The organism is Bacillus sp. DC4300-2b2 (assembly GCF_049895685.1).
Classification (GTDB): domain Bacteria; phylum Bacillota; class Bacilli; order Bacillales; family Bacillaceae; genus Bacillus; species Bacillus safensis.
The window spans coordinates 692,060-749,459 of the sequence record NZ_JAFCSW010000002.1 but is presented as its reverse complement, the minus strand read 5'-3'; the positions used below and the strand labels follow the sequence as shown (position 1 = coordinate 749,459).

At 40.7% G+C, this 57,400-nt stretch carries 61 protein-coding genes, 1 riboswitch and 1 other annotated feature (2 of these 63 cut by a window edge); of the genes, 46 read left to right on the top strand and 15 right to left on the bottom strand.

Annotated features, from left to right (window positions below; all coding sequences use genetic code 11):
* Both ACP69X_RS08825 and ACP69X_RS08820 read right to left on the bottom strand, forming a co-directional pair.
* On the bottom strand, window positions 1-276 hold the 5' end (the start) of the coding sequence (locus tag ACP69X_RS08825; protein ID WP_426052603.1) for a bifunctional homocysteine S-methyltransferase/methylenetetrahydrofolate reductase. Its footprint begins 1,566 nt before the window's first position; only the first 276 of its 1,842 coding nucleotides appear in the window; the start codon lies at window positions 274-276; its stop codon lies beyond the left edge, outside the window.
* A gap of 78 nt (window positions 277-354) precedes the next feature.
* A riboswitch (SAM riboswitch) is annotated at window positions 355-473 on the bottom strand.
* An 81-nt stretch (window positions 474-554) separates the two neighbouring features.
* The gene (locus tag ACP69X_RS08820; RefSeq protein ID WP_012009527.1) at window positions 555-1,046 is read right to left on the bottom strand and encodes a YajQ family cyclic di-GMP-binding protein; all 492 of its coding nucleotides are present in this window, start codon (window positions 1,044-1,046) and stop codon (window positions 555-557) included.
* 225 nt (window positions 1,047-1,271) lie between these two features.
* Between ACP69X_RS08820 and ACP69X_RS08815 the strand changes: the two genes are divergently transcribed.
* The 3 genes from ACP69X_RS08815 to ACP69X_RS08805 all read left to right on the top strand — a co-directional run bounded on the left by ACP69X_RS08815 (window position 1,272) and on the right by ACP69X_RS08805 (window position 5,086).
* Window positions 1,272-2,120, top strand: a complete 849-nt coding sequence (locus ACP69X_RS08815) for a CvfB family protein (protein ID WP_041089776.1) — start codon at window positions 1,272-1,274, stop codon at window positions 2,118-2,120.
* Between the two features lie 342 nt (window positions 2,121-2,462).
* A complete protein-coding gene (locus ACP69X_RS08810) occupies window positions 2,463-3,440 on the top strand; it encodes a BMP family lipoprotein (RefSeq protein WP_426052602.1) in 978 nt (325 codons plus the stop codon).
* On the top strand, window positions 3,437-5,086 hold the full coding sequence (locus ACP69X_RS08805) for a methyl-accepting chemotaxis protein (protein WP_426052601.1): 1,650 nt from the start codon (window positions 3,437-3,439) through the stop codon (window positions 5,084-5,086). Before ACP69X_RS08810 ends, ACP69X_RS08805 begins: the two co-directional genes overlap by 4 nt.
* Before the next feature lie 41 nt (window positions 5,087-5,127).
* Here the strand turns inward: ACP69X_RS08805 and ACP69X_RS08800 are convergent, their stop codons facing one another.
* On the bottom strand, window positions 5,128-5,985 hold the full coding sequence (locus tag ACP69X_RS08800) for a DegV family protein (protein WP_426052600.1): 858 nt from the start codon (window positions 5,983-5,985) through the stop codon (window positions 5,128-5,130).
* 139 nt (window positions 5,986-6,124) lie between these two features.
* Between ACP69X_RS08800 and ACP69X_RS08795 the strand changes: the two genes are divergently transcribed.
* Window positions 6,125-6,967, top strand: a complete 843-nt coding sequence (locus ACP69X_RS08795) for a YitT family protein (protein ID WP_426052599.1) — start codon at window positions 6,125-6,127, stop codon at window positions 6,965-6,967.
* Window positions 6,968-6,981: 14 nt separating this feature from the next.
* The gene (locus tag ACP69X_RS08790; RefSeq protein ID WP_039177744.1) at window positions 6,982-7,437 is read left to right on the top strand and encodes a BsuPI-related putative proteinase inhibitor; all 456 of its coding nucleotides are present in this window, start codon (window positions 6,982-6,984) and stop codon (window positions 7,435-7,437) included.
* Between the two features lie 50 nt (window positions 7,438-7,487).
* On the opposite strand, the gene ACP69X_RS08785 is transcribed toward ACP69X_RS08790, so the two are convergent.
* The 3 genes from ACP69X_RS08785 to ACP69X_RS08775 form a co-directional block, all read right to left on the bottom strand.
* On the bottom strand, window positions 7,488-7,679 hold the full coding sequence (locus ACP69X_RS08785; RefSeq protein WP_024425070.1) for a DUF3813 domain-containing protein: 192 nt from the start codon (window positions 7,677-7,679) through the stop codon (window positions 7,488-7,490).
* Window positions 7,676-7,825 carry a hypothetical protein gene (locus tag ACP69X_RS08780; RefSeq protein WP_024425069.1) on the bottom strand — a complete coding sequence of 50 codons (150 nt, stop codon included), beginning with the start codon at window positions 7,823-7,825 and terminating at the stop codon, window positions 7,676-7,678. Before ACP69X_RS08780 ends, ACP69X_RS08785 begins: the two co-directional genes overlap by 4 nt.
* 88 nt (window positions 7,826-7,913) lie before the next feature.
* On the bottom strand, window positions 7,914-8,726 hold the full coding sequence (locus ACP69X_RS08775) for a Cof-type HAD-IIB family hydrolase (protein WP_024425068.1): 813 nt from the start codon (window positions 8,724-8,726) through the stop codon (window positions 7,914-7,916).
* 137 nt (window positions 8,727-8,863) lie between these two features.
* Between ACP69X_RS08775 and ACP69X_RS08770 the strand changes: the two genes are divergently transcribed.
* The 13 genes from ACP69X_RS08770 (at window position 8,864) to ACP69X_RS08710 (ending at window position 23,335) form a co-directional block, all read left to right on the top strand.
* Entirely contained in the window at window positions 8,864-9,649 is a 786-nt protein-coding gene (locus ACP69X_RS08770) for an alpha/beta fold hydrolase (protein ID WP_426052598.1), read from the top strand.
* Window positions 9,650-9,695: 46 nt separating this feature from the next.
* The gene (locus ACP69X_RS08765; RefSeq protein ID WP_024425066.1) at window positions 9,696-10,004 is read left to right on the top strand and encodes a metal-sulfur cluster assembly factor; all 309 of its coding nucleotides are present in this window, start codon (window positions 9,696-9,698) and stop codon (window positions 10,002-10,004) included.
* 123 nt (window positions 10,005-10,127) lie between these two features.
* Complete coding sequence (locus tag ACP69X_RS08760) at window positions 10,128-11,573, top strand: FAD-binding oxidoreductase (RefSeq protein ID WP_426052597.1); 1,446 nt, start codon at window positions 10,128-10,130, stop codon at window positions 11,571-11,573.
* Complete coding sequence (locus ACP69X_RS08755) at window positions 11,570-12,118, top strand: MFS transporter (RefSeq protein WP_039177758.1); 549 nt, start codon at window positions 11,570-11,572, stop codon at window positions 12,116-12,118. Before ACP69X_RS08760 ends, ACP69X_RS08755 begins: the two co-directional genes overlap by 4 nt.
* Window positions 12,119-12,255: 137 nt before the next feature.
* The gene (gene argC / locus ACP69X_RS08750; RefSeq protein WP_426052596.1) at window positions 12,256-13,293 is read left to right on the top strand and encodes an N-acetyl-gamma-glutamyl-phosphate reductase; all 1,038 of its coding nucleotides are present in this window, start codon (window positions 12,256-12,258) and stop codon (window positions 13,291-13,293) included.
* 22 nt (window positions 13,294-13,315) lie between these two features.
* Window positions 13,316-14,536 carry a bifunctional ornithine acetyltransferase/N-acetylglutamate synthase gene (gene argJ, locus ACP69X_RS08745; RefSeq protein WP_426052595.1) on the top strand — a complete coding sequence of 407 codons (1,221 nt, stop codon included), beginning with the start codon at window positions 13,316-13,318 and terminating at the stop codon, window positions 14,534-14,536.
* Between the two features lie 14 nt (window positions 14,537-14,550).
* On the top strand, window positions 14,551-15,327 hold the full coding sequence (gene argB, locus ACP69X_RS08740; RefSeq protein WP_041089795.1) for an acetylglutamate kinase: 777 nt from the start codon (window positions 14,551-14,553) through the stop codon (window positions 15,325-15,327).
* Window positions 15,324-16,475 carry an acetylornithine transaminase gene (locus ACP69X_RS08735; protein ID WP_269103955.1) on the top strand — a complete coding sequence of 384 codons (1,152 nt, stop codon included), beginning with the start codon at window positions 15,324-15,326 and terminating at the stop codon, window positions 16,473-16,475. The genes argB and ACP69X_RS08735 overlap by 4 nt, the downstream gene beginning before the upstream one ends.
* 70 nt (window positions 16,476-16,545) lie before the next feature.
* A complete protein-coding gene (locus ACP69X_RS08730) occupies window positions 16,546-17,607 on the top strand; it encodes a carbamoyl phosphate synthase small subunit (protein ID WP_039177774.1) in 1,062 nt (353 codons plus the stop codon).
* Entirely contained in the window at window positions 17,600-20,680 is a 3,081-nt protein-coding gene (locus ACP69X_RS08725) for a carbamoyl phosphate synthase large subunit (RefSeq protein ID WP_426052594.1), read from the top strand. Before ACP69X_RS08730 ends, ACP69X_RS08725 begins: the two co-directional genes overlap by 8 nt.
* Window positions 20,677-21,627, top strand: coding sequence for an ornithine carbamoyltransferase (argF, locus tag ACP69X_RS08720; protein ID WP_075611237.1), 951 nt, complete (start codon window positions 20,677-20,679; stop codon window positions 21,625-21,627). Before ACP69X_RS08725 ends, argF begins: the two co-directional genes overlap by 4 nt.
* A gap of 102 nt (window positions 21,628-21,729) precedes the next feature.
* Entirely contained in the window at window positions 21,730-21,909 is a 180-nt protein-coding gene (locus ACP69X_RS08715) for a YjzC family protein (protein WP_008348517.1), read from the top strand.
* Window positions 21,910-22,069: 160 nt separating this feature from the next.
* On the top strand, window positions 22,070-23,335 hold the full coding sequence (locus tag ACP69X_RS08710) for an MFS transporter (protein WP_024426491.1): 1,266 nt from the start codon (window positions 22,070-22,072) through the stop codon (window positions 23,333-23,335).
* A 124-nt stretch (window positions 23,336-23,459) separates the two neighbouring features.
* Here ACP69X_RS08710 and ACP69X_RS08705 read toward each other — a convergent pair whose 3' ends face one another.
* Window positions 23,460-23,654, bottom strand: a complete 195-nt coding sequence (locus ACP69X_RS08705) for a YjzD family protein (protein WP_003211779.1) — start codon at window positions 23,652-23,654, stop codon at window positions 23,460-23,462.
* Window positions 23,655-23,866: 212 nt separating this feature from the next.
* Here ACP69X_RS08705 and ACP69X_RS08700 point away from each other — a divergent pair, with 212 nt between their 5' ends.
* The 4 genes from ACP69X_RS08700 (at window position 23,867) to ACP69X_RS08685 (ending at window position 26,521) form a co-directional block, all read left to right on the top strand.
* Window positions 23,867-24,607 carry a hypothetical protein gene (locus tag ACP69X_RS08700; RefSeq protein ID WP_041089806.1) on the top strand — a complete coding sequence of 247 codons (741 nt, stop codon included), beginning with the start codon at window positions 23,867-23,869 and terminating at the stop codon, window positions 24,605-24,607.
* A gap of 73 nt (window positions 24,608-24,680) precedes the next feature.
* On the top strand, window positions 24,681-25,256 hold the full coding sequence (locus ACP69X_RS08695; RefSeq protein WP_073979848.1) for a nad binding enzyme: 576 nt from the start codon (window positions 24,681-24,683) through the stop codon (window positions 25,254-25,256).
* Between the two features lie 91 nt (window positions 25,257-25,347).
* Complete coding sequence (locus tag ACP69X_RS08690; protein ID WP_041089810.1) at window positions 25,348-26,310, top strand: BMP family ABC transporter substrate-binding protein; 963 nt, start codon at window positions 25,348-25,350, stop codon at window positions 26,308-26,310.
* Window positions 26,311-26,323: 13 nt separating this feature from the next.
* Window positions 26,324-26,521, top strand: coding sequence for a ComZ family protein (locus tag ACP69X_RS08685; RefSeq protein ID WP_041089812.1), 198 nt, complete (start codon window positions 26,324-26,326; stop codon window positions 26,519-26,521).
* A gap of 10 nt (window positions 26,522-26,531) precedes the next feature.
* Here the strand turns inward: ACP69X_RS08685 and ACP69X_RS08680 are convergent, their stop codons facing one another.
* Window positions 26,532-26,765: a hypothetical protein gene (locus ACP69X_RS08680; protein WP_024425053.1), complete on the bottom strand. Its 234-nt coding sequence runs from the start codon at window positions 26,763-26,765 to the stop codon at window positions 26,532-26,534.
* Window positions 26,766-26,936: 171 nt separating this feature from the next.
* Between ACP69X_RS08680 and ACP69X_RS08675 the strand changes: the two genes are divergently transcribed.
* The 9 genes from ACP69X_RS08675 to ACP69X_RS08635 all read left to right on the top strand — a co-directional run bounded on the left by ACP69X_RS08675 (window position 26,937) and on the right by ACP69X_RS08635 (window position 36,898).
* Window positions 26,937-27,875, top strand: a complete 939-nt coding sequence (locus ACP69X_RS08675; RefSeq protein WP_024425052.1) for a beta-ketoacyl-ACP synthase III — start codon at window positions 26,937-26,939, stop codon at window positions 27,873-27,875.
* A gap of 21 nt (window positions 27,876-27,896) precedes the next feature.
* The gene (fabF, locus tag ACP69X_RS08670; protein WP_041089814.1) at window positions 27,897-29,138 is read left to right on the top strand and encodes a beta-ketoacyl-ACP synthase II; all 1,242 of its coding nucleotides are present in this window, start codon (window positions 27,897-27,899) and stop codon (window positions 29,136-29,138) included.
* Between the two features lie 77 nt (window positions 29,139-29,215).
* Window positions 29,216-30,019, top strand: coding sequence for a DUF2268 domain-containing protein (locus tag ACP69X_RS08665; RefSeq protein WP_426052644.1), 804 nt, complete (start codon window positions 29,216-29,218; stop codon window positions 30,017-30,019).
* Between the two features lie 149 nt (window positions 30,020-30,168).
* Window positions 30,169-31,149 carry an ABC transporter ATP-binding protein gene (locus ACP69X_RS08660; RefSeq protein WP_269103948.1) on the top strand — a complete coding sequence of 327 codons (981 nt, stop codon included), beginning with the start codon at window positions 30,169-30,171 and terminating at the stop codon, window positions 31,147-31,149.
* A complete protein-coding gene (locus tag ACP69X_RS08655; protein ID WP_041089820.1) occupies window positions 31,146-32,168 on the top strand; it encodes an ABC transporter ATP-binding protein in 1,023 nt (340 codons plus the stop codon). The genes ACP69X_RS08660 and ACP69X_RS08655 overlap by 4 nt, the downstream gene beginning before the upstream one ends.
* Before the next feature lie 85 nt (window positions 32,169-32,253).
* On the top strand, window positions 32,254-33,888 hold the full coding sequence (locus ACP69X_RS08650) for a peptide-binding protein (RefSeq protein WP_075611239.1): 1,635 nt from the start codon (window positions 32,254-32,256) through the stop codon (window positions 33,886-33,888).
* 216 nt (window positions 33,889-34,104) lie between these two features.
* Complete coding sequence (locus tag ACP69X_RS08645; protein WP_034621771.1) at window positions 34,105-35,055, top strand: ABC transporter permease; 951 nt, start codon at window positions 34,105-34,107, stop codon at window positions 35,053-35,055.
* Between the two features lie 33 nt (window positions 35,056-35,088).
* Entirely contained in the window at window positions 35,089-35,988 is a 900-nt protein-coding gene (gene opp4C, locus ACP69X_RS08640; protein WP_080772319.1) for an oligopeptide ABC transporter permease, read from the top strand.
* A gap of 157 nt (window positions 35,989-36,145) precedes the next feature.
* Window positions 36,146-36,898: a YjbA family protein gene (locus ACP69X_RS08635; RefSeq protein WP_073979845.1), complete on the top strand. Its 753-nt coding sequence runs from the start codon at window positions 36,146-36,148 to the stop codon at window positions 36,896-36,898.
* 34 nt (window positions 36,899-36,932) lie between these two features.
* Here ACP69X_RS08635 and trpS read toward each other — a convergent pair whose 3' ends face one another.
* Window positions 36,933-37,928, bottom strand: coding sequence for a tryptophan--tRNA ligase (trpS, locus tag ACP69X_RS08630; RefSeq protein WP_305960965.1), 996 nt, complete (start codon window positions 37,926-37,928; stop codon window positions 36,933-36,935).
* Between the two features lie 53 nt (window positions 37,929-37,981).
* Window positions 37,982-38,202: a binding site (T-box leader), on the bottom strand.
* Window positions 38,203-38,684: 482 nt separating this feature from the next.
* Between trpS and ACP69X_RS08625 the strand changes: the two genes are divergently transcribed.
* The 9 genes from ACP69X_RS08625 to spxA all read left to right on the top strand — a co-directional run bounded on the left by ACP69X_RS08625 (window position 38,685) and on the right by spxA (window position 46,619).
* Window positions 38,685-40,322, top strand: coding sequence for a peptide ABC transporter substrate-binding protein (locus ACP69X_RS08625; protein ID WP_411264426.1), 1,638 nt, complete (start codon window positions 38,685-38,687; stop codon window positions 40,320-40,322).
* A 116-nt stretch (window positions 40,323-40,438) separates the two neighbouring features.
* A complete protein-coding gene (locus ACP69X_RS08620) occupies window positions 40,439-41,383 on the top strand; it encodes an ABC transporter permease (protein WP_269103946.1) in 945 nt (314 codons plus the stop codon).
* Window positions 41,384-41,386: 3 nt separating this feature from the next.
* Entirely contained in the window at window positions 41,387-42,304 is a 918-nt protein-coding gene (locus ACP69X_RS08615) for an ABC transporter permease (protein WP_268473858.1), read from the top strand.
* Between the two features lie 12 nt (window positions 42,305-42,316).
* Window positions 42,317-43,396, top strand: coding sequence for an ABC transporter ATP-binding protein (locus ACP69X_RS08610; RefSeq protein ID WP_025093404.1), 1,080 nt, complete (start codon window positions 42,317-42,319; stop codon window positions 43,394-43,396).
* A gap of 1 nt (window position 43,397) precedes the next feature.
* Entirely contained in the window at window positions 43,398-44,318 is a 921-nt protein-coding gene (locus tag ACP69X_RS08605) for an ABC transporter ATP-binding protein (protein ID WP_024425041.1), read from the top strand.
* Between the two features lie 204 nt (window positions 44,319-44,522).
* Window positions 44,523-45,008: an HIT family protein gene (locus ACP69X_RS08600; protein ID WP_426052593.1), complete on the top strand. Its 486-nt coding sequence runs from the start codon at window positions 44,523-44,525 to the stop codon at window positions 45,006-45,008.
* A gap of 18 nt (window positions 45,009-45,026) precedes the next feature.
* Window positions 45,027-45,314 (top strand): hypothetical protein, encoded by a 288-nt coding sequence (locus ACP69X_RS08595; RefSeq protein ID WP_426052592.1) that lies wholly within the window; start codon window positions 45,027-45,029, stop codon window positions 45,312-45,314.
* Between the two features lie 137 nt (window positions 45,315-45,451).
* The gene (locus ACP69X_RS08590) at window positions 45,452-46,030 is read left to right on the top strand and encodes a GNAT family N-acetyltransferase (protein WP_024425040.1); all 579 of its coding nucleotides are present in this window, start codon (window positions 45,452-45,454) and stop codon (window positions 46,028-46,030) included.
* Window positions 46,031-46,223: 193 nt separating this feature from the next.
* Entirely contained in the window at window positions 46,224-46,619 is a 396-nt protein-coding gene (gene spxA, locus ACP69X_RS08585; protein WP_003211421.1) for a transcriptional regulator SpxA, read from the top strand.
* 39 nt (window positions 46,620-46,658) lie between these two features.
* On the opposite strand, the gene ACP69X_RS08580 is transcribed toward spxA, so the two are convergent.
* Window positions 46,659-47,324: a TerC family protein gene (locus ACP69X_RS08580; protein ID WP_075611246.1), complete on the bottom strand. Its 666-nt coding sequence runs from the start codon at window positions 47,322-47,324 to the stop codon at window positions 46,659-46,661.
* Between the two features lie 263 nt (window positions 47,325-47,587).
* Between ACP69X_RS08580 and mecA the strand changes: the two genes are divergently transcribed.
* The 4 genes from mecA to pepF all read left to right on the top strand — a co-directional run bounded on the left by mecA (window position 47,588) and on the right by pepF (window position 53,225).
* A complete protein-coding gene (gene mecA / locus ACP69X_RS08575) occupies window positions 47,588-48,253 on the top strand; it encodes an adaptor protein MecA (RefSeq protein WP_024425038.1) in 666 nt (221 codons plus the stop codon).
* An 87-nt stretch (window positions 48,254-48,340) separates the two neighbouring features.
* Window positions 48,341-49,861 (top strand): cardiolipin synthase, encoded by a 1,521-nt coding sequence (gene cls, locus ACP69X_RS08570; protein ID WP_041089842.1) that lies wholly within the window; start codon window positions 48,341-48,343, stop codon window positions 49,859-49,861.
* A gap of 162 nt (window positions 49,862-50,023) precedes the next feature.
* Window positions 50,024-51,184, top strand: coding sequence for a competence protein CoiA family protein (locus ACP69X_RS08565; protein ID WP_426052591.1), 1,161 nt, complete (start codon window positions 50,024-50,026; stop codon window positions 51,182-51,184).
* A 214-nt stretch (window positions 51,185-51,398) separates the two neighbouring features.
* Window positions 51,399-53,225: an oligoendopeptidase F gene (gene pepF, locus ACP69X_RS08560; RefSeq protein WP_281733681.1), complete on the top strand. Its 1,827-nt coding sequence runs from the start codon at window positions 51,399-51,401 to the stop codon at window positions 53,223-53,225.
* A gap of 106 nt (window positions 53,226-53,331) precedes the next feature.
* Here the strand turns inward: pepF and ACP69X_RS08555 are convergent, their stop codons facing one another.
* The 5 genes from ACP69X_RS08555 to ACP69X_RS08535 form a co-directional block, all read right to left on the bottom strand.
* Window positions 53,332-53,505, bottom strand: a complete 174-nt coding sequence (locus ACP69X_RS08555; protein WP_039177829.1) for a hypothetical protein — start codon at window positions 53,503-53,505, stop codon at window positions 53,332-53,334.
* A 295-nt stretch (window positions 53,506-53,800) separates the two neighbouring features.
* The gene (locus tag ACP69X_RS08550; protein ID WP_041089848.1) at window positions 53,801-54,712 is read right to left on the bottom strand and encodes a ClpXP adapter SpxH family protein; all 912 of its coding nucleotides are present in this window, start codon (window positions 54,710-54,712) and stop codon (window positions 53,801-53,803) included.
* Entirely contained in the window at window positions 54,709-55,107 is a 399-nt protein-coding gene (locus tag ACP69X_RS08545) for a thiol management oxidoreductase (RefSeq protein WP_269103941.1), read from the bottom strand. Before ACP69X_RS08545 ends, ACP69X_RS08550 begins: the two co-directional genes overlap by 4 nt.
* 275 nt (window positions 55,108-55,382) lie before the next feature.
* On the bottom strand, window positions 55,383-56,150 hold the full coding sequence (locus tag ACP69X_RS08540) for a lytic transglycosylase domain-containing protein (RefSeq protein WP_073979841.1): 768 nt from the start codon (window positions 56,148-56,150) through the stop codon (window positions 55,383-55,385).
* 21 nt (window positions 56,151-56,171) lie between these two features.
* Window positions 56,172-56,750: a CYTH domain-containing protein gene (locus ACP69X_RS08535; RefSeq protein WP_041089852.1), complete on the bottom strand. Its 579-nt coding sequence runs from the start codon at window positions 56,748-56,750 to the stop codon at window positions 56,172-56,174.
* Between the two features lie 236 nt (window positions 56,751-56,986).
* Here ACP69X_RS08535 and ACP69X_RS08530 point away from each other — a divergent pair, with 236 nt between their 5' ends.
* A complete protein-coding gene (locus ACP69X_RS08530; RefSeq protein ID WP_024425029.1) occupies window positions 56,987-57,352 on the top strand; it encodes a hypothetical protein in 366 nt (121 codons plus the stop codon).
* 33 nt (window positions 57,353-57,385) lie between these two features.
* On the top strand, window positions 57,386-57,400 hold the 5' end (the start) of the coding sequence (locus tag ACP69X_RS08525; RefSeq protein ID WP_039177834.1) for a GTP pyrophosphokinase. The gene runs 615 nt beyond the window's last position; the window shows 15 of its 630 coding nt (coding positions 1-15); its start codon is at window positions 57,386-57,388; the stop codon falls past the right edge of the window.

Here is a 57,400-nt window from a genome sequence, read left to right as displayed (position 1 = left end):
GGCTGCTTTTGCAATTTGTACCGCTTTTGTATTGATGCGTTTCGTTTCTTCCTCTAAGCCGTAGCGGGATAGTTTAATATAATTCGCACCGTATGTGTTCGTTTGGATGATGTCAGCGCCTGCCTGCACATATGCCTCGTGCACGCGTTTCACTTCATCCGCTTTCGATAAATTTAATTCTTCAAAACAGCGGTCAATGCCGTAAGAGTATAAAAGTGTTCCCATCGCTCCATCAGCTATCAGTACGCGATTTTGTAAGTCTTGTAATAGGCCCATTGTATTCCTCCTTATTTCTATATAACAAAAAAAGCCTTCTGATAAGAAGAAGACTTTTTGGCTGTATCGTAATTCTTCTCCTTATCTTCCAAGCAGTTGCTTGCTGGATTTAGCACCTTGGTCATAGAAAATAGATTTCTACTACACCGGTTGCTGAGGCTTCACAGGGCCAGTCCCTCTGCCTCTCTTGATAAGAAAGCAATATGAACATGTCAATGAATTGAACTTCCATCAACTGTAACGAAAAATACAGAAATAATCAATGGAAAATTTGAAATTTATCGAAAATTTATAAATTGGACATCAATCGGCAAATCAGCCTTACGCATAAGAGAAATAACCTCTTGTAAATCATCTTTATTTTTCCCTGTCACACGCACTTGGTCATCCTGGAATTGTGATTTCACTTTGATGCCGGACTGCTTGATGAGTGCGTTGATCTTTTTGGCGTTGTCTTGATCAATCCCGCTGATCAGCTTCGCACGCTGGCGTACTGTACCCCCTAGGGCATGCTCGGTTTTTCCGTAATCGATGTTTTTAGTTGGAACATTTCGTTTGATCAGCTTTGTCACAAGCACATCTTTTAGCTGCTCAAGTTTGAAGTCATCATCAGAAATGAGAACGAGCTCCTCTTTTTCGAGAGAAATGTCACTTTTACTTCCTTTAAAATCATAACGGTTTTTAATTTCTTTTAGCGCCGCTTGCACAGCGTTTTGCACCTCAGGCAGTTCAACCTTCGATACAATGTCAAATGAGCTTTCTTTTGCCATCACACATGACCTCCAAATTTAGATATTGCGTCTATTTTATCATGCAAATAGGAGAAGAAGAAAACTTTATCAAAGAGTACAGCCACCTGCCGTATAAATCGTGTCTAGTTTGTCCACTTTAGCTAACAGAACTAGAGATGTTCATGCGGGGAGAAGTATAGTAGAATAAAGTGAATCAAAAGATGAACGAACGCTCTTTTATGGGCAGATAGGAAGGAAGAGAACATGAGACCAGGTGAGCAACTGACCTTGCAAATAGAGAACGAAATGGAATACGGCTACTTTTTGACAGATGGTGAAGATTCGGTCCTCTTACATCGCAGTGAAATGACAGAGGATCTTGATGACCGAGATGAAGTAGAGGTCTATTTATATGTAGATCATGAAGAAAGACTCGCTGCCACAATGAAAATCCCTACAATTAACGCACATACATATGGTTGGGTAGAAGTTGTAGACGTGGTAGAAGACATGGGCGCATTTGTCGATGTTGGACTGTCAAAGGATGCGCTTGTGGCAACAGAACACCTCCCGCCATTTGAGGAAGCATGGCCGAAAAAAGGAGACAAACTCTACTGTATGCTGAAAGTCACAAGTTACGGCAGAATGTTCGCAAAACCAGCCACAGAAGACGTGATCAGTGAATTGTTTACTGAGGCACCAGAAACCTTAATGAACAAAGAAATTACTGGAACAATCTATCGTTTAATTGCCACAGGTTCTTTTATGCTGACAGATACAGGCGTGCGTGGGTTTATCCATCGCACGGAACGAAAGGAAGAGCCACGATTAGGATCGACCGTTACAGGACGCGTCATTGCAGTGAAAGAGGATGGAACCGTGAACGTTTCTCTGCTTCCTAGAAAACAGGATGCATTATCTGTCGATGCAGAAGAAATTTTAACGTATATGAGAACAAGAAATGGCGCTATGCCTTATGGAGACAAAAGTGACCCAGAGGATATCCGCGAAAGATTTCAAATGAGCAAAGCAGCCTTTAAACGAGCGCTAGGTCATCTCATGAAAAATGATCTCGTTTATCAAAAAGAAGGCTGGACATACGAGAAAAAGTGAGCATTTGCTCACTTCAGCGTGCAGACAAACCCTCGCATTCGGTGTCAGTCCTGCGTGCCGGTGCTCACGAATGTCAAATTCGCTCCGCTCCGGTACTCGTCCCTCCTAGACTGCAAAGGTTTTCAGGTCACGCTGAAAAGAAGACAAAGTTCTAAAATAAAGTTCATTTTAGCCCTTTGTCAATGATCTAAAAGTGAGCATTTGCTCACTTTTTTATTTTTGTCTTAAATAATGGATTTTTTCTATGAAAAAAGTCATGAAAACCTTCACTATATCATTGAAACAACGCCCCTCAAATCCGATAAAAAAGGAGTAAGGAAGATAAAAGGAGTGTGTTTTTGGATGAAAGTGAAGATTTCATTACTTCTGATGGCAGCCATGCTTATGGTGCTCGCCGCATGCGGTAATCAACAGGAGGGAGCGCCAAAATCAACTGCGAAGCATATTGGCGTTATGCTCACAGATGATGGTCTTGGTGATCAATCATTTAACGATTCATCATTTAAAGGATTAGAAAAAGCACGTGATGAGCTTGGCATTGAATTTGATTATAGAGAAATTGCAGAAACTGATACATATGAAAAAGGGCTGACAGAGCTCGTAAAAGATGGTAATGATCTCATCATCGGTGTAGGTTTCAGTATGCAGGAAGACCTAGAAAAAGTCGCAAAGAAATATCCGAAGAAGCAGTTCCTTCTGATCGATGCCGTATCTGAGCTCAAAAATGTGACCTCTGTGACGTTTAAAGAAGAGCAAGGCAGCTATTTAGCAGGTGCACTTGCTGCAATGACAACGAAAAGCGATGTCATTGGATTTGTTGGCGGTGTTGATGCAGACGTTATTCATCGTTTTGAAAAAGGATTTCAAAAAGGCGCCAAATCAGTCAATCCAAAAATAAAAATCTTATCCACCTATGCCGGTACATTTAGTGATGCGGGCAAGGGTGGTAAAATAGCCAAAGATATGATCAAAAAGAAAGCAGACGTTTTATATGCTGCAGCCGGTTATTCAGGTGTTGGTGTATTAAAAGAAGCGCAATCGCAGGGCAAATATGCCATTGGTGTTGACAGCGATCAGTACTATACTGCTGAAAAAGCGGTCATTTCGTCTATGGTGAAAAAAGTCGATGAAGTTGTCTATCAATTCAGCGAACACGTCGTCAAGAACAATCAAATTAAAAGTGGGCATGTTGTCTATGACTTAAGCAATGATGGAATCGATATGGTAAAAATCCGAATTCTGACTAATGCAGAAACACTGACCAAAAAATTAAATGGTCTGAAGCAGACGCTTCTAAAAGAAGAGGGGGGCGCATCATGAGCTTACGCGTCAAAATTTTACTCAACTCACTTATCTCACTTCTTTTAGCAGTTGGCGTCATCGCCTTTATCATTGTCAGCATGACAAAGATCCAATCATCAAATGAGACAGATGTCCAAACCTTATTAAACGTACAAAAAACGAAGGCAAGCTTTGAAAGTGTCGAGCAAGCGATGACCAATTATTCGATGACACTTTCAGATGAACAGCTGGAGATCGTTCAAAACGATATTTCTACAGCAAAAAAACAGCTGCAAACGTTAAACAAACATGCAGGAAATATGAACAAAGAAGCATTAACAAGGTTAAATTCAAAATATGACACGTGGACCAAAGAAGCAAACAATGCCATTGGTGAAAAAAACGCCTCTGATGCAAGACGTGTGGCAGCAAGAATTGATGGTGTTTTAAACGATGTGCATACGATGAATAAAAGAGCAGAAGAAGCGTATAAACAAAATTTAGAGGTTGCAGCAGACAATGTACAATGGATTATCACAAGTGCACTCGTCTCAGCCCTCACACTAATTGTCATTGCCGTCTTTATGAATATTGGACTAACACGATCCATCGTGACACCCATCAAATCACTTTCCTATAGAGCAAAACAGATTGCAGAAGGCAATCTTGCTGTGGAGCGGATGGATATTCAGCGTAAGGATGAAATCGGCGGCTTGAATGAATCCTTTAATCAAATGACAGATCAGCTGATTAGTCTGATTAAAGAAATCAGCAATGTCTCAAGCCGAGTAGAGACATTCTCGATACACCTGAATGATGAAAATAAAAAGATGATGGAATCTGCCAATCAAGTATCTGTCTCAACAGACGAAATGGCCAATGGGTCACAAGCGATTTCAGAAGATCTCCAGCATGGCGTCAGCTTGATTGAGAAAATGGACCAGCATGGACGTAAAAATTCCGAACGCTCACAAACGGTCATCCGCAGTACAGAGGATGCGATCGAAGCCGTAGAAAGCGGAAAGCACACGTTAACAGAAACAAAATCAGCGATTGAAAAAAATACACATGCCACGAGACAAATCGAAGAATCAGCAGGAGAATTCACGCAATATGCCAGCGGAATCTCGGCCATGGCCAAAACAGTTTCTGACATTGCGGACCAAACAAACTTGCTTTCCTTAAACGCAGCCATTGAAGCGGCAAGAGCAGGCGAAGCTGGAAAAGGTTTTGCCGTTGTAGCAGATGAAATTCGTAAGCTTGCCGATGAATCGTCTAATGCAACAAGACAAATTTTTGACATGGTCAGTCATATTGAAAGAGGCATTCAATCCATTAGTCAAACGGTTCAAGAAGGGGTCAAGCTTTCACTTCAGCAGCAGGATGCGATGGACAAAACTTCACACTCCTTTGAAGATATAGAAACAAAAGCGCAGCATATTAAACAAGAAATGGCGATCTTAAATGACCAAATTATCCAATCAACAGAACTTGGCGGACAAGTGCTGCACTCGATTGAAAATATTAGTGCAGTAGTAGAAGAAACAGCAGCTGGCAGCGAAGAAATTTCTGCCTCAGCCAATGAACAGCTGCAATCGTTCCATCAAATGAACAAACAAGTTGAAGAATTGATGAGTATGACGGCAAGGTTAAATGAAACCGTCCAGCGATTTAAACTTTCATAAGAAAAGCACCCTTCCCGTGTTGTGTCAGGGAAGGGTGCTTTTTATGATCGTTTGCCTGTAAAAAAGATCGCAAGCGTGCTAGGTCCTGAATGGGACCCAACAGCGGCGCCGATGATATGAATATCAATTTCTTTAGGGTGGAATTCGTCTTCAATCAGTTGTTTCATGTCTTCTGCAAGTGCAGGATCATCACCATGACTAATGCCAACCGTTTGATTAGGCCAATCCGTTCCGCGTTCTTTCATTAGTTCGATAATGCGTTTCAGCAGCTTTTTACGTCCGCGGATTTTTTCTAGTGGGATGAGTTTTCCATCTTCGACATGTAAAATGGGTTTAATGCTTAACAAACCGCCAACAAATGCGGACGCTTTACTGATCCTTCCGCCTCTTGCTAAATACGTTAAATCGTCTACAGTAAAAATATGTTGTAAAGATTCACAAAAATGCTTTACAGACGTTTCAATTTCTTGTATTGTATTTCCGTCAATGGCAAGTGATTGAGCGTGTTTGACAGCAAGCCCATAGCCGAGTGAAGCGCATTTAGAATCAATGATTCGTAAATCAAAATCAGGATATTCTTCCTTCACTTCATTTGCCATCATCATAGCTGTCTGATATGTACCTGAAAGCTCTGATGAAAAAGCGACATAGATGGCAGATGTATGGGTTTGAGCGGCAGAGACAAAGGCTTCCTTGATCCGGTTTGGTGAAGCCTGTGACGTTTTTGGACTGGCTCCTTGTCTCATCGCATCAAATACTTGTTTTGGTTCAATGGTGATCAAATCCTCAAATTCCTGCTCGCCAAGCAACACGCGGAGCGGAATGAGTGTTATGTTATGTTCATCATAATAAGAAAGAGGCAGATCAGCAGCACTGTCTGCTATGATATGAACAGTCATATAAATCCCTTCTTTCTAAAAAATAAGCCATATTTTACATCTTTTTAGCCTAACTATATCATAGAAATCATCTTTTCGTGTTCAAATTCTAAATTTTAGGGAAAACCATAGAGAGAATGGTAAGTGGAGGAATGACAACATGTTCATTGGAGAAGCAAAAAAACTCATTGTCGTCGTTATTGGTGCATTACTGAATGCGATTGGACTGAATTTATTCTTAATCCCAGCTGACGTATATGCGAGCGGTTTTACAGGGGTAGCCCAGTTGCTATCCAGCTTAATCGATCAATATGCGCCATTTTATGTATCAACAGGGATTCTATTATTTATTTTAAACATTCCAGTCGGTATTTTAGGCTGGATGAAAGTTGGCCGTTCCTTTACTTTTTACAGCATCATCAGTGTTGCACTGACGACCATTTTCCTTGGCATTTTACCAGAAACGAGTGTTTCCCAAGATATTTTATTAAATGCTGTGTTTGGCGGTGTCATATCCGCAGTAGGGATTGGGATCACCCTCAAATACGGGGCATCGACAGGCGGTCTCGACATCGTTGCTATGGTTTTAGCAAAATGGAAAGACAAACCAGTTGGCACGTATTTCTTTATTTTAAATGGAATCATCATTTTTACAGCAGGATTATTACAAGGTTGGGAGAAAGCATTATATACCCTTGTCACATTATATGTGACCACAAGGGTCATTGATGCCATCCATACAAGACATGAGAAGCTGACCGCGATGATTGTGACGAAAAAAGCAGATGAAATCAAAGAAGCCATTTACGGAAAAATGGTCAGAGGTATTACGACTGTACCTGCAAAAGGCGCATTCACCAACGAGCAAAAGGAAATGATGGTGATCGTCATTACAAGGTATGAGTTGTATGAACTTGAACAAATTATTAAAGAAGTCGATCCAAAAGCCTTTACAAATATTGTGCAGACAACCAATATTCTTGGATTTTTCAGACGAGATTAAAAGGTGGGTAGCAGATGAAAAAAGGGTTGGTACTTCTTCTCATTCTATTGTTTTTAGCCGCTTGTGGACAACAAAAAAAGGATGAACCAGACAAGGAGGTTTCCGGTCAAATGGGAGAAAAAACGGTTGTACTCACAGTAGACCCCGTCCAGAAAGGTTCTTCAGTTCAATTTAACATGTCACTGAAAAATGAATCAGATCGAGATATTGAATTTACCTTTAACACAAGCCAAAAATTCGAGCTCAGTGTGTATGACGAAAACGGGAACGAACAATATCGCTATTCGAAAGACCGTATGTTCACACAGGCCATCCAAACTTTTGTGCTGAAAAAAGGCGAGGCCTATGATTTTCAAGACACGTGGTCAAACGGTGTAAAGCCCGGAACATACGAAGCGGTTGTAACGTTTAAAGGAAAAGCAGAAGGGCTGAAACAAATCACGGAGAAGAAAACATTCCAAGTCAAATAAGCAAGGGAATTAGAAAAAGCTGTCCATCAAATGTGGACAGCTTTTTTATGTCAGAGATCATCAAGCAAGTCTTGGAAGGTATGCAGCTGGTTTCTTTCTGCATCTGTTGAATTGGCAAATGCAGAGGATACGGCATTTTTCGCTCGTTTGACTGCCTGTTGACGCTCTAACCCAGATGAAAATGAAGAAGTAAGAGCCTCTTCAGTAAATGATTTGGCTTGATCAAAAAGTTCGTTTCTCACAATGAACCTCCAGAAGCATCAGTCTTCATATTTCCTCTGTCTGACGCTTCTTCAAGTGTCGAACGGTAAGGAAAACGTGCGTCATGAAGACTGACTGAATCTTTACCTTGTTGTATAAAGCGTTTCGATTTGCTTCTTTTACCCATTCGGAATCCGCCCCTTTACACAAGCTGACAGGACAACCTGTCTAACGGTAGTATGCCCGCTTCCATCTGCTATGTATGAATGGAAAAATTAAAGCGAGAAGTAATTCGTTAGAAACTTAGCAATCCCGTCTTGTTCATTCGTATCAGTGACTTCATTTGAGACACGTTTCACAGCATCAATTCCGTTGCCCATTGCCACACCACATCCAGCAAATTCAAGCATTTCTAAATCATTGTCTTCATCTCCGAATGCCACAATCCGCTCCTTAGGAACACCGTAATAATCACTGATCTTTTGCAATCCAACAGCTTTGTTCATGCCTGTTTTAATGATTTCAATCACGTGCCACGGGGCAGCCCAGCGTCTGTGATCAATCACTTCTGCATGAACATCTGATAAATAGCTTCGAATAGCTCCGACGTCCTCTTCTTTTGCATGAATTAACACGCTCGTCACATTCTCTCCAAGGTTGTCTCTTAGGTCCCCAACAGTGACTTTGTTTGCATTCATATTAAAGATATCAATGAGTTTTTCATCATGATAATGGAAATACAAATCGTCTAACACTTCAGCTAACACATTGTGCACTTTATACTCTTCACTAATGTCTACAAGCTGTTTGACCACTTGAAGATCAAGTGACGTATGAAATCTGCCCCATTTTTCATCAAGAGGATGATGGACAAACGCTCCGTTAAAATTCACAATTGGTGAATCAAGCTGTAATTGCTGATAATAAGGAGAGCTGGATCGAAATGGCCGGCCTGTTGATATACAGACGTGATGCCCGCTGTCTCTCACTTTTTGAATGACGTCAAGTGTATGCGCAGAAATGGTTTTATCATCTTTTAATAATGTGCCATCCAGGTCAAGTGCGATTAGATAAGGTTTAGTCTCCATAAAATCTCCTTTGATCTGTAAGTGATAGGAGGCAATCCATGTTAGCGCCTCTTTCTATAGTGTATCTTTATCACATCTTTGTTGTCTACATGTTAAAATAAACAAAGACGGGAATGATAAAGGAGGATTCATAGGCTGTGATCACCATTGATGAGCAAATTACGCGCGATATTCCATTTTTACATATCGTAAAAGCTGAAAATAAAGACAAACCGCTGCCGCTTGTATTTTTTATTCACGGATTTACAAGTGCACGAGAGCATAATTTACACTTCGCCTTCCATCTGGCTGAAAAAGGCATGAGAGTCATTTTGCCTGACTGTGCTTATCATGGTGTAAGATCAGAAAACCTCAACTTAGAGGAACTGGCATCAAAGTTCTGGGAAATTGTCCTGAACGAAATTCGTGAAATCGATATACTCAAAACATACTTTCAAGAAAAACAATTGATTGAAGCCGATTTGATAGGCGTTGCAGGTACTTCCATGGGCGGCATCACCACCTTTGGCGCACTTGCCAAGCATGATTGGATCAAAGCCGCTGTCAGCTTGATGGGGAGTCCGAACTATACGACGTTTCTAAAAGCACAGATCATGGACATGCGTCACAAAGGGTTGATGAAAGACATTACAGACGAAGAGGTTCATCTGCAATTAGACGCCCTGCGCCCATATGATTTAACGCTGCAAACGGATCGATTAAAGAAAAGACCGCTGTTATTCTGGCATGCAGAAAATGATCCTGTAGTCCCTTACCGGCACGCAAAATCCCTATACGATGAGTTAGCGTCCACACAATATAAGCAGGATCCGCACCTGATTCGCTTTATCACTGATGGTCAAGCTGGCCATAAGGTCTCAAGACAAGCGATGTTTGAAACGATTGACTGGTTTGTGACTCATCTGAAAAGCACAAACGTTTAGTCATAAGAAAAAGTACGTTATACTAATGGAAAAAGGAGTGGATATCATGGATGAAGCATTGAAAGAAAATATTTTAGGCGCCCTAGAACAGGTGATTGACCCTGAGCTGAATGTCGACATCGTCAACCTTGGACTTGTCTATGATGTCGATCTTGATGAGAATGGAAAAGCGGATATCACCATGACCTTAACATCAATGGGTTGTCCTCTTGCACCAATTATCGTGGATGAAGTCAAAAAAGCATTAAGTGATCTTCCAGAAGTAAAAGAAACAGAAGTTCACATCGTATGGAATCCGCCTTGGACACGAGACAAAATGTCAAGATACGCAAAAATCGCCCTCGGTATTCAATAAGCACAAAATGAAAAATGCCTGGTATGAGATAAACTCATGCCAGGTTTTTTTATGAAAAATTAAGGTGGAGGAAGAGAATGGCTTGATATAATGGATGTAATTTTATAGAACGGAGTACCTATCATGAAACGAAAATGGCTATGGATCGTTCTTTTGATCGTATATGCTGCTGCATTTTTTGCATCAATCACCATACGCGAAAGCCAAGCACACAAAAAACAGGATCTTGAGGCTTTTACTGATGTCAGTCATCTCATGCCTGTCAAAATCAAAAAAGTTGTTCAAGGAAAAGAAATAGACACGTTAAAAGACGTATTGAAAGAAGCAAAAGCAAAACACCTGCCGATTTCTATTGCCGGCAAACAGCATAGCATGGGCGGTCACACGTATTATGAAAACGGCATCGTGCTTGATATGACGGAATTCCGCCAGATTTTAGCGTTTGATCCAAAAAAGAAAACGATTCGGGTTCAAAGCGGCGCTACATGGGATGATATACAAAAATATGTGAATCCATATGGTCTAGCTGTGAAGGTGATGCAATCGCAGAATATCTTTACAATTGGCGGATCTTTAAGTGCAAATGCACATGGACGTGACATTCGTTACGGGTCACTCATTGACACAGTTCGTTCCTTCAGGCTGTTAAAAGCAGATGGTGAGATCGTGACAGTGAAGCCAGGCGATGATTTATTTACTGCGGTCATTGGGGGATACGGTTTGTTCGGCGTCATTTTAGATGTGGAGCTTTCTTTAACAAAAGATGAACTATATAAAATGGAGACAACCTCTCTCGGTTACGATGAGTATACGGATTATTTTCAAAAGCATGTCAAACACAATAAAGAAGTACGCATGCATCTTGCCAGAATCTCAACAGCAAAAACAAACTTTTTGAAAGAGATGTATGTGACGAATTATTCACTCACTTCACAACAAGGGGTTGAATCATATCAAGAACTGAAAGAAGATCAACTCGTCATGCCATTGAAATTTATGCTCGGCCTTTCAAGGAGATTTGATATGGGGAAAGATCTGCTCTGGAATTTGCAAAAGAAGTATTTCCTAAGTCAAAATGATCAGCTGATCACAAGAAACAATGTGATGCGTTCTGATTCTGCCTTTTTAGAATATGAAAATGAATCCGACACAGATGTGTTGCAGGAATATTTCGTCCCAGTTGACCGTTTTCGTGCGTATATCGATGACATGAGATCCTTTTTACAACAAGAAGATTTGAATCTAATGAATATCACAATACGCTATGTACAAAAAAATGAAAAAGCGGATCTCTCATATGCGAAACAAGATATGTTTGCACTTGTGCTTTTAGTGAATTACGGGTTCGAAAAAGAAGAGAAGGCGGAAGCCGAGCGAATCATTCGAAAAATGACAGATATCACGCTACGGCACGATGGAAGCTATTACTTACCGTACATGCCTTATCAAACGAAGGCGCAAATGAAGCGGGCGTACCCTAAAACCGATGTATTCTTCCAAAAGAAAAAACAAGCAGATCCAGATGGCACGTTCATCAACTACTTTTATGAGAGGTACAATACACAATGAATGCAAAAGCAATGAAATGGTTCGTTTACTCACAAAGTCTGCTGTTTTTCGCCAGCAGTTTGATTTTCCCTTTTTACATTCTTTTTATTAAAAATGTTGGGTCAAGCTATTCACAGTTTGGTCTTGCCTACGGCCTGTTTGGTTTAAGCGGAGCATTTATTCATTTACTCTTAGGGAAACTGCCCGAAACCACCGACAGGCGGCTCTTTTTAATCATTCATTCGTTCGGTATGGCGTTTCTTTTGCTGCTTTTTCCGCATATAACAGAAGTGGAGCAAGTGTATATGATTCAGCTGGCACTTGGTGCGCTAGGCGGCTTTCAAAAGCACGGAGAGAAACTGCTCGTCACGGACCTCACAACAGAGAACAAAAGAATGAAAGAAGTCGGTCACTATCATTTTTGGACAGCCCTTTTTTCATCCATCGCTATTATGCTTGGAGGCCTGTTCGCTGATTTCTTTACCGTTTACTTCATTTTTTATGCAAGCTCTATATTATATTTATGCAGTGCGCTCATGGTCATCTATATCAAAAACGAAAGATAAATCCGCATGTCTCATGAAGATATGCGGTTTTTTTGTTGAAAAAAAATGAAAACAAATATTAAATATACAATTGAATTAATTTTTATACATGTTATAATGTTAAATAATTTCACAAAGATCAAGAGGGTGTATTGACGTTGAAAATAGGTATTATAGGTGCTACAGGGTACGGTGGTGCGGAATTGGTTCGTATCTTCAAGCATCACCCGCATGTGGAGGAATGTATATTGTATTCATCAAGTGGTGATGGGCAATCATACAGTCAATCTTATCCACATCTAACAGCGATTACTGACCAAACATTAAAAACCATTGACCCAGCTGCTATTGTGCAAGAGACAGAAGCTGTGTTTTTAGCGACTCCAGCAGGCGTATCAAGTGAACTGACGCCAAAGCTTATGAATCAAGGAGTGCCGATCATTGATTTATCAGGTGATTTGCGCATTCAAGATGGAGACACCTATGAAGCTTGGTATAAACGAAGGGCAGCGGATGAAGCATCTGTTCAACAAGCGGTGTACGGTTTATCCGAACTGAATCGTGACAAAATTCAACAAGCTGAAGTGATTGCCAATCCGGGCTGCTTTCCTACCGCAGTTCTTCTCGGTTTAGCACCGCTCATCAAACAGAATGTCATCGATGAATCTATGATTATAATAGATGCAAAAACAGGGGTGTCCGGTGCCGGACGATCTGCCTCACTTGGAACGCATTTTTCAGAACTAAACGATAACTTTAAAATTTATAAGGTGAATGAGCATCAGCATACGCCAGAAATAGAGCAAATATTAAGAGAATGGAATCAAGAGACGGCGAACGTCACATTTTCAACGCATCTTGTCCCGATGACAAGAGGGATTATGGCGACGATGTATACACAATTAAAAACAGATGTCACAAAAGAAGAATTGATGAAGCGAATGAAAGGCTTTTATGAAGATTCCTATTTTGTCAGAGTGAGAGATCACGGCGTTTATCCACAAACGAAAGAAGTATATGGCAGTAACTTCTGTGACATTGGCTTTCATTTAGATGAGCGAACAGGGAGACTTACAATCGTGTCGGTCATAGACAATCTCATGAAAGGCGCGGCCGGTCAAGCGGTTCAAAACTTCAACATCATCAAAGGCTTACATGAAGAGGCGGGCCTCACAATGACACCTCTTTATCCATAAGAGAACAGGGGAGACAACAAACATGATCGAATTGAATGAAAAAAGCATTGTCAAAATAGACGGTGACGTATCATCACCAAAAGGCTTTGAAGCGAAGGGGATTCACATTGGCTTGCGCTATTCAAAAAAGGACCTTGGCCTCATCGTCAGCGAAGTACCAGCAGCAAGTGCAGCGGTCTACACACAAAGTCACTTTCAAGCTGCGCCTCTCAAAGTCACACAACAAAGCTTAAAAAAGACAGGACAATTAAAAGGAGTCATTGTCAATAGTGCCATCGCCAATGCATGTACCGGTGAGCAGGGATTAAAAGACGCATACGACATGCAGGCAGCCTGTGCAGATATGTTAGGTGTAGCACCTGATTACATTGCTGTTTCTTCTACTGGTGTCATTGGGGAATGTCTGGAGATGGATAAAATCAAAAAGGGCATCGCCGAGTTAAAAGAAGCAAAAGCCGAAAAAGGCCATTTTGAAGAAGCGATCTTAACGACAGATACTGTCATTAAAAATACAACATACACCCTTACGATAGACGGAAAAGAGATCATCATTTCAGGCGCAGCAAAAGGCTCTGGCATGATTCACCCGAACATGGCGACAATGCTTGGCTTTGTCACAACAGACGCAAATGTTGAACAGGAAGCGTTACAGCAAGCGCTTCGTGACATTACGAATGTGACCTTTAATCAAATTACCGTCGATGGAGAAACGTCGACAAACGATATGGTGCTCGTGATGGCAAATGGCATGGCAGAAAACGATGTACTCAATGAAGAGCATCCAGAATGGCCATTGTTTAAAGAAGGATTAAAACTAGCTTGTGAGGATTTAGCCAAAGAGATTGCGAGAGATGGAGAAGGCGCAACCAAATTAATTGAAGCGAAAGTCGCTGGTGCTAAAAATAACTTGGAAGCCGGCATCATTGCGAAAAAAATAGTTGGTTCAAGTCTTGTCAAAACCGCCGTATATGGTACGGATGCTAACTGGGGCCGAATCGTTGGAGCCATTGGTCATAGCGCAGCTTCCGTCACTCCGGAAGAGGTAGAAGTTTATTTAGGCGGACAATGTTTATTCAAACACAATGAACCGCAGCCATTCTCAGAAGAGGAAGCAAAAGCATATCTAGAGCAGGATGATATTACAATTTTCATTCAAATGAGTGAGGGGAATGGTGAAGCAGCAGCTTGGGGCTGTGATCTCACCTATGATTATGTGAAAATTAACGCGAGCTATCGCACATAAAGAAGGAGATAGACATGGATAAAACGATCGTGTTCAAGTGTGGAGGCAGTGTCATTCGAGAACTTTCAGATACATTTTATGAAAATGTCCGCTCACTTCAAGCTGCTGGGTTTAAGCTGGCTATCGTGCATGGCGGAGGACCTGAAATCACTGACATGCTGCAAAAATTAGAGGTGAAAACAGAATTTGTTGACGGTCAGCGTAAAACAACGAAGCCTGTGTTAGAGGTAGCCGAAATGGTTCTCTCGGGAACAGTCAATAAATACTTTGTGTCAGAGCTCGCAAAGCATGATATATCATCTGTCGGCGTATCCGGTAAAGATGGGCAGATGCTTGTCGCCGATTTCCTTGATCAAGACGTTTATGGGTACGTTGGCGAAATCAAAGAAGTTCATCCAGAAATGGCGGAAGCACTCATGGAGAAACAATTCATTCCTGTAATTGCGCCGCTGTCTATGACGGAAGAATGCCAAACCTTAAATGTGAATGCTGATTTAGCAGCATCAGCTGTCGCCGGAGCCATGAAAGCTGATAAGCTCATGTTTGTCACAGATGTTGAAGGCATTTTAAAAAATGGTGAACTATTAGATGTCGTCACCGAACAAGAAGCCCTTTCACTCATTGATGAAGGCATTATTTCCGGGGGAATGATTCCAAAAGTACAATCCGCTTTGAGTGCTTTATCAGGTGATGTAGATGAAGTGATGATCGTAAATGGCAAAGGCAGTATCTTTACAGGAGAAACCTTTAAAGGCACAAGAATCGTAAAACAAAAGGAGGCGGTCCTGTGAGTCATCTTTTTCAAAATTATGGACGGTGGAATGTTGAGATTAAAGAGGCAGCAGGTTCTTGGGCAGTCGATACAAATGGGAAAAAATATTTAGACTTTATCCAAGGCATTGCAGTAACAAATTTAGGCCACAATCATCCAAAGGTCAATCAAGCCATTAAGGAACAGCTTGATCACGTCTGGCATGTGTCGAATCTGTTTGAAAATGGTCTGCAAGAAAAAGCAGCAGAAAAGCTGGCAGCAAACAGTTCAGGCGATCTCGTTTTTTTCTGCAATAGCGGCGCAGAGGCAAATGAAGGTGCCATTAAATTAGCACGTAAAGCGACAGGGAAAACAAATATCATCACATTTTTGCACTCTTTCCATGGGCGCACGTATGCTGGTATGGCTGCCACAGGTCAAGATAAAATCAAAACTGGCTTTGGTCCTATGCTAGAAGGCTTTCACTATGTACCGTTTAATGATCCAGACGCTATGTCAGCCTGTGCGGTCGATGATGTGGCAGCGGTGATGCTGGAGGTTGTGCAAGGTGAAGGTGGAGTGAATCCAGCGACACCAGAATTTCTAGAAGCAGTTCAAGCATTTTGCACAAAGCATGAAGCACTGCTGATTGTAGATGAAATTCAAACGGGCATCGGTCGTACAGGAACAGCATTTGCGTACGAAGAGACGTGTCTTGATCCTGATATTATCTCTGCAGCAAAGGGGTTAGGAAACGGCTTTCCAGTTGGTGCAGTTATAGGGAAAAAAGCTCTAGGAGATGCATTCTCCCCAGGTTCACATGGTACAACATTTGGTGGAAATATGCTTGCCATGGCCGCTGTGAATGCGACACTCGATCTAATTTTTAAAGAAGAGTTTCTTTCAGAAGTGAAAGAAAAGGGTAATTACTTGTTAGAAAAGCTGCAAAATGTCAAACAGCTGAATATCGTAAAAGAAGTGCGGGGAAAAGGATTGATGGCAGGTATTGAATGTGGTCAGCCAGTCGGTGAATATATCACAGCTCTTAGAGAACAAGGGTTGCTGGTGCTTCCAGCTGGTCCAAATGTCATTCGTTTATTACCTCCGCTGAATGTGAAGAAAGCAGAGCTGGATCAAGCGATCGAAGCAATTGTTCAAGTATTAGCCAATAAAACAGTTTCGGTGTAAATTTTTTTACAAAGAAACGTATAAAAATACATTTATATCATTAATTATTCAATTTTGGGGTGACATAAGCATGAAAGGTTATTTAAATTTAGAAGATGGAGCCTCTTTTGAAGGAGATCTGACAGGAGAAGCTGGCATCACAGGTGAAGTGGTCTTTTTTACAGGTATGACAGGTTATCAAGAGGTGCTCACAGATCCTTCCTATAAAGGTCAGATCATTGTTTTCACATATCCGCTGATCGGAAATTACGGCATTAATCATGAAGACTTTGAGAGCAAAAAGCCTCAAGTAAAAGCGGTGGTTGTTTACGAGGCAGCAGAGCATTTTTCACATCATCTTGCAGCGGTCAGCTTAAAAGATTATTTACAAAAGTGGAATATTCCGCTTCTGACACATACAGATACGCGCGCAGTCGTGCAAAACATCCGGGCAAATGGAACGATGAACGCTGTGCTCAGTGTAGACGAAAACGAAACGCCGCCTGCAATGAAACAAGACAATGTCGTCGCACAGGTGACAGATAGCGAGATCTACACACAAGGCAGTGGTGAGGAACATGTGGCGCTCATTGATTTTGGCTTTAAAAAATCAATTGCAGATTCGCTTGCAGCGCGCGGCTGTAAAGTAACCGTCATTCCATATAAACAAATGGAAAAGGTGTTTGAGATCAAACCAGATGCGATCCTGCTGTCAAACGGACCTGGAGATCCGAAAACCATGACACCATATTTAAAAACGATTCATGACATCATGATGACATTCCCGACACTTGGAATCTGCTTAGGTCACCAATTAATCGCTCTAGCACTTGGCGGGGATACGTATAAGCTGCCATTTGGCCACAGGGGAGCGAATCATCCTGTACAGGATACAGAATCCAAACGTGTCTTTATGACAAGTCAGAACCACAGCTATGTGGTGAATGAAAAAAGCATGAATGACAAAGAAGTGGATGTGAAATTCCTTCATGTCAATGATGGATCTGTAGAAGGATTCATTCATAAAGAAAAGCTGATTATGTCAGTTCAATTTCATCCAGAAGCACACCCAGGGCCTGCTGAAAGTGAATGGGTATTCGATGATTTTATTGAGAAAGTGAAACAAGCAAGGAGAGAAGTCGCACATGCCTAAAGATCAAAGCATACAAACCATTCTAGTCATCGGGTCTGGTCCGATCATCATTGGTCAGGCAGCAGAATTTGATTACTCAGGAACACAAGGATGTATGGCCTTAAAAGAAGAAGGCTACAAAGTCATCTTAGTGAATAATAACCCAGCAACCATTATGACAGACGAGTCATTTGCTGATGAAATCTATTTTGAACCGCTTTCAGTTGATTCAGTGACAAGAATCATTGAAAAGGAAAAACCAGATGGTCTTTTAGCCAACCTTGGCGGACAGACGGCTTTAAACCTTGCTGTCGAGCTAGAAAAAGCCGGTGTGCTGAAAAAGCATGGGGTGACCCTGCTCGGAACGTCAGTTGAAACAATTGAAAACGGTGAAGATCGAGAGAAATTCCGTGCTCTCATGAAGCATTTGAACGAACCTGTGCCAGATAGTGAAATTGTGGATAATGCGGAAGATGCCCTTCAATTTGCAAAAGAAGTCGGCTTCCCAGTCATCCTAAGACCAGCATACACACTTGGCGGTAAAGGCGGCGGAATCGCTCTAACAGAAGAGGCATTTAAGCCGCTCATTGAAGGAGCTCTTTTAGCGAGTCCGATTCACCAGTGTTTAGTTGAAAAAAGCATAGCTGGCTTTAAAGAAGTCGAATATGAGGTCATGAGAGACCGTCAAAATACGTGTATCACGGTATGCAACATGGAAAATATCGATCCAGTTGGTGTGCATACAGGAGACTCAATTGTCGTTGCACCTTCCCAAACACTAACGGATCAGGATTATCAAATGCTCCGTTCAGCGAGCCTGAAAATCATTTCAGCGCTGGATGTAGTCGGCGGCTGCAACATCCAATTTGCCCTTGATCCACTCAGTAAAGAATACTTTGTCATTGAGGTGAATCCTCGGGTCAGCCGTTCATCTGCTCTTGCATCAAAAGCAACAGGCTATCCGATTGCGAAAATGGCAGCTAAGCTTGCGGTGGGGTATACGCTAGACGAATTGAAAAACCCGCTCACAGGCACAACATATGCTAGTTTTGAGCCGGCACTTGATTATGTTGTCGTAAAATTCCCGCGCTGGCCATTTGATAAATTTAAACAGGCAGACCGTCAATTAGGCACAAAAATGAAGGCCACTGGCGAAGTCATGGCGATTGACCGAAATTTAGAATCAGCCATCCAAAAAGCAGTTGCATCACTTGAAATTAAAACGAAGGGCTTCCACCTGCCAGAACTGAAAGAGCAATCGACAGAACAATTATTTGAACTCATCAAAACACCAGACGATCGCCGGTTTTTCGCTGTCATGGAGCTTCTTTCAAGACAAGAAACGGTTGAAACGATTCATCAAACGACGAAAATCGATCGATTCTTCTTACATGTGTTCCAGAATATGATTACGCTCGAGCAAGAATTGAAAGATCATAAGGGGACGCTATCAAAAGATACCTTGAAAAAGGTAAAAGAAAAAGGCTTCCTTGATGAAACGATTGCTCTTCTTACGGGTCAAACGGAAGAGTCAATCAGGCAGCTCCGTCAAGAGTACGGAATTGCTGCTTCATTTAAAATTGTCGACACATGTGCGGCGGAATTTGATGCAAAAACGAATTACTTCTATTCCACCTACTTTGGCAAAAGCGATGGTGAGCATCAAGAAAAAACAAAGCAGCGTGCCCTTATCATTGGCTCTGGTCCGATTCGAATCGGGCAGGGGGTCGAGTTTGATTATAGTGCCGTTCATGGCGTTCTTACTTTGCAAAAGCTTGGATTTGAAACCATCATGATGAACAACAATCCAGAAACAGTCAGTACTGATTATGAGATTGCAGATCGTTTATATTTTGAGCCGATTACATTAGAGCACATCCTAAACGTTGTGGAAGCAGAACAAATTGATTTTGTCATTGTCCAATTTGGCGGACAGACTGCGATTAACGTCGCAGAAGGCTTAGAAAAAGCCGGTGTCACGTTGTTAGGTACGTCCTTTGCTACGCTGGATGCACTTGAAGACCGTGATTTATTCTATCAGCTTCTTGATGAACTGAATCTTCCTCACGCAAAAGGAGATACGGCTCATTCAAAAGAAGAAGCACTCGTACATGCGAAAAGCATCGGTTACCCTGTATTAATTCGCCCATCGTATGTCATTGGTGGAATGGGAATGATCGTTGTTCAGTCAGAAGCACATTTGGCGTCACTGCTGGATCAGCCAGATCATTTGCCATACCCAATCTTAATTGATGAGTACGTTACTGGAAAAGAAGTTGAAGTGGATCTTATTTCTGACGGAAAAACAGCCTTCATTCCAACGATCGTAGAACATATTGAGAAAGCGGGCGTGCACTCAGGTGACAGCTTTGCCATTTTACCAAGCATCTCGATCAGTGAAGACATCAAACAGCAGGTGCATACCGCGTCTGAACAAATAGCGAAGAAATTAGCGTTCAAGGGCATTATGAATATCCAATTTGTCATCAAAGGTGATCAGGCGCTTGTATTAGAGGTGAATCCGCGGGCAAGCCGGACTGTTCCAGTCGTCAGTAAGGTAATGGGCATTGATATGATCCCAATGGCCACTCAATTATTAGCTGGTGCGGCGCTTGAAGAGTTAAACCCTGCAACGAAAAACAAAGGGGGGACAGCGGTCAAATTCCCAGTGTTCTCATCACATGCCATTCAAGATATCGACCTCAAGCTGACACCTGAAATGAAAGCGACAGGAGAAGGAATGTGTGTAGGCAAGAACGCCGAAAGCGCCTTGAAAAAAGTATTTGCGCCGATCTGGAAGAAAAAAGGAAGCCTCTTTATACAAGGCAGTGAGCAATTGATAGATGAAGCAAAACAAGCAGGCTTTGACGTCTGGACTGGCAGCTTTGAATCCTGGCTGCAGAATGAAGATAAATCCCTTCATATTCATTTAGGAGAAGATGAAGAGGCAAAAGAGCAGCGTGTAAAAGCACTCACACACGGCGTTCAAGTCCTAACCGAATATGAAACTGTTCAAGCATTCCTGCAAGGAAAAAATGGAGATGTGTCACCAGTATCGCTCCATGAATTATATAAAAAGGAAGTGACGGCATGAGTCAAGTCGACGTACAACCGACATTATACGGAAAAGACTTTTTATCGTTAAAAGATTTCTCAATCCATGAGATTGCTTATTTAATTAAAAAAGCGGAAGAAATGAAGCAAAACCCATATCAAGATTTATTCAAAGGGAAAACGTTGGCAATGATCTTTGAAAAATCTTCGACTAGAACCCGTGTCTCGTTTGAAGCGGGAATGACGCAGCTAGGAGGACATGCGCTCTTCCTCAGCTCAAATGATTTGCAAATTGGCAGAGGTGAAACCATCAGTGATACAGCGCAGGTGCTGTCTGGCTATGTCGACGGTATTATGATTCGAACCTTTGAGCATGAGAAGGTTGAAGAGCTTGCACAATACGCGTCCATTCCAGTCATTAATGGATTAACTGACTACTCACATCCATGTCAGGCACTTGCTGATTTATTAACGATTAAAGAAACAAAAGGGACGTTAAAAGGAATCAAAGTCGCCTATATCGGTGACGGAAATAACGTGGCTCACTCCTTAATGGTCGGCTGTGCGCAGCTAGGCTGTGACATTGCTATTGCATCACCAAAAGGCTATGAACCACTTCAAGAAGTAACAGACACTGCCCGTGAGTTTGCGAAACAATCAGGCACAGAAGTGACCGTGACGACAGATCCTGTCGCAGCTGTAAAAGATGCAGATGTTATTTATTCAGATGTGTTTACAAGCATGGGGCAGGAGGCAGAAACAGAGAAACGACTTGCTGAATTTAAAGAATATCAAATCAATGACGAACTGATGAGTCATGCAGCAAAGGACTATATTTTTCTTCATTGTCTCCCGGCACATCGCGGTGAAGAAGTGACGGCAGATGTTATTGACGGGCCGCACTCAAAAGTATTTCAGCAGGCAGAAAACCGCCTGCATGTGCAAAAAGCGTTAATGAAAGAACTCATGTATCAACCATCCAAATAATTCAAAGTGTCCCTGACTCGTATGAGCAGGGACTTTTTGCATAAAGGATTGGAGAGGCAAGGGACGGGACATAATAACATCAATCGAGAAAGGAGGATGAAAATGGGTCAGCAGCATCAATTTAAATCAGGGAATAAAGCACCTAATAATGGTGTGTATATCGAGATCGGTGAAACTGGCAGTATGGTGAAAGATCCTTTAAAGATTAAGCTTAAAGCAGGCGATGTCTTTCCTGATAACTCGAACCATAATCGGGTTTGGACTTACCAAAGAAAGCCGTAAGCAATTGACTAAGAGTCATAAGGAATAAGTCTTTAGAGGCATGTGTCATGCCTCTTTTTTCTTTATAATAAAAAGCAATTAAGTTCCAATTTTCAAATAAATAGTATGGAAATTAAACTAAAATGTATAATTGGAAAATATTGTTGAAAGGATTTGTGTGATGGAAAAGATGAATCTCAGTGAAAGTGTTTGGAATAAACGCTTCACCTCATTATTCATATCAAGACTCATTAAAAACACAGGGGAAAGTTTTGCTTTTACATCCGTCCTTTGGCTATTGATTTTAAGAGGGGATGGAGCGCTCGGTACAGGACTTCTTCTAGCAGTAACTGTTCTCCCTTCATCATTGTTAGCCCCAATATTAGGACCTCTTATGAAAAAGCACCATTTGTCTAAATGGATGTTCGCTTCAGATGTTGTTCGAGCAACAATTGTACTCATTATTCCACTTTTGCACTTTTCGCATCTATTGCCTCTATGGTTATTGATTTCATTAATGGTTATTCAATCGGCAACAGGTGCAGCGTATAATCCAGCTTCTGTAGCGATCTTACCGCAGATTGTTCCAAAGCATCTCATTCAAAAAGCAAATGCGATTCTGCAATCTTCCTTTGAGATTGTCGCACTTGCAGCAGTCATGGTGGCTGGTCTTTTGGTTAAATTGATTGGACCTGCTGATACCCTGCTGATCACCACTGCTTTATTTGTGATTTCTGGCCTGTTTATTATCGGGGTCAAGCTGAAGAAAACCGATGAGGAAAAAGCAGCAGGCATTAAACAAGCGAAGAATACATATTTGTATAACTTAAAAAGAGGGTTTCTCGTTGTCAAAAACCATCACATTTTATTTGCACTCACACTGTATTGTATCTTAATGAATGTCGCAGCTGCTCCGTGGCAGGCGCTCTCAGCGGTATACGTAGCAGAAGCGCTGCAAAGCGACTCCATGGTGTATTCCATTTTAAGAGGCGTTGCCGCAGTTGGCGCGTTTATGATGGGCTTTGCTCTAGCGAAGGTCAAAATTAAGAGATTTGGTTTGTTCTTTATTGTCGCTGGCATGATTGAAGGGGCTGCGTTCTTTATTACAGGGATGAGTACATGGCTGCCGGTCGTTCTGCTTGCTTCCTTTATTTTCGGAGCTGCTGTCAGTGCGATTAATGTACCGGAAATGGTCATTATTCAAACGTCTGTTGACCAAGAGGATCAGCCGCAAGTATATGCTGTGATCAATGCTTCATCAAATGTCTTTCTCCCGCTTGCAGCTGTCGTATCAGGCGTTCTGGCAGAAAGATTTGGAGCGGGACCTGTCATTGCTGGCGGAGGAATCCTTGAGATTTTATCAGGTATCGCGATCTTCCTGTTTACAGGGCTTGCGAAAAGCCATTTGACAGCGGACAAACAAAAGTCCGAAACCGTCGAGGTGTAAACGATAAAAACCCCCTGTATGTTTAGACAGGGGGTTTTAGCATGCCGCTTTTTAATCACGCAGAAAAAAAGAAAAAAGAGCTAAACATCATTTTAGCTCTTTTTTCACAAATCGTTTTTGCATATTAAGAGTGTTTTGTTGAACTTTCCGTTTCTTTCATTGGACTTACTTCAGCAAAGATGAATAAAATAACCGTAAACACAACTGCAAGAATGGAAGTGAGCGTAAAATCATAAGCAGCTCCATTCATAGAGGCAACGATGTAACCAGCCATATGTGTCAGCAGAAAAGTCCAAATGAGGGTGATAATATAATGCATAATCCCACCGTCCTTTATGTAACAATCTATTGATTATCATACCATAGATGCAAGTGAAGGGAAAAGACTGTTTTCCGCCTTTATGTGACCATTTTGAGACCTTCTGCTATAAAAATAAAAAGAATTCTTCTGTCTTTAGGGGATTTCCTTATTCCTACAAGAGTAGTTGTTCATATCATAGAAAGCAGAATCACTGAAAGGAGGCTGGCCATATGGGTGTAAGCGAACGTTTTTTCCAGCTTGGTTCCCAGTGGAACATCATTCATCTTCCTCAAAAACCAAATGGCTTTGGCATTCTAATCCTCGGTGACCGAAATCACTTTGTGCAGGAAAATACATCATTCTGGCTTCAGCATTATGGAAGAAACCAGCTTTTAACTGCCTTAAAGGATGAAGGATATACATTGTTTAATAGTCATCTTCATGGGAATCACTGGGGATGCGAAGATGCTGTTTTTAGTGCCAAGCAGCTCGTGCATCACACACTAAAACAAGAAATATTAAACCGGGAAATTCATGTGCTCGCAGAGGGAATGGGTGCACTTGTTGCCATGAGCCTCGCTGAGGAGATGCCTGAAGTGCTAAGGTCCATTGCGATGGTGAATCCATGTCTGCATCTGGGTGCACAACGAGAAAGAGAAAAGGAGCACAAATTCTTTTATAAGCAGCTGATCAAAGAGTTAGCAGAGAGCTATGGCTGTTCTGAAAAGGAAGCTGAAACGTATCCACTGCCTTCTTGCCCTGTTCATTCTGCTCATGTGCCGATTCATATATGGCAAAGACTAAACGGCGCACCTTATGCATATGAACTTCACGCAAAGCCTTTTATTGATCAGCATATGAAGAATCCAGAACATTGTCAGATCGATCTCACACTGCATATGTTTGATCATCCGAGAAGAATCTTTCAATCCATTCACAAGTTTTATAAATCGCATGAAAGAGAATTGTGATGAATAGGATGATAACAGCCCTTCATAGAAAGGGCTCTTCTTTTTATTCGATATTAAAAAAGGGGACATGAACATGGAAACAGGACTGATCATAGGGGCAGATGAGTTTTTTGGCCTGACACTTTGTGAATATATGATGAAAGAGGGCATCCAAGTGGATATCACGCGTCCTCATGATCTTAAAGAAGAGCAAAAGGGACTGTTAGAAGAGCGGATGATGTGGCTAGGCAGAAATGATCTCGTACGTGTCATTGACCTTCAGGATAGCAAAGACACGTATGACCTCATTTTTATTCAATCAGAGGAACCGCATAACAGGCAGGAAGACATCAAAGCAAAGCATGGCATGTACCGGATTCTTTTTGATAAACCTGAAAACGAATCAGCAAAACAGAATATGCCGGCAGTTATTCTTCCTCACATGTTCGGACCATGGACATTCAATGAAGATCAAACAAAGCGTGCTGATTCATTTTTTGTAGAAGATGTGGCAAAGGACTTGTTAAAATGGGCATCGGACACAGGTCAAAGACAGGACATGACGCATGAATTGAAGGTAGAAAGCGAAACAGATGTCAAACAGGCAGAAGACATGATTGCGGAATGGAAAAGACAAAACTCAACATTTTTCGACAAAAAGCAAGAATGATCTTCCATCTTATCTTTTTTCAGTATAAAATAAACCTATATTTAACATACAGGTTCATCACTGCATGTTGCAAAAGGGAGTTGAACATGGCATGAAGTACCAACGGCTTGTCATGATCTTTTCGTTCCTTCTTCTATTATCTGCCTGCTCGCAGGCGCCTTTAAAAGGAAAAATTGAGAAGGTGGGTTTACTCGTCCCCGATACGATTAATGATCAAGTTTGGGGAACGAAAGGTTATAAAGGCTTATTAAGTATCCAATCAACATTTGGTGTAGATGTTTATTATAAGGAAGGAATGGTCGACAAGGAGAAAATCGTTGATGCCATTGAAGAATTCCATAAAAAAGGAGTCAATTTAATTATTGGCCATGGCAATGAATACAGTGAAATTTTTAACTTGATCAGTGAAGATTATCCAAACATACAATTTATTACGGTCAATGGAAACAAGCCTCAGGCGGGCAATGTCACAAACGTGACGTTTAAAGGTGAAGCGATGGGCTTTTTCGGAGGCATGACAGCTGCACATATGTCAAAAACCAAAAAGATTGGTATTCTTGCTACATATGATTGGCAAAGTGAGGTAGACGGCTTTATCAAAGGGGCAAAATATCAAGATGAACATGTACAAGTGTTAGCAGAGTTTGTCGAAAACTGGGATGATGCTGACAAAGCGGTGGAGCTCTATCAAAAATTAAAAAAGCAGGGCGTAGATGTTGTGTATCCAGCAGGTGATGGTTATAATATCCCTGTCATTGAACAAATCAAAGCCGATAATTTATCAGCGATCGGGTATGTCACCGATCAATCCAACCTTGGAAGTCATACGGTTTTAACGAGCACTGTACAGCATGTTGATAAAGCGTACAGTATCATTGCAAAGAAGTTTAATGAAGGCAAGCTAAATGAACAAGGTGAGTACTCCTTTGATTTTAAAGAAGGAGTGATCGAGATGGGGAAATTTAGTTCCACCATTGACGACGCTTTTGTGAAAGAAATTGAAAGTGATATTGCGTCTTACAAAAAAACAGGCAAACTGCCAAATGAAAAGTGAGGAGACGACGATCATGCAGCACGAAAAATCGATGGAATTTTTACAAATTGCTATGAAGTATTTTCCGCAGGCAAAGGACGAGTTAGATAAAGCTGGGATTCAGCTTGAGCCTGAAGCTCTCCAGCCGCTTCTAACATTATTTACATCTGTCATGCAGGAAGCATACGAGCTTGGAAAAGCAGATGCAGAATCAGAAAAAGCCACAGAATAGTGGCTTTTTTTTATGATAATTTTTTCTTGAAGGCACTAATCATAGGACCAACATCTTTAAACACAGGCTTCAGCTCATCGATGGAGTTCATAATGTTCCCAATTTGATTCATGACATGCATGTAGTCAATTGAATCATCACTTGAAGATGTCTCCGCACGTTCCTCCTTTGCCTCAGTCTTGCTTTTCTCCTTTTCAAGCGGCTGTCCAAACATCATTGCTGAGAAAATATCTTTTTGCGCCATATCACATGTTCCTTTCTACTATTGGTATATATCATTAATCTATGAAAAAAGTGAGAGGAAAGGTTAGACGTTTGTATTGCCAAGAAGAAAAAAATAAGGTAAAATTAGTACCAGATACTAATATAAGATCACAATATCACATGCTCGTATGAGTAAAAGGAGTCTTATTCAATGAATGCTGGAATTATTGGCCTTGGCCGCTATATACCTGAAAAAGTATTAACAAATCATGATTTAGAAAAAATGGTTGAAACTTCTGACGAGTGGATTCGTACTAGAACAGGTATAGAAGAAAGAAGAATTGCATCTGATGATGTCAATACATCTCATATGGCGCTTGCTGCTGCAAAAAAAGCATTAGCTGACGCAGATGTGGCTGCAGAAGATATCGATATGATTCTTGTGGCGACAGTCACGCCAGATCAAGCATTTCCGACAGTTGCTTGTATGATTCAAGAGCAGCTCGGTGCACATAAAGCATGTGCAATGGATATTAGCGCTGCGTGTGCTGGCTTTATGTATGGGCTTGTTACTGGAAAACAATTTATCGAATCAGGAACTTACAAACATGTGCTTGTTGTCGGTGTTGAAAAGCTTTCTCGTATTACCGACTGGGATGACCGCAATACAGCTGTTTTGTTTGGAGATGGAGCTGGCGCTGCTGTGCTGGGAGAAGTCAGTGAAGGCAAAGGAATTCTATCATTTGAACTCGGAGCAGATGGAAGCGGCGGGAAGCACTTGTACTTAGATGAAAAAGATCATACAATCATGAATGGACGAGAAGTATTTAAATTTGCTGTAAGACAAATGGGCGAGTCAAGTGTAAATGTCATTGAAAAAGCTGGACTATCAAAAGAAGACGTTGACTTCTTGATCCCGCATCAAGCAAATATTCGCATTATGGAAGCAGCACGCGAACGCTTAGAGCTGCCAGTTGAAAAAATGTCGAAGACTGTCCATAAATATGGAAACACATCAGCAGCTTCTATTCCAATTTCACTATGTGAAGAAATCGAAGCCGGAAAAATTCATGACGGCGATGTGATTGTAATGGTTGGTTTTGGTGGCGGATTAACTTGGGGCGCAATCGCTATGCGATGGGGCCGATAAAAGAGTGGGGTGCACAAATTAATGGATAAGAAACGAGTAGTTGTTACAGGATTAGGTGCTTTGACACCACTTGGCAACGATGTAGAGTCAACATGGAAAAATGCTTTAGCAGGTGTATCAGGGGTTGGACCGATTACACGTGTCGATTCAAGTGAATATACCGCAAAAGTAGCGGCAGAACTAAAAGATTTTAACATTGAAGATTACATGGAGAAAAAAGAAGCGCGTAAAATGGCACGCTTCACCCAATACGCAGTCGTTGCTGCTCAAAAGGCGCTCGAAGATTCACGTCTTGAAATCACAGATGAAATTGCACCGCGTGTTGGTGTATGGGTTGGGTCTGGTATTGGCGGACTTGAAACATTTGAAGAGCAGTTCGAAGTGTATTCAAATAAAGGGGCAAGACGCGTCAGTCCATTCTTCGTCCCAATGATGATTCCTGATATGGCGACAGGCCAAATCTCTATTGCACTTGGCGCAAAAGGGGTTAACTCTTGTACAGTGACAGCATGTGCAACAGGTACAAACTCAATTGGTGATGCATTTAAAGTGATTCAGCGCGGAGATGCAGATGCAATGATCACAGGCGGAACAGAAGCGCCGTTAACAAAAATGTCGTTTGCAGGTTTCTGTGCGAACAAAGCCCTTTCGACAAATCCTGATCCAAAGACAGCAAGCCGTCCATTCGACAAAAACCGTGACGGATTTGTCATGGGTGAAGGTGCAGGGATTATTGTTCTTGAAGAACTTGAGCATGCGTTAAAACGTGGTGCAACCATTTATGCAGAAATCGTTGGTTATGGTTCAACTGGAGATGCCTACCATATTACGGCACCAGCTCCAAACGGTGAAGGTGGCGTCCGTGCAATGAAAGAAGCGATTCGAGATGCAGGTTTGTCTGTGGAAGACATTGATTATATCAATGCCCACGGTACAAGCACACCTTACAATGATAAATTTGAAACAATGGCAATTAAAGAAGTGTTCGGAGAGCATGCGAACCAGCTTGCAATCAGTTCGACAAAATCAATGACAGGTCACTTACTTGGCGCAGCAGGCGGAGTAGAAGCCATTTTCTCTGTTCTTGCGATTAAAGACAGCGTCATTCCTCCAACCATTAATCTTGAAACACCGGATGAAGAATGTGATCTTGATTATGTAGCAAATGAAGCACGTTCAAAAGAAGTACAAGTTGCTTTAAGTAACTCACTTGGTTTTGGCGGGCATAATGCGACAATTATCTTCAAAAAATACGAAGCGTAATACTTCCTGAGAAAGCGGTGGTCGATAAACAGATCGCCGCTTTTTTGCATATGATGAAAATGGAGGTGTTCAGCGGTATGGGTCTGATCAATACACAATATCTCATTCATCAATCATCATCATTTCAGGAGCTTGCGGCGCGCTTTGTTCCTTATTTTAAAGAGGCAGAGGAAAAAGAATGGTCGTCTATCCTCGCTCATCTGCAGCATCACGGGATGGTTCGGTCTTGGAGCTCGTGCAAAAACATGATCGACAAGCTCAAGGAAAAAGGGTACTTCAAGCTTGTCATGAAAGAATACCAAACGCTTCAAAAGCAGTGGAAAGGCCCTGACATTCCCGTATTTATTTTACCTGTCAACGAGAACAGCAGAGAAATCAGAGAGCAATTTTATTTTCAATCCGGTATGGCATTTGATGACAAGGTCTTTCTTTTTTTGTCTCCAAATACCCCGAAGGAGCGAATCGGTACATTGCTGACTCATGAATATCACCATGTATGCAGGCTGCATTTTCTCTCAAAAGAAGAAAAAGACTTTACATTCCTCGATACAATCATGATGGAGGGGCTCGCTGAATATGCTGTGTATCATAGATATGGAGAAAACTATACAGCGAAATGGACTACCTTATATAGCGAGACTCAGCTTCAGAACATGTACAAAAAATGGGTATCCAGTCATCTTGATCAAAAAGTCCAGGACGACGAAAGGCTGATACAGAATCTTCTTTATGGAAAAGGGAACTACCCTAAAATGCTTGGTTACGCTACCGGGTTTTATATCGTGAAAAAATATTTCAATGAGCACCGTATCAGCGAGGAGTCTATGATTGCAGAGCCAGCAGAAACCTTTTTAAAGGCAATAGAATTACAAAGTGAATAATTCACATAAAAAGAGACGTATTACAAATTTACTAAATACTTCTTGATTTCGTCATAGCGATGTAATAATATACAAATAATTCTTTTTATTTTAAAAAGACGGAATATTCAGGTTCAATTCTATTGATCTATGGAGAAAGGGGCGAATGAATGAGCACGCTGCTTGAAGTGCAAAACTTAAAAACATATTTTTTTCGAAAAAAGGAACCGATACCTGCTGTTGATGGCGTTGATTTCAGCATAAACAGAGGAGAAACTGTCGCATTAGTCGGTGAGTCTGGGTCTGGCAAAAGCATTACGTCCTTATCCATTATGGGTCTAATTCATGGAACGGGTGGGAAAATTATGGACGGTTCCATCAAACTTGATGGAAAGGACCTTGTTACATATAGTGAAAAGGAATTATGCAGCATCCGCGGTAATGATGTATCTATGATCTTTCAGGAACCCATGACCTCACTTAATCCCGTCTTAACCATCGGAGAACAAATAACAGAAATCCTCATCTATCACAAAAAACTTTCAAAAAAAGAAGCAGTCAAAAAAGCAGTTGATCTGCTGAAGCTTGTTGGTTTTTCCAGCCCGGAGCAAATCATGAAAGATTATCCGCACCGTTTATCGGGCGGCATGCGGCAAAGAGTGATGATTGCCATAGCGCTCAGCTGTGATCCGAAGCTTCTCATTGCAGATGAACCGACAACTGCCCTGGATGTGACCATTCAAGCACAGGTACTCACATTAATGAAAGATTTATGCTCTACCTTTGGTACTTCTATTCTTCTTATCACACATGATTTAGGTGTCGTATCTGAAGTAGCAGATCGAGTAATTGTCATGTACTGCGGACAGGTTGTTGAAAATGGGACCGTTGAAGAGTTGTTTGAACAGCCGCTTCATCCTTACACAGAAGGGCTGCTTGAATCAATTCCTGTCATTGACGGAGACATACAGCCGTTAACAGCGATCAAAGGGAATGTTCCTGCGCCAGATCAGCTTCCAGCTGGCTGCCGCTTTGCTCCTAGATGTCCGCAAGTGAAGGAACGCTGCCTGGGTGAACTGCCTAAGCTGAGAACATTTGAAGATGGCAGAAGCGTCAGATGTTTCTTATATGAGGAGGCAGACAAAACATGACCCTTGCTCAAAATCAAACACAAATAACGGAATTACCAGAGAAAGAAACGATCCTTGAACTGAAACAGATTCGAAAGCATTTTCCGATTAAAGCGGGCGTCTTTCAGAAAAAAGTCGGTGCAGTAAAAGCTGTTGACGGCATAGACTTGAAGATTTATAAAGGTGAAACGTTAGGAATTGTCGGGGAGTCAGGATGCGGTAAATCCACATTAGGCCGGACAATGATTCGCCTATATGAACCAACTGACGGTCAAATCTTTTTTAAAGGGCAAGACATCACACGCGTATCAGAATCAAAGCTAAGACAATCTACACGAAAAAACATCCAAATGGTTTTTCAAGATCCCTTTGCATCACTCAACCCTAGAAAAACACTTCGAAGCATCATCAAAGAACCCTACAAAACACATCACTTATATTCCTTAAAAGAAAGAAATGAAAAAGTAGAACAGCTTTTATCAAAGGTAGGTCTACATCCAAGCTTTGCAAATCGCTATCCCCATGAATTTTCAGGTGGGCAGAGACAGCGAATCGGCATTGCTCGTGCGCTTGCCATGAATCCCGACATGATCATCGCAGATGAGCCTGTATCAGCACTTGATGTATCCATTCAGGCGCAGGTCATTAATCTAATGGAGGAGCTTCAGGAGGAATTTGACCTTACCTATCTATTTATCTCTCACGATTTAAGTGTGGTCAGGCACATTAGCGATAGAGTCGGCGTCATGTATCTCGGCAAAATGATGGAGCTTGCCGATAAACATAGTCTGTACGATGAACCGCTCCATCCATATACACAGGCTCTGCTTTCTTCCGTTCCTGTCACCCGTAAAAAAGGGCAGGTGAAAAGAGAACGCATTATGCTGCAAGGCGACCTGCCGAGTCCTGCAAATCCGCCAAAAGGCTGCGTATTTCACACAAGATGCCCGCATGCGAAAGAAATCTGTAAAGAAAAAGTACCAGCATTTCAGGAATTAAAAACGAACCACTTTGTTGCCTGCCACCTCTACAACGCTTGATCAAGCTTGTATGATCTCATCTTTGAGAGGGGGGATGAAACAGGAATCGGTCATTATTTTTAAAAAAAGATAGGGGGAATTGTCTATGAAAGTTAGAAATAGAAAGTCCATTTTGATCAGTTTACTGCTGATTTTTACATTAATCCTTGCTGCTTGTTCTAGTGGAAATAAAACGTCAGGAGACAGTGGAAAGAAATCCACAGGTAAACCTGTACAAGGCGGCGATCTTGTCATCGGTTCTATTGCAGAGCCAACATTATTTAACTCGCTGTATTCTACAGATGTGGCAAGCTCTGATATTGAGGAAAGAATCTACAGCTTCTTGCTTCAAACAGACGGAAAGCTGAACCCTCAGCTATCGCTGGCAGAGGATATTAAAGAATCGGATGATGGCAAGCAGTTTGATGTCACCATTAAAAAAGGTGTGAAGTTTCATGATGGTGAAGAACTGACTGCTGATGATGTTGTGTTTACATACAGCATTCCAATCAATAAGGACTACAATGGGGAGCGCGGATCAGGCTTTGAAGTATTAGAGTCTGTTAAAAAGACAGGGGACTACTCGATCGAATTCAAGCTCAATAAAAAAGATCCTTATTTTTATAATGTCACACTAGGAAGCTACGGCATTTTACCTAAGCATATTTTAGGTGATGTGCCTATAAAGGATCTCGGTGAAAACGAATTTAACCGAAAAAAACCAATCGGTTCTGGTCCATTTAAATTTGCAGAATGGAAAGAAGGAGACTACGTCAAACTAGAAGCCTTTGACGATTATTGGGATGGACGTCCATACCTTGATACCGTCACGATTAAAACGATTCCTGACCAAAATGCAGCCATTGCTCAGCTGTCGGCAGGCGATATTGATTTCTTTGCTGTACCAGGAGCCGAACTGCAAACAGCTGAAAAAGTCAGCAACATTAAAATTGAATCTGATTTAGGTCTGAATTATTCATACATTGGCTGGAACCAGAAAAATGAACTCTTTAAAAGTAAAAAGGTCCGCCAAGCGCTGACACATGCCATTGATCGTCAAACGATTGTTGACCAAGTGCTAGATGGAGACGGCAAAGTAGCCAACATTCCAGAAAGTCCGCTGTCCTGGAACTATCCAAAAGATGAAAGTGTTCCAGTGTTTGAATTTGATCAAGAAAAAGCGAAAAAGATGCTGAAAGAAGAGGGCTGGGAGGATACAGATGGAGACGGCTATCTTGATAAGGATGGCAAGAAATTCTCCTTTGTCATAAAGACCAACCAAGGAAATAAAGTTCGTGAAGATATCGCTGTCGTTGTCCAGCAGCAGCTCAAAGAAATCGGTGTGGAAGCGAAGCCGCAAATTGTGGAATTCAGTGCACTCATTGAGCAGACGACACCGCCTAAATGGGATTATGATGCACTGCTGCTCGGCTGGAGCCTTGCGACATTCCCTGATCAATTCAGCATATTCCACTCAAGCCAGTCTGAAAAAGGCTTAAATAACATTTGGTATAAAAATAAAGAGGTCGATAAGCTGCTAGTTGATGCTAAAAAATTAAGCGATCGAAAAGATTATTCAAAGGCATATGAAAAAATTTATAAACTGATCGCAGAGGATCAGCCGTATACGTTCCTTTACTATGCTAACTCACATCGCGCTATGCCATCTAATCTTCAAGGCTACTCTTACCACCCGAAAGATGAGTATTACAAAATCGAAAAATGGTGGCTTGAACAGTAGGCTGATAGTGAAGAAGGGGAGGATTCTCCCCTTTCACCGTGAGAACAATCCCTTGCATTAGGTGTCAGGTCTTTGCGTGTTGCTAATCGCGCTCCGCATCAGCACGAGAATTCAAGGGATTTCATATCACGCTGAAAAGAAGACAATGGGCTAAAATTACATCATTTTAGCCTTTTTTTCACAGAATGGCGATCCGATGAAAAAGGAGTTGTGCATATGGTTACATATATCATTAGAAGGACATTGCTCTCTATTCCTATTTTATTAGGGATTACCATTTTGTCCTTTGCCATTATGAAAGCAGCACCAGGCGATCCGATGTCACTCATGATGGACCCTACCATTAGTGCGGCAGACCGGGAAGCCTTTATTGATAAGTACGGCTTGAATGATCCTGAATATGTGCAATATATGAAATGGCTTGGCAATATGCTTCAAGGTGACTTTGGCACATCCATTGTCAAAAAGGGAACGCCCGTGGCAGATTTGATTTTTGCCCGGCTGCCAAATACCCTCATCCTCATGATTTTTTCTACATTAGTTGCCCTGCTGATCGCCATCCCATTTGGTGTTCTTTCAGCAAAACGTCCGTATACAAAGCTTGACTATGGCATTACGGTTACATCTTTTATCGGACTGGCTATTCCAAACTTTTGGTTTGGTCTTATCCTCATTATGGTTTTATCCGTGAACCTAGGGTGGTTTCCGACTGGTGGAGTCTCTACCTTGAATGCCGATTTTAATGTGTTTGATCGGCTCCATCACATTATTTTACCTGCCTTTGTTTTAGCAACGGCTGATATGGCAGGGCTGACCCGGTACACAAGGTCGAGTATGCTTGATGTCATGAGGCAGGATTACATTCGCACAGCAAGAGCGAAAGGCTTTAGAGAAAACAAAGTTATTTTTAAGCATGGTTTAAGAAACGGTCTTATGCCTGTCATAACGATTTTCGGATTGATGATACCATCCTTTATTGGCGGCGCAGTTGTGGTGGAACAAATCTTCACATGGCCTGGACTTGGAAAGCTTTTCATTGATTCTGCCTTTTCGAGAGATTATCCGGTCATTATGGCGATGACCGTTATTTCCGCAGTGCTCGTGGTGGTGGGAAATTTAATAGCGGATATTTTATATGCGATCGTTGATCCGCGTATTGAATATTAGAAGGGAGCTGAAGTACAATTGGCACAGCCTAATATGGGAACACCTCCTGTTGATATCAAATTAAAGGAGGGCCTTCCGCCAAAGCCAGAGACGATGCTGCGTTTATTTTGCGAGAAATTTTTCAAAAATAAATTGGCGGTTGCCGGCTCCGTGATCTTATTGGTCATTATTTTTTCTGCCATTTTTGCTCCAGTGATCGCTCCATATGCACCAGAGCATCAAGATTTATTGAAGCGGCTCCAGCCGCCAAGTGCTGAGCATTTTATGGGCACAGACAAGTTTGGCCGCGATATTTTCTCAAGGGTGCTATATGGCGCGCGCGTTTCTTTATTGGTCGGTTTCGTCTCGGTGGTTGGTGCAATCACTATTGGAACTGTCGTTGGCGCGGTCGCGGGGTATTTCAAAGGGTTTGTTGATTCCTTGTTAATGCGGTTTGTGGATGTCGTGTTGTCGATTCCAGACATTTTTTTATTGATCACGCTTGTCACCATTTTCAAACCGGGCATTGATAAATTGATTTTAATCTTTGCTTTGACAGGCTGGACAACAACCGCCAGGCTCATCCGCAGTGAATTCTTATCACTTCGAACAAGAGAATTCGTCCTCGCGGCAAGAACCATTGGAACGAAAAATCATGTCATCATCTTTTCGCATATTTTACCGAACTGTATCGGTCCTATTATTGTGTCAGCTACATTAAAAGTAGGCTCTGTCATTTTAGCTGAATCAACGCTCAGCTACCTTGGCTTTGGTATTCAGCCACCAACGGCAAGCTGGGGCAACATGCTGCAAGATGCACAAAATTTCTCGATTATGGTGCAAGCGTGGTGGTACCCGCTTTTCCCAGGTTTACTCATTTTGCTGACTGTTTTATGCTTTAATTTTTTAGGAGATGGGCTGAGAGATGCGCTTGATCCTAAAAAGCTGAAGTAAGGTTTAAAGGGGCTCTGCGTGCGTCCTCCGTTTCCTGAATGAAATAAAGACACGAAGCCGTCATTCATCCAGCTTGAAGTTTTGATAAAGTTGGAATAATTTCTCTATCCCTTGCCCATACTGTGGACAACAGTTTTTATAAAGTGAGGGATTGGTTATGTTATTTCTTCATGACGTATGGGTGAATTGGTTTGAAGGGGAAGAAAATGGCTACAATGTGTGTCATTTTCATGAGTGGCGTAAGGAGGACAGCGTTGAGCTGTTAGATCAAGTGCCTTTACTTAAGGTGCAGAGTCCTTTGTTTGATTACATAGAGAATGATCTTTCAGAGCTGCCAAAGACGCTGCTAGAGTCTGTATTTGAGAAATCATATATTCGAAAAAATCATGAGCGCCGTAAATTAGAGTATTGCTTTGTAGTCACAGACGGCATACGAATCATTGCCGTGGATACGATTGGCTATTCCATTCCAGTGAGAAAAAGCCGCTTGATCCCAAGGCAGGAGCAATTGGTCTATGAAATGGTGAAAGATGTGAAGGCAGAAGAATATGAATTCTCTAAGGGCAGTCTTGAATCGACGAAGGAGTACCACATTCTATCACTGCCGCCGCAGCATATCAGCGGATTAACGAGAAAAGAAAGACAGCTGAAGCAGCTGATGTTTATGGCGCTCGATCAATTAAAGGGGCTCCAAAACAGGGCGGAGATTGCCTATTGGTATACGGAATGGAACCCGCGCATGTACAACCAAATCAAACGAATGTCATTCGAAGAGATTTGGAACATGCTTTACAATGAAACGATTGATGGATGGTCAGAAAATCATTTAGCTTTCTGTGAAAAAATGATTAAAGGACAGCCGTTTTTCGAAAAGCTTTGGGAAATGGAAAACGAATCAAAAGTAAATTAGAAAAAGCTTGCAGCGGGAGTGCTGCAAGCTTTTTTTATTTGCGTTTTCTGCCAAGACCCATCGCATTCTCCATTTTTTTCAGCATTTTGTTTGCTGTGCGGTTTGCTTTTTCAGCACCTTCGTCTAGAATACGGTCAAGCTCGTCTGATTCAATGAGTTCATAGTATCGATCTTGAATTGGTTTTAAAGCATCAACGACAACGTTCGCAAGATCTCCTTTAAACTCACCATATCCTTTGCCTTCGTACTTTTGCTCCAGCTCTGCAATGGATATGTTGCCTAATACAGAATAAATTGTCAGCAAGTTGGCAATTCCAGGCTTGTTCTCTTTGTCATATTTGACGATGCCTTCTGAATCCGTCACAGCACTTTTAATTTTCTTTTCAAGCTGCTTTGGTTCATCTAATAAGGTAATGAAGGATTTTTGGTTCGGATCGGATTTGCTCATCTTTTTCGTTGGATCTGTTAAAGACATAATCCGAGCGCCTTCTTTTGGAATCTTCACTTCAGGCACAGTGAAAATGTCATTGTACTTTCGGTTAAAGCGTTCAGCAAGCGTTCTAGTCAATTCAAGATGCTGCTTTTGGTCTTCTCCAACAGGAACTAAATCAGTACTATATAATAAGATATCGCCAGCCATTAAAGGAGGATATGTTAATAGGCCTGAAACAACCGCTTCCTTACCAGCGGATTTGTCCTTAAATTGGGTCATTCTTTCTAATTCCCCAATATAAGCAACACATTGCAGCATCCATCCTGCCTGGGCGTGAGCAGGTACTTCTGATTGGATAAACAATGTCGCCTTCTCTGGATCAAGTCCAACAGCTAAATAAAGAGCTGCTAAGCTTCTAATATTTTGGCGGAGAGCTAATCGGTCCTGACTCACCGTAATCGCATGCTGATCCACGACACAAAAATAGCCATCATAGTCATGCTGCAAATCGACAAATTGCTTCATTGCTCCAATATAGTTCCCTAATGTGACAGAACCGCTCGGCTGAATGCCTGAAAAAATTGTCTTCTTTGTCATACTAAAACCTCTTTTCTTCAATATAAAAAGGCCCACCCATCACTTTTCAACAGAAAAGGGACGAATGAACCGTGGTACCACCCTTGTTATTTCACATAGAAATCACTCAAGACGTTGATAACGGAGACTGCTCCGTCTAAGCCTACTCACTTTTTTAGAAGTGTTCGGTTAGCTGCTCCAAAGCCCATTCCATACATGCCATTATCTGCTCACACCGGCCGCAGACTCTCTGTCAATGGTGAATATATGTACTCTTCTTTTTCATCGCAACAATATGTCTATCTATTATAAAGGATGACCATGAAAAAGTCACGAAGCCATTATGTGACCTTCTCATCATGCCTATAGACACTTAAAATTTTAGATAAAATAACAAATATCTGTCAGAATTTTTTAAAAAAGGATGATTAATTATATGTATAAAACATTATTCCTGCTCAATTTGTTTAATTATTTTAATCAATTTACGCTTTAATTTGTTGAAGTGATTGAGACTTTAGTTTATAAAAATCCCTCTTTATCCCCATTTACGTTTTTAAAAAATATATGAAATTGATATTGCAATAAATTATTCTATTCATTATAATGAATTTGTTCACACGTTTGTGCTAGGCTCTTTACATAGTGAAAATTCAGAAAAAACAAAAGAAATAGAAAGTAAGCTATTTAGGGACTTTTTTACGCTATTTCTTAAATCTGAATCTCATCTTCTATCGAGACCTTTGAACTAAAAACATATTATAAGGGGGAATACAGTTGAAAAAGCGTTGGTCTGTTGTTACTTTAATGCTTATTTTCACACTTGTATTAAGCGCTTGTGGTTTCAGCGGAAACAAATCAGGCGACAGCACGAGCAGTTCTGGAGAGGCTAAAACAACATTAAATGTGAATATCTCCACTGAGCCTTTTTCTCTACATCCGGGATTGGCAAATGATTCAACTTCAGGTAGTGTCATCCGTCAGACTTTTGAAGGATTAACAAGAATTAACGCTGAAGGAAAGCCAGAAAATGCAATGGCTTCTGATATCAAAACAAGTGCTGATGGTAAAACTTACACATTCACACTTCGTGATGCAAAATGGTCTAATGGTGACCCTGTTACAGCTAAAGATTTCGAATATGCTTGGAAATGGGCATTAGATCCTAAAAATGAATCTCAATATGCTTACCAGCTTTACTATATTAAAGGTGCTGAAGCAGCGAACAAAGGGAAAGCGAAAGTTGCTGATGTTGGCATTAAAGCTAAAGACGACAAAACGCTTGTAGTTGAGCTAGAGAACCCAACACCGTTCTTTACTGAACTAACTGCATTCTATACGTATATGCCAGTCAACAAAAAAGTGGCTGAAAAGAATAAAAACTGGTACACAAATGCTGGTGAAAACTATGTGTCTAACGGACCATTCGTTCTTTCTAAATGGAAACATGGCGGTTCTATCACGCTTGAAAAGAACAATGAATACTGGGATAAAGATACTGTGAAATTGAAAAAAATCAACATGTCTATGATCAAAGATACAAACACTGAGCTTAGCATGTTCAAAAAAGGCGAGCTTGACTGGGCTGGTTCTCCAACTGGAAGCCTTCCAACTGAGTCTTTAAAAACATTGAAAAAAGAAGGCGGTCTGAAAATCCAAACGATCGCTGGTATCTATAACTACAAATTCAACACAGAAGTAAAACCTTTAAACAATGCAAACATCCGTAAGGCTCTTGCATACTCAATCAACCGTCAAGCGATCGTTGACAAAATTACGCAAGGTGAACAAGTTCCAGCAATGGCAATTGTTCCACCAACAATGGATGGTTTCGAGGGCAACAAAACTGGCTACTTTAAAGATCATGATGTAGATACAGCTAAAAAACTTCTTGAAAAAGGTGCGAAAGAATTAGGTTATAAATCTGTTTCTGATCTTCCAACATTGAAACTTTCTTACAACACTGATGAAGGCCACCAAAAGATTGCACAAGCAATTCAAGAAATGTGGAAAAAAGATTTAGGTGTGAAAGTTGAACTTGATAACTCTGAGTGGAACGTATACATCGACAAAATCCACAGCGGAGACTACCAAATCGGACGTATGGGCTGGTTAGGTGACTTCAACGATCCAGTGAACTTCCTTGAGCTTTACAAAGATAAAGACGGTGGAAACAACGACACTGGATGGGAAAGCAAAGAGTACAAACAATTGTTGAATGATTCTGCAAAAGAAACAGATAAAACAAAGCGTGAAGAAATGCTGAAAAAAGCAGAAGAAATCATCATCAACGATATGCCTGTAGCACCAATTTACTTCTACACTCAGCTTTGGGTACAAGATCCTAAACTAAAAGGTGTAGTTGTATCTGGATTAGGTGATGTTCAATACAAATGGGCACATTTCGAAAAGTAAGAGTCATAGTGTAAGAGATCTACGGCAAGGATCTTAAGGTATATGGAGGATGTCTCTCCATATACCTTTCTTGCTGATTAGAGAAATTGTTGTAAAATCATGGAGGTGCAATTCCGTTGCTTAAATATATCGGTAAGCGATTAATATATATTTTAATCACACTGTTTGTTATTGTAACTGCAACTTTCTTTCTCATGCAGGCAGCACCTGGTGGTCCATTCTCTGGAGAGAAGAAACTTCCTGCTGAAATTGAAGCAAACTTAAACGAGCACTACGGATTGGACAAGCCCTTATTTGTTCAATATGTAAGCTACTTAGGTTCAGTTGCAAAATTAGATTTTGGTCCCTCATTTAAATATAAAGGACAAACCGTAAATGACTTAATCAGTTCTGGATTCCCCGTTTCCTTTACCCTCGGAATTGAGGCAATTCTCCTCGCATTAGCATTTGGTGTATTGTTTGGGGTCCTTGCAGCGCTCTATCATAACAAGTGGCAAGACTATACGATTGCCATTTTAACGATCTTTGGAATCTCAGTTCCAAGTTTCATTTTAGCGGCGCTACTACAATATGTATTTGCATCTGAGGCAAGCATTATAGCGATCTTCCCAGTTGCAGGATGGGAGTCTTGGGCCAGCACCGTACTACCTTCTATTGCACTTTCCTTCATGCCAATGGCATTTATCGCTAGACTTGCACGGTCAAGTATGCTTGAAGTACTAAATAGTGACTACATTAGAACGGCTAGAGCGAAAGGATTAACAAAATCAGCTGTGACGATCAAACACGCCATCCGAAACGCATTGTTGCCTGTTATCACATACATGGGACCAATGGCTGCTTCAGTTTTAACAGGTAGTTTTGTCGTTGAGAAGATATTTGGTATCCCTGGCTTAGGCTCTCACTTTGTCACAAGCATTACAAACCGTGATTACACCGTCATCATGGGTGTCACAGTCTTCTACAGTATTATTCTATTAGTCAGTATTCTAATCGTTGACGTTCTCTACGGTATTATCGATCCTAGAATTAAACTGACGAAGGCGAAGAAAGGGGTCTAACACATGGAAGAGATGAGAAAAGATTTATTTGTGCCTGCGACAGCTGACGCAGCAGAATCTGAAAAAATTTCTAAACCTAGTCTATCTTTATGGAAGGATGCCATGCTTCGCTTCCGTGCTAATAAACTTGCAATGGTTGGACTCACAATCATTTTTATTATTGTGATGCTGGCCATCTTTGTTCCAATGTTTTCTAAATATGATTACTCCACGACTGATTTGCTGAATGCTGACCAGCCGCCTTCAAAAGAGCACTGGTTTGGTACAGATGACTTAGGACGTGACATGTTTGTCCGTACATGGGTCGGGGCAAGAATTTCGATCTTCATCGGTCTTGCTGCAGCGCTCCTTGACGTCATCATCGGTATTATCTGGGGAAGTATTGCTGCATTCAAAGGTGGCCGTACAGATGAAGTGATGATGCGTATTGCAGACGTTTTATGGGCAATTCCAACACTATTAATGGTCATCTTAATGATGGTTGTTCTTCCTAAAGGATTATTAACGATTATCCTTGCCATGACAGTCGTAGGCTGGATTAACATGGCACGTATTGTTCGGGGACAGGTTTTACAATTAAAGAGTCAAGAATACGTTCTTGCAGCACAAACATTAGGTGCGAAAACATCTAGACTTTTATTTAAACACTTAATTCCAAACTCAATGGGACCGATTCTTGTGACAATGACATTAACGATTCCTTCTGCTATTTTCACAGAGGCGTTCCTAAGCTATCTAGGGCTTGGTGTACCGGCTCCATTAGCGAGCTGGGGAACAATGGCGTCTGACGGAATTCCAGCCATGACGTACTACCCTTGGAGATTATGGTTCCCAGCCGCATTTATCTGTATTACAATGTTTGGTTTTAACGTGGTTGGAGACGGACTAAGAGACGCTTTAGATCCGAAGTTGCGTAAATAAGGAGTGATTAGGATGGAACGTGAACGTATTCTAGAGGTGAAAGACCTTGCAATCTCATTTAAAACATATGGTGGAGAAGTTCAAGCCATTCGTGGTGTGAACTTCCACTTAAATAAAGGCGAGACACTTGCTATTGTAGGTGAATCTGGCTCTGGTAAGAGTGTGACATCACAAGCGATCATGAGACTAATTCCGATGCCGCCTGGTTATTTCAAGCGCGGACAGATCCTGTTTGATGGCCAAGATATTGTCAAGAAAACCGAGAAACAAATGCAAACCATTCGAGGAAAAGACATCTCAATGATCTTCCAAGATCCGATGACGTCTTTGAATCCAACGATGAAAGTCGGGAAGCAAATTACAGAAGTGCTGTTCAAGCATGAACAAATTTCAAAAGAAGCGGCTGAAAAAAGAGCCATTGAACTATTGGAGCTTGTAGGAATTCCAATGCCTGAAAAAAGAATTAAACAATATCCGCACGAATTTAGTGGCGGGATGAGACAAAGGGTTGTCATCGCCATGGCGCTTGCAGCAGATCCAAAGCTGTTGATTGCTGATGAGCCGACGACTGCGCTTGATGTAACAATTCAAGCACAAATTTTAGAATTAATGAAAGAAATTCAGCAAAAGGTTGACACTTCGATTATCTTTATTACGCATGATCTAGGTGTTGTTGCCAACGTCGCTGATCGTGTAGCTGTTATGTATGCAGGACAGATTGTGGAGACAGGGACTGTTGATGAAATTTTCTACAATCCAAAGCATCCGTATACATGGGGACTTTTAGCATCAATGCCGAGTCTTGACACTGATGGCGGAGAAGAAGGAAAGCTGACTGCCATTCCAGGAACACCACCAGATCTGACAAACCCGCCGAAAGGAGATGCATTTGCACTCCGCAGCGATTATGCAATGAAAATTGACTTCGAACAAGAACCGCCAATGTTCAAAGTATCAGATACGCATTATGTGAAATCATGGCTACTTCATCCAAATGCACCTAAAGTTGAACCGCCTGCTTCTGTAAAGGCGAGAATGCGTGAACTAGAAGGTAGCTACGAAAAACCTGTATTAGTAAAAGAGGGTGAATAGCATGGCAGAAAAACTGTTAGAAATCAAAAATTTGAAGCAGCATTTCCATACAGCAAGAGGAACTGTGAAAGCAGTAGATGGGGTTTCATTTGATATTTACAAAGGTGAAACGCTTGGTCTTGTAGGTGAGTCTGGTTGTGGTAAATCCACTACGGGCCGTTCGATCATTAGACTTTATGATGCGACAGATGGTGAAGTTCTTTATAAAGGGGAAAATGTACACGGGAAGAAATCAAGACAAAAAATGCTTGAGTTCAACCGTCAAATGCAGATGATCTTCCAAGATCCATATGCTTCACTCAACCCTAGAATGACAGTGCTTGATATCATTGCAGAGGGCATCGACATTCATGGTCTTGCGAAAACAAAACAGGCGCGTAAAGAGCGTGTGTATCAATTACTTGAAACTGTTGGATTGAACAAAGAGCATGCGAACAGATACCCGCATGAATTCTCAGGCGGTCAAAGACAGCGTATCGGAATTGCACGTGCATTAGCAGTAGAGCCTGATTTCATCATCGCCGATGAACCAATCTCTGCATTAGACGTGTCGATCCAAGCGCAGGTCGTCAACTTATTGAAAGAGCTTCAAGAGGAAAAAGGTTTAACGTACTTATTCATTGCCCATGACCTGTCCATGGTAAAATACATCAGCGATCGTATCGGCGTGATGTATTTCGGAAAATTGGTTGAGCTGGCACCAGCGAATGAATTATACGAAAACCCGCTTCATCCATACACAAAATCATTGTTGTCTGCGATTCCGCTTCCAGATCCTGATTATGAGCGTAACCGTAAACGAATCAAGTATGATCCATCTGTTCACAAAGGAACAAACACCGAGTTCCGTGAAGTAAAGCCAGGTCACTTTGTGAGCTGCACAGAGGAAGAATTCAAAGAGCTTCAGGCGAAACAATCATAAAAAGAGAGAAGCACTGCTAATGCAGTGCTTCTTTTTATTTGGGTCTAGTTTCATCTATATAGAAAGTGTCACTCATCAAAAAGAAATAAACTCACAATCATAGGTGAAGTGAAAATAAGTAGTTTAATTCAAAATAAGGAAAAATATGATACGCTTATGTTATGAAATTTCAAATTGTAAACTATTTCGTTTGGGGGAGGACAATTGAAAAGAATAACATTATCAAATGGGGGAACAGTTGAAGTTGAGTGTCTTAGTTGTGCATTAACGAATGGATTAGTTGAACCAGAAGGTGGCGTGGTTATTGAAACAGAGTACTTTCACGCCCATCAAGATGTCGCTTATCCAATTAAAGGGTTAATAATTTTAGCTTCAAAAAGACACATCACATGTTTAGATGATTTAACTAATTCAGAAAGATTAGACTACATAGACGTTTTAGCAAGGATAAGAAAAGCACAAAGAACCGCTTTAGGGATAGAATATGTCTATTATTTTTACAACGAAGATACAACCCATCATTTTCATACTTGGATGGTGCCAAGATATGAATGGATGTATAACTTCGGGCGTTCAGTTGAATCAGTCCGACCAGTATTACTTCATGCTAGAAATGAAATGAACACCAAAGAAAATATTGTAGAAGTTAAGGAAGCCATCACCATTCTTACCAAAGAATTAAACAAATAAAAGAAGGGGGGAAATAGGATGTTTAAATGGAAAACCTATCGTTATTCATTGCTTCATGTTCTCATTGTATTCATACTATTTTCAACGTCTTTTTTCAGGAAACCAAACGGAGGAAAGTGGATGCTCTTGTTTATGGTGCTCGTTGGGATTGTGTCTTTTTCAGTGGAATATATGCTTAACCGAAAGACAAGGGGGCAGAAGCAAGAAGCACGGCGTGTAAAATATCTTTATTTCATCATGTTGCAAATCACGATGACACTGATCTTGTTTGTCTGTATTCAACTCGTCATGAATCGTTCGTTATAAAACTTTTTTTACGTTAATTGAAAAAAAGTGAAACTACTGAAGACTTTGCTGCGTCTTACTAGTACAGGCGTTTAAATAGCAGGAAATCGGGAATATCTAAGGAAGTGGTTCTTAACTATAGCATAAGGAGCAGATCCATGAATTGGTATGAAAAGCTCAGTGAATACTTCCCGATAGAAGAAATGAAGTCAAAAGAGCATATGGAAGCTTTATTAAAGGAAAGAAGTGATATTTATCATAAGGAGGAAGGACCTCATCATGTGATGATGTACGCCGAATTTGATTCTTTCATCTTTATTGATTATTTATTTGTTTCCAAAGATGCAAGAGGTGAAGGCCTCGGGTCAAAGCTTATTCATAAGCTGAAGGAAAAAAAGAAACCGATCTTGCTTGAAGTCGAGCCTGTAGATGAAGATGATGCAGATACTGCAAAACGCCTAAAGTTTTACCAAAGAGAGCACTTCAAGCATGCAGAATCAATTGGTTATAAACGCAGGTCACTTGCAACAAATGAAGTGAACCGCATGGAAATTCTTTATTGGTCGCCTCTTACAAATCATGAGGAAGAGATCATGGAAGCCATGAGGAAGACCTATGAACGAATTCATACGTATAAAGATGAAGAATGGTATGGACAATCGTATGAGGATGTTGATGATGTATTGAAGATCATTGAAAATAGAAAGCAAAAAAATATTTTCGATCATCTCGACTAAATGAGAATGTTCTGACATCAAGCAGCACCACAAAATGAATGAAATTGTCTAGTTTTTGTCACAAAAATTGCAAGAAAATCTGTTCACACTTACTTTTTTATAGTATAATCACTATAAAGATTACTTATTTAGAACAATTTTAATTTAAGAATACAGATCAATATTCATTCTACAAATTGAGGAGTGAAGATTTATGGTAACATTATACACATCACCAAGCTGTACATCATGTAGAAAAGCAAGAGCGTGGTTAGAAGAGCACAATATCCCGTATCAAGAGAGAAACATTTTTTCTGAGCCTCTTTCAATCGATGAAATCAAAGAAATTCTTCGAATGACAGAAGACGGTACAGACGAAATTATCTCAACACGTTCAAAAGTATTCCAAAAACTAAATGTCAATGTTGAGACAATGCCGCTTCAACAATTGTATAAACTAATCAATGAGCATCCAGGTCTTTTACGTCGTCCAATTATCTTGGATGAAAAAAGATTACAAGTTGGGTACAATGAAGATGAAATTAGACGTTTCTTACCAAGAACGGTTCGTACATTCCAACTAAGAGAAGCTCAGCGACTTGCTAACTAATAAAAACACGAAAAGCTGCCGATCATTTGGCAGCTTTTTTTATTTGTTTTCAGCCGTTTGCTCGTAAAAGAGGCTGGCTAATATGACCACTATGACGGTTAAAAACGGAAGCATCAATTCAAGCGCGGCATGCTGTGACATAAATTCAGTCAATTTCACATCACGCACAATCATTTCTCCGCCAGTAAAGGCCAAAAGCGCACTTCCTCCGTATAAAAGAAACGGAAATTTGGTTAAAGCTGCATGAATCAGCTTGCTTCCCCAAATAATAATCGGTACAGAAATCATGAGGCCAAAAGCGGTCAGAAGCATGTTGCCTTTTGCTGCACCTGCAACTGCGATGACATTATCAAGTGACATAAAGAGGTCGGCAATCACAATGGTTTGAACTGCACGCCAAAGGGAGCCGCTGCTCTTAATCCGAATCGATTCCTTCTTTTGTTCAATTAACAGATTGTATCCTATATAAAGGAGAAAAAGACCGCCAATAAACTGCAAATAAGGGATAGTCAATAAATAAACGGCGGCACCAGTCATTGTAATTCTCATCAGCACGGCTAAAAGTGTGCCGATCCAAATGGCTTTATTGCGTTTATCATGTGATAAATTTCGACTGGCCATTGCAATGATGAGCGCATTATCTCCGCCTAAAATCAGGTCTATGCCAATAATCATCAGTAAGGATACGATCCACTCTGTTTCCATCCAATTCACCTCTTGTCCTAATAGAGCTCGTACAACCAATATATGAGGACAATTCAAATATATGTTTCTGCAAGTTTTCTCTGCAAAAAATGCGTTTTTATTTCTTTTATTCATGTTTTATCATAAAATAGACAGTACGAAGCAATACCTCAATTCTTTAAACGGTTAACATGTAGACGGAACGGGTAAAGTGTAGTAAAGTACTATTAATTGGGAGCTTGTATGTCCCTTCAACATCTTATATAGAAGGGAAGGTTGGCAAAATGGAAATCGAAAGAATAAATGAACATACAGTAAAATTTTATATTTCCTACGGTGATATTGAAGATCGCGGATTTGACCGTGAAGAGATTTGGTATAATCGTGAGCGCAGTGAAGAGCTGTTTTGGGAAGTAATGGACGAAGTGCACGAAGAAGAAGAATTTGCAGTAGAGGGACCGCTTTGGATTCAAGTACAGGCACTTGACAAGGGTCTTGAAATTGTCGTGACAAAAGCCCAACTTTCTAAAGATGGACAAAAGCTCGAATTGCCGATTCCAGAAGATAAAAAAGATCAAACAGATGAAGAAAGCTTAGACGCACTGCTTGATGATTTTCATAAAGAAGAGCAAGATCAAGAAGACCATAATGAGAAGGACAAAAAACTTCAACTTCAATTCGTGTTGAAAATGGATGATTTTGAAGATTTGATTGCACTTTCTCAATTAAATATGCAGGATTTTACCACAAGTTTATATTCGTTTGAAAACCGTTATTATCTATATGTTGACTTCCACGAGGATTTGTCAGATGAGCAAGTGGAGAATAAGCTCAGCATTTTGCTTGAATATGCTCATGAATCAGTTGTCAGCATCTACAGACTGAAAGAATACGGTCAGCTGATTATCGAAGGGAATGCCCTTGAAACGATTCAACAGCACTTCTCGTAACTAACAAAAAGTCGATTTCTATAGAGGAATCGGCTTTTTTATCTGAATGAATAGATAAATAAAGAGATCGGCAAGGAGAAAAATGAAATGAGAAATTTAGTCAAAGTTCTATTTTTTCTAATCATTACGATAGGTGCTTATATAATCATCCAATTGATTGCCGGTGATTTAGCGGTAAGTGTATTAAGTTCTGTCAGTGTTCTATTTACTTTATCGATTATTTTCATCGGATTTGTTATTTTCTTGGAGAACCGGAATCCATCTCAAACGATTACATGGCTTGTCCTGCTGGGTAGCTTTCCATTATTCGGCTTTTTGTTCTACATTTTCTTTGGACGCAATATTAAAAAGCGCCGGCTGTTTGAAAAGAAAGCGGTATTGGACGAGCAGTTAATCCAGGAAGATGAACGTATTCATAGAGAAGCGATTGAAAAAATGACACATATGGGTGATCATCAGCAGCTCTTATTTAAACTGGCCCACAGACTTGGACATACTCCTATTACATATCGCACGTCCTCTAAAGTCTTAACCAATGGTGAAGAAACATTCTCTCATATTTTTGAAGAAATCAAAAAAGCAACACATCACATTCATTTAGAATATTACATTCTCCGCCACGATGACCTTGGCCAAGAATTAAAGGAGATTCTAATTGAAAAAGCGAAAAATGGCGTGATTGTCCGTTTTTTATATGACGATGTAGGAAGCTTAAAGCTCTCTCGTCAATATATTGCTGACCTAGAAAATGCTGGCGTTCAGATCGTTCCATTTTTACCAGTAAGGCTCCCCCTTTTAAATAATAAAATTAACTTCCGAAATCATAGAAAAATTGTCGTAATTGATGGAGAAGTGGGATTTGTCGGCGGGCTTAACATTGGAGATGAATACTTGGGCCGAAGCAGACAATATGGATTCTGGCGTGATACACACCTGATGATTAAAGGCGAAGCTGTTCGTGACCTCCAGCAGATTTTCATGCAGGATTGGTATTATATGACGAATGAAAGATGCTCAGGTGTGGATTATTTCAAAGATTTCAGCCACCTTGAGAGTACAACAGAAGGCGTACAAATGATTGCTGGCGGGCCTGACAAGCAGTGGGAGGTCATTAAAAATCTCTTTTTCTCTATGATCATCTCCGCTAAAAAGTCCATCTGGATCGCTTCACCGTATTTTGTCCCGGATGATGATATTTTGTCCGCTTTGAAAATTGCCGCATTGAGCGGAGTAGATGTCCGGATTATTGCTCCAAAGAATCCAGATAAACGGATTGTGTTCCATGCGTCTCGTTCATACTTCCCGGAGCTTCTTGATGCAGGGGCGAAGGTGTACGAGTATGATCAAGGCTTTATGCATAGTAAATTTATTATTGTGGATAATGAACTGGCTTCAATTGGAACGGCAAACATGGATATGAGAAGCTTTCATTTGAACTTTGAAGTGAATGCCTTCCTCTATAAAACGAAAAGCACAGAAAAGCTCGTCAACGATTTCTTAGGTGATTTAGAGCAGTCACATGAAATTGTGTCAGAAGAGTTCGCAAAGAGACCTTTGAGGGTCAGACTGTTTGAATCAACCGCAAGATTATTATCACCACTTTTATAAAGATTGTATTTCCCCTCTTTTCTATAAGGGGGATTTTTTATTTTACTGAAGTTATGATTAGTAAAATCATCTTTTGACACGGTAAAAATTCATTTTCCCTTTTCGCTTTCTTATAAACGAACAAGCTATAATACAGTCATCAAAGAGCGAGGGGCGAACTGAATGAATGCAGCAATGATGGATAACGGTAAGCTTATCCGAATTACAAATCATCTATCGAAAAGTCGGCTGGAGCATGTAAGAACGACGTGCAAATTTTATTGTCCTGAATGCAGGGAGGAGGTGCAATTAAAGCTAGGGGAGCATCGTGTCTATCATTTTGCGCATAAACAGCTGACAGCATGTTCGTTAGACTCAGGCGAAACGGCTTATCATCAGGCGGGAAAGGAAGCCATTATGAATTGGTTGAAGCGGCTTGGACATAAACCGGCGCTGGAAAAGTATATGTCAAAGGTTCATCAGCGTCCTGATGTGACCGTCTCTATAGGAAATGAAGCCTATGCAATCGAATTTCAATGTGCAAATATTTCCCGGCAGGAGCTACGCAGAAGAACAGCAGGTCTCCGTGAAGCAGGTCTCTTTCCTATATGGATGATAGGGGCAAATCGTTTGAAACGAAAATCTGCCCAGCTTTTTTCTTTCTCCTCCATTCATTGGGGAATTTTAAGGGAATCAGAGAAAAGGCGGTTGATTTTTTTCTGCCCGATCCACAATAGATTCATCCATCTTGATCAATTTCTCGTGTTTCAACCAAAGAAAATATGTGCGGCAATGACTGTCAGACCACCTTCCACATACAGCAAAATTCCGGCACTCCTATCTCCGCCCTCAAGCAAGCGTCAAGTAAACCAACAATGGCTTAAATGTATACAGCAATTTAGGCAGCGTCCTCCTCGCATTTTATCAAATGAAAGCAAACGTTTGAGAGATATTTTTTATGAGCATCATCAAACAGCATTTCCTTTTTTGCCGACTGCATTATTTATCCCGGTGCAAGAAGCCTATATCTTTACAAGTCCCGTATATGTTTGGCAGGGATGTCTCTATGATTGGATGATGAGGAAAAAAGGAAACAGGCGAGTAACGATTCAACAGCTGATGAAAGAAATCAACCGGTGTGTGCAGATGAAAGAAGTGAAACTCCGATATAGTGATGTGTCAAGAGAAGAAATAAAAGTGGTAATCACTGAATATGTAAAGGCGCTTGTAAGACAAGGGTTTTTACATATGACAAAAGAGGGTAATTATGAAGTATCGTCGAATCAAATGCCAATACAAACACTTGATGAAGTGTTAAAACGAGATGCTTTCTTATTTCATTAGCATGTTTCATGACCACTTTGATCATGATAAGAAAAAGGTGGTGCTGCTATTGAATCGAAAGAAACGCTTTTTTCTCATTTTTTTAGTCTGTTTGGTATTTATTTCTGCATATGATTTGACAAATATAGTTCAAAACAAAGAAGATAAATACAACACCAATTTCTTTCACTTTCCGAAAGGTTGGTTCAACACAACTCATGCAAGGGGGATTCATATGACTTCACAAAACAAAAACAATCATCTACCAGACAGAAGCGAAGTAAAAGAAGAAAACAAATGGCGCCTTGAAGATATTTTTGAAAGCGTCGATGCATGGAACAAGGAATTCGAAGCGGTCAAAAAAGAAATTCCGAAGCTGGCCCAATTTAAAGGCAAGCTGGCCCATTCTGCTGATGTCCTGTATGAAGCCCTAACCTTTCAGGATCAACTTTCTGAAAAGCTTGGCAAGCTTTATACATATGCGCACATGAAATACGATGAAGATACAACGAACTCATCCTTTCAGGCGTTAAATGATAAAGCCTCGAATCTATTTACACAGTTGTCTAGTACATCTGCTTATATTGTTCCAGAGATTTTATCAATTCAAGAAGATAAATTGCAGCAATTTATTCTGGAAAAAGAAGAATTAAAACTGTATTCACATGCTCTCGAAGAAATTAATAAAGAGCGTCCACATATTTTAAGTGAGGAACAAGAAGCTTTATTAGCTGAGGCCTCTGAACCACTTTCATCTTCATCTACTACTTTTAGTATGTTTAACAACGCCGATATTTCATTCCCTTCTGTAAAGGATGAGAATGGGGAGGAAAAGAAAATTACCCACGGCAACTTTATCACATTTTTAAATAGTGACGATCGTGAAGTGAGAAAGAATGCCTTTAAAGCTGTGTATAAAACGTATGATCAGTACAAGAACACACTTGCTTCTACACTAAGCGGTTCAATTAAAAAGGATAACTTTTATGCAAAAGTACGAAATTACAAATCAGCAAGAGAAGCAGCATTATCACGAAACAGCATCCCAGAAGAAGTGTATGACAATCTAATTGATACAGTTCATCAATATTTACCGTTATTACACCGCTATATTGAATTACGCAAAAAGGTATTAAAGCTTGATGAAGTGCACAATTACGACTTGTATACACCACTTGTGAAAGATGCTGGCATGAAGCTCACCTACGATGAAGCAAAGGATTATATGCTGAAAGGGTTAGCGCCATTAGGAGAAGAATATGTGTCTGTGTTAAAAGAAGGACTCGAAAATCGCTGGGTAGACGTTTATGAGAATAAAGGCAAACGAAGCGGTGCTTATTCATCAGGAAGCTATGGTACAAATCCATATATCCTCATGAACTGGCAGAATAACATTGATAATTTGTTTACGCTGGCTCATGAATTTGGGCACTCTGTCCACAGCTACTACACAAGAAAACACCAGCCATATCCGTATGGAAACTATAGTATCTTTGTAGCTGAAGTGGCTTCCACTACAAATGAAGCGTTACTAGGCGAATACCTGCTTAATCATTTAGACGATAAAAAACAGCGCTTGTATGTATTAAACCACTTGTTAGAAGGGTTTAGAGGAACAGTATTCAGACAAACGATGTTTGCTGAGTTTGAGCATCTTATTCATGTGAAAGCACAAGAAGGAGAGGCTTTAACGCCAGAATTTATGACGAACCTTTATTATGACCTGAACAAGAAGTATTTTGGTGACGGCATGGTGGTTGATAAGGAAATTGGATTAGAGTGGACGAGAATTCCTCATTTCTATTACAACTATTATGTGTATCAATACGCAACAGGCTATAGTGCGGCGCAGGCATTAAGCAAGCAAATCTTACAAGAAGGAAAACCAGCGGTAGAGCGCTATACAGATTTCCTTAAGGCAGGAAGCTCTGATTATCCAATCAATGTGCTGAAAAAAGCTGGTGTTGATATGGCTTCTAAAGAACCAATTGAAGCAGCATGCCAATTGTTTGAAGAAAAACTAAAAGAAATGGAAGAGCTCATCTCCAAAACAGGTGAGTAATGAAAAGACTTCTGTCAGACGTGTGAGTGCCAGCTCATCTTTTGACAGGAGTTTTTTTCTCATAAAAAAGACCTCTTCAGATGTAGAGGCCAATCCTTTTTAATGATCAACCTTTAAAACCTCTAAAGGTCTTACGATGATTCATTCGATAAAGCGTAAAAAGAATCGCAGCAAATAAGAGTGGAGACGTCAAATAAAGAGGAAGCATTTTCATTAAGCCTAATATATTTAAAAAGAAACATAAGCCAATGGCAACAAGTCCAATAGTTGTGCTGCGCATGCAGATCCCCCCATTTTTTTGTTACTTTTACTATATGAAAGTGACAACCCTCTTATGTTTTGTGACAAAAATATGAACATATAGTATATCTGTTGTCATAAGTCGACAAAATTTGATATACTACAGATGTGAAATTAATCACATACAAACATTACCCCTTTGTTTGACCGTGAAAAATTTCTCCCATCCCCTTTGTTGTCGTTAAGACATAGTGAAACCGCGCTTATCCCGGCGCGGTTTCTTCGTGTCTATAAATGGAACAAACGTTCCTTTTTAGAGTAAAGAAAAACATGGGTCAGCACCCATGTTCATTTTCACAGCGATATACATCAAGATCTGTATGGTGGTCATTCTCTTTATAGCGCCAAAACATTTCTTGCTGCACTTGTACACGTTCTACCTTTTGAGCGAAAGCCAGCTTCTTCATTTCTCGTTCAACTTCTTCAAGCGTCAGGTCATAAACAACGGCTATCTCTTTTGCGGATGCAAATTGAAAGTATGCAATAAACCATTCAATTGGAGGCCGTTCTGATGGTGTTGGTTTTTCACCAATCATTTCAAAAAGGATTTCCTCGTATATATCATAAGAGTAGGCACCTGAAATTTTTAATCCTTCATCTCCATTTACGGTATTAAAAAAGGCGAAGGTCGGAAGCTCAGATACGTCCATTTCAGCTGCAATTTTCATATCACATTGCAGTGCTTTCACCGCACTTTGAGAATGAATGTCGCGCTGGAATTCCTCGATGTCCAGACCAGCACTTTTTGCATTTTCTATCAGCACCTGCTCACTTGTGACATCTTGCTGATGGCAAAAAAGCGATTCTTGAATGAGACGCAAAAATTTCATTCCGCATTTTCTACCTTGAAGCTCCGCTGCTTTTAATGCGAGTGAGGCGAGGTAGGGTGATGTCACAATTTGTTCAGACAGCATTTGTTCTTTTTTGGTCTGCGTTTTAGTGGCAAATTTTCCCCATGCTTCAGTCAGTAAATGCTTCTTTCTTTTCCGATTCAATGCATTAATACTAGAACTTGTTACCGTTCGTAAAGTGAAAAAACGGCCATATTTCATTTTCAATTTTTTAATGGATGGCTCTAATAACCAGCAGTCTGGGCTTAGAGGATCAATGAATACATAGATTTCAATCGGCTTTTGAGGATGTCCGTGACAGTGTGAGAAATATTGATCGTGCGAATTGCAGCTCAAGATCGTCCATCCTTCTCAGTTGTTTGGTTGACCATATGACGAGCCGTCAGAGAAAGCCGTTCAAATAAAAAGTCACGAATATCGCCGGTTAGTCCTACTTGATCCATTGCATCCTCCATGCATTCAAGCCATGCGTCCGCCCGCTCCTCAGTAATCGGAAAAGGGAGATGTCTCGCCCGCAGCATTGGGTGGCCATGCTCCTCTGTATAGAGCGGTGGTCCGCCTAAATATTGCGTTAAAAACTGTTTTTGTTTTCTTGCTGTTTCTTTTAAGTCATCCGGGAAAATAGGATGAAGCAAAGGATGACACTTTACATTTTCATAAAAAGTATCAACAAGTTGCGATAGAAGTTCCTCTCCAACCGCTTCGTAAGGTGCGTTAAACGATTGTACCATGTTGACTACTCCTTTTACTCGTAGTTAATAGGATGACTCACCCTATTGCGCATTTCATTTATTTCAAAAGTGATATTCAGTTTGTTCTATTTTATTGTTTCTATTCTTGTACTTATTTTAACAACCTCATCTCAATTCCACAAACAAACAGCTTTGGTCTGCTCTAAATAAAGAGTGGGTTGGGTTCCGTGATCAATTGACCATATCATAACACATTCAGTCAAAAAAGGGGGAAAAGCGACATACAAAAAACCGAAGAGGTTATTCTCTTCGGTTTAAGCGAAATATTGAGCTGTGATTTTCTTTACATAATTTTGTGTTTCTTTAAATGGAGGAATGCCACCATATTTATCAACATTCCCTGAGCCTGCATTATAGGCAGCTAAGGCGAGTGAGACATTTCCATTATATTTCTGAAGCATTTGTTTTATATACTTCGTACCGCCTTCAATGTTTTGAGCAGCATCAAAGGCATTATTTACACCAAGTGACTTAGCCGTAGATGGCATGAGCTGCATGAGACCAAGCGCACCTGCATGGCTGACAGCATTCGTGCGATAGCCGGATTCCTGCTTAATGACTGCGTGAATAAGCTTTTCAGGAACGCCATGCTTTTGAGCCATTTGTGACACGATTTGATTAATCTCTTTTGATGATGAGCCGCTGGAGACAGCCTTTTGAAGCGGCGGTGTGTAGCTGTTGTTTAAGACATTTCCAATGCCGTTCGCTGTATTTAATTGATTGTCATTTCCATACAAAGATTGAGCTGGAAGCTGATCACTGCCGACAATCGCAGATAAATATGGGTTTGTACGCGCATATTGCGTGTTCGGAGCCGTTGATGGGTCCGTGCCCATAAAAGCAGAAATGGATAGCGGGAGACGTGATAATTCCGATCCGCCTAAAAAATCTTGCAGCAGCGATTGAAATGAAGCTTGGGCATTTGATTCTTGACCGGCAGACATTTGCGTTTGTGCTGGATCTGTTTGTAACGTTTTAAGCGCTTGAAGCTGCATAAAGGATTGAAGTTGATTAACGTTCATCATGTTCCTCCTTCAAGGAATTCATCTATTCTGTGATTTCATTTTTTCTTCATAAAAACGAACGACTTTGTTTTTCGTGTTTCGTACTGGGATATGAAATTTGCGGAGCAATGCGGAGAAAGCGGCTTGTCCGATTTCCAGGTCGCTCACTTCAAATTCAAGTTCATAGTCCTCTACTGTTAAATATCGGCTGTGATCCAAAACAATTAAGCCTTCTTGGATCATTTTTTCTGCTCTTGACGTTTCAAGTGAACCAAAGTACACAATTTGATCCTTTTGAATGTTCAGGTGGTCTAATCTGTCTGCAACTTCACCTTCTGGCAGCTCAAAATCATTTAGTTGTGATGGAGGAGCGATCGTTTGATGGGTTTCAAGCAAGCCTATCTCGTGCGGCTCCTTTAATGTGAGCACCCATTGACCGCTTTTTTCTCTCATTCTTAATGCAGCCAATTGAGATTTTATATCAAATTGAGGTGTATCAAAATAATAGTTGGTTTGCTTGTGGAAATCCGCATCCTTCAATTGAAAATGCTGTTTCAGCTGTTCAAATTCTTCTTTCATTAATAATTGTTTTAGTTCTATTTCAATTTCCTGTGCCATTTTGACATCAACCTTTCATTTAGAGGAAATATGATTATTGTACATGAAGTGTGTTCACCATGTAAAAGACTGTTTTTTTCTCTTTATTTTCTTTAGGCGTGGACCAAATTGAATGAAGAATCATGGGAAAAAATCATTTAAAAGAGAAAAACAGGATTTTCTCCAAAAGTTCGGTTTATCAATATTGAACTTGATATGATAAAATAAAGCTGTACTTTGTTGTAAAGGAGATCATGATGCAAAACAGAATTGAAATCACAGAAGCAACTTTAAAAGAAGACAGGCTGATTTTGACAATCCAGTCAGAAGAGCAAATCCAAAAAGCAAAAGCATCAGGACAAATGCTTGTTGATTCTGATCACTTTGCGTTCGTTTACATACTTGAAACCGAGGAGTCCTTTTCGTATCTTATTTTAGGGGAACATACATGGGCTCCATTAAAAGAAGCAATGAATCGTGACATCCCTGTCTATTTGGCATCGGATGAATATTCGCTGGAACTCATTCAGCTTCAACAGGAATTACATTATTTAATCGACAATATTAAAGACAATGCCAATTACGGAGATATGGAAGAGAAAGTGAAAAGCACATTCCTCTGAAATAATTAGGTATATGGAATTGGGGGAAGTTTCATGGACAAAAAACAA

Excerpts from the sequence above, each read along its gene's own strand:
- ACP69X_RS08725 (WP_426052594.1), top strand. The coding sequence starts at position 17,600 with ATGCCTAAAGATCAAAGCATACAAACCATTCTAGTCATCGGGTCTGGT.
- fabF (WP_041089814.1), top strand. The coding sequence starts at position 27,897 with ATGGATAAGAAACGAGTAGTTGTTACAGGATTAGGTGCTTTGACACCA.
- ACP69X_RS08710 (WP_024426491.1), top strand. The coding sequence starts at position 22,070 with ATGGAAAAGATGAATCTCAGTGAAAGTGTTTGGAATAAACGCTTCACC.
- ACP69X_RS08800 (WP_426052600.1), bottom strand. The coding sequence starts at position 5,985 with ATGACTGTTCATATCATAGCAGACAGTGCTGCTGATCTGCCTCTTTCT.
- ACP69X_RS08535 (WP_041089852.1), bottom strand. The coding sequence starts at position 56,750 with ATGGCACAGGAAATTGAAATAGAACTAAAACAATTATTAATGAAAGAA.
- ACP69X_RS08700 (WP_041089806.1), top strand. The coding sequence starts at position 23,867 with ATGGGTGTAAGCGAACGTTTTTTCCAGCTTGGTTCCCAGTGGAACATC.
- ACP69X_RS08765 (WP_024425066.1), top strand. The coding sequence starts at position 9,696 with ATGGATGAAGCATTGAAAGAAAATATTTTAGGCGCCCTAGAACAGGTG.
- ACP69X_RS08665 (WP_426052644.1), top strand. The coding sequence starts at position 29,216 with ATGGGTCTGATCAATACACAATATCTCATTCATCAATCATCATCATTT.
- ACP69X_RS08635 (WP_073979845.1), top strand. The coding sequence starts at position 36,146 with ATGTTATTTCTTCATGACGTATGGGTGAATTGGTTTGAAGGGGAAGAA.
- spxA (WP_003211421.1), top strand. The coding sequence starts at position 46,224 with ATGGTAACATTATACACATCACCAAGCTGTACATCATGTAGAAAAGCA.
- ACP69X_RS08815 (WP_041089776.1), top strand. The coding sequence starts at position 1,272 with ATGAGACCAGGTGAGCAACTGACCTTGCAAATAGAGAACGAAATGGAA.
- ACP69X_RS08540 (WP_073979841.1), bottom strand. The coding sequence starts at position 56,150 with ATGAACGTTAATCAACTTCAATCCTTTATGCAGCTTCAAGCGCTTAAA.
- ACP69X_RS08655 (WP_041089820.1), top strand. The coding sequence starts at position 31,146 with ATGACCCTTGCTCAAAATCAAACACAAATAACGGAATTACCAGAGAAA.
- ACP69X_RS08715 (WP_008348517.1), top strand. The coding sequence starts at position 21,730 with ATGGGTCAGCAGCATCAATTTAAATCAGGGAATAAAGCACCTAATAAT.
- ACP69X_RS08580 (WP_075611246.1), bottom strand. The coding sequence starts at position 47,324 with ATGGAAACAGAGTGGATCGTATCCTTACTGATGATTATTGGCATAGAC.
- ACP69X_RS08695 (WP_073979848.1), top strand. The coding sequence starts at position 24,681 with ATGGAAACAGGACTGATCATAGGGGCAGATGAGTTTTTTGGCCTGACA.
- ACP69X_RS08820 (WP_012009527.1), bottom strand. The coding sequence starts at position 1,046 with ATGGCAAAAGAAAGCTCATTTGACATTGTATCGAAGGTTGAACTGCCT.
- argF (WP_075611237.1), top strand. The coding sequence starts at position 20,677 with ATGAGTCAAGTCGACGTACAACCGACATTATACGGAAAAGACTTTTTA.
- ACP69X_RS08545 (WP_269103941.1), bottom strand. The coding sequence starts at position 55,107 with ATGGTACAATCGTTTAACGCACCTTACGAAGCGGTTGGAGAGGAACTT.
- ACP69X_RS08590 (WP_024425040.1), top strand. The coding sequence starts at position 45,452 with ATGAATTGGTATGAAAAGCTCAGTGAATACTTCCCGATAGAAGAAATG.
- ACP69X_RS08730 (WP_039177774.1), top strand. The coding sequence starts at position 16,546 with ATGAAAGGTTATTTAAATTTAGAAGATGGAGCCTCTTTTGAAGGAGAT.
- ACP69X_RS08690 (WP_041089810.1), top strand. The coding sequence starts at position 25,348 with ATGAAGTACCAACGGCTTGTCATGATCTTTTCGTTCCTTCTTCTATTA.
- ACP69X_RS08615 (WP_268473858.1), top strand. The coding sequence starts at position 41,387 with ATGGAAGAGATGAGAAAAGATTTATTTGTGCCTGCGACAGCTGACGCA.
- ACP69X_RS08755 (WP_039177758.1), top strand. The coding sequence starts at position 11,570 with ATGAATGCAAAAGCAATGAAATGGTTCGTTTACTCACAAAGTCTGCTG.
- ACP69X_RS08610 (WP_025093404.1), top strand. The coding sequence starts at position 42,317 with ATGGAACGTGAACGTATTCTAGAGGTGAAAGACCTTGCAATCTCATTT.
- ACP69X_RS08795 (WP_426052599.1), top strand. The coding sequence starts at position 6,125 with ATGTTCATTGGAGAAGCAAAAAAACTCATTGTCGTCGTTATTGGTGCA.
- ACP69X_RS08660 (WP_269103948.1), top strand. The coding sequence starts at position 30,169 with ATGAGCACGCTGCTTGAAGTGCAAAACTTAAAAACATATTTTTTTCGA.
- ACP69X_RS08775 (WP_024425068.1), bottom strand. The coding sequence starts at position 8,726 with ATGGAGACTAAACCTTATCTAATCGCACTTGACCTGGATGGCACATTA.
- ACP69X_RS08675 (WP_024425052.1), top strand. The coding sequence starts at position 26,937 with ATGAATGCTGGAATTATTGGCCTTGGCCGCTATATACCTGAAAAAGTA.
- argB (WP_041089795.1), top strand. The coding sequence starts at position 14,551 with ATGGATAAAACGATCGTGTTCAAGTGTGGAGGCAGTGTCATTCGAGAA.
- ACP69X_RS08805 (WP_426052601.1), top strand. The coding sequence starts at position 3,437 with ATGAGCTTACGCGTCAAAATTTTACTCAACTCACTTATCTCACTTCTT.
- ACP69X_RS08565 (WP_426052591.1), top strand. The coding sequence starts at position 50,024 with ATGAATGCAGCAATGATGGATAACGGTAAGCTTATCCGAATTACAAAT.
- ACP69X_RS08810 (WP_426052602.1), top strand. The coding sequence starts at position 2,463 with ATGAAAGTGAAGATTTCATTACTTCTGATGGCAGCCATGCTTATGGTG.
- trpS (WP_305960965.1), bottom strand. The coding sequence starts at position 37,928 with ATGACAAAGAAGACAATTTTTTCAGGCATTCAGCCGAGCGGTTCTGTC.
- cls (WP_041089842.1), top strand. The coding sequence starts at position 48,341 with ATGAGAAATTTAGTCAAAGTTCTATTTTTTCTAATCATTACGATAGGT.
- ACP69X_RS08595 (WP_426052592.1), top strand. The coding sequence starts at position 45,027 with ATGTTTAAATGGAAAACCTATCGTTATTCATTGCTTCATGTTCTCATT.
- ACP69X_RS08790 (WP_039177744.1), top strand. The coding sequence starts at position 6,982 with ATGAAAAAAGGGTTGGTACTTCTTCTCATTCTATTGTTTTTAGCCGCT.
- opp4C (WP_080772319.1), top strand. The coding sequence starts at position 35,089 with ATGGGAACACCTCCTGTTGATATCAAATTAAAGGAGGGCCTTCCGCCA.
- mecA (WP_024425038.1), top strand. The coding sequence starts at position 47,588 with ATGGAAATCGAAAGAATAAATGAACATACAGTAAAATTTTATATTTCC.
- ACP69X_RS08760 (WP_426052597.1), top strand. The coding sequence starts at position 10,128 with ATGAAACGAAAATGGCTATGGATCGTTCTTTTGATCGTATATGCTGCT.
- ACP69X_RS08780 (WP_024425069.1), bottom strand. The coding sequence starts at position 7,825 with ATGGGTAAAAGAAGCAAATCGAAACGCTTTATACAACAAGGTAAAGAT.
- ACP69X_RS08645 (WP_034621771.1), top strand. The coding sequence starts at position 34,105 with ATGGTTACATATATCATTAGAAGGACATTGCTCTCTATTCCTATTTTA.
- ACP69X_RS08685 (WP_041089812.1), top strand. The coding sequence starts at position 26,324 with ATGCAGCACGAAAAATCGATGGAATTTTTACAAATTGCTATGAAGTAT.
- ACP69X_RS08650 (WP_075611239.1), top strand. The coding sequence starts at position 32,254 with ATGAAAGTTAGAAATAGAAAGTCCATTTTGATCAGTTTACTGCTGATT.
- ACP69X_RS08530 (WP_024425029.1), top strand. The coding sequence starts at position 56,987 with ATGCAAAACAGAATTGAAATCACAGAAGCAACTTTAAAAGAAGACAGG.
- ACP69X_RS08555 (WP_039177829.1), bottom strand. The coding sequence starts at position 53,505 with ATGCGCAGCACAACTATTGGACTTGTTGCCATTGGCTTATGTTTCTTT.
- ACP69X_RS08680 (WP_024425053.1), bottom strand. The coding sequence starts at position 26,765 with ATGGCGCAAAAAGATATTTTCTCAGCAATGATGTTTGGACAGCCGCTT.
- pepF (WP_281733681.1), top strand. The coding sequence starts at position 51,399 with ATGACTTCACAAAACAAAAACAATCATCTACCAGACAGAAGCGAAGTA.
- ACP69X_RS08605 (WP_024425041.1), top strand. The coding sequence starts at position 43,398 with ATGGCAGAAAAACTGTTAGAAATCAAAAATTTGAAGCAGCATTTCCAT.
- argJ (WP_426052595.1), top strand. The coding sequence starts at position 13,316 with ATGATCGAATTGAATGAAAAAAGCATTGTCAAAATAGACGGTGACGTA.
- ACP69X_RS08705 (WP_003211779.1), bottom strand. The coding sequence starts at position 23,654 with ATGCATTATATTATCACCCTCATTTGGACTTTTCTGCTGACACATATG.